Origin of the sequence: Burkholderia sp. THE68 (genome assembly GCF_009938265.1) — a bacterium.
GTDB lineage: Bacteria > Pseudomonadota > Gammaproteobacteria > Burkholderiales > Burkholderiaceae > Caballeronia.
Map to the genome: position 1 here is coordinate 1760014 of NZ_AP022315.1, position 57031 is coordinate 1817044.

Sequence of the window (57031 nt, forward strand, 5' to 3'; positions counted from 1 at the left end):
GCCGTCGGAAACGGTGGAATGGCAATGCAGATCGGCGTTCATCATCGGCTCTTGGATATCACTCACATTCTAACTGTAACGGCATGACACGCCAGTTATGTAGTTCCTTCGTACCGCGCGCAGCTCACGCGCAGAATGATTCGATCAGCGCAGCGACGCGCTCCGGCTGGTCGTGATGGATCATGTGACCGGCGCCATCGACGATTTCCTCACGCCAGTCGGGAAAGACGGCGAAACGCGTCTTGAACTCGGCGACCGGCGTCTGGCCCGCGAAGGTCGCGAGCGTCGGCGAGTCCTTCGCCTCGACGTGCAGCACCGGCGCCGTGACGCGCGCCCACGCCGCGCTGACTTCATCCAGCCGGTACAAGGTCGGACCGCGCAACTTGTGGGCCGGATCGGCGAGCAGATGAAAGCGCCCGTCGGCTTCCTCGCGCGACCAGTGCTGCGCGAGGAAACGCGCGCGGGCGCGCGGCAGACGCGGATTCGTGCGGATCAGCCGGTCGGCGACTTCGTCGAGGCTCGCGTAGCTGCGCAGTTCGGGCGGCACGCGCAGATCGTCGAGCCATTGGCCGATGCGCCCCGGCGACTGCGATGCGCGCGCCGCCGGCAATCCGAAGCCTTCCAGGTCGACCACGCGCCGCACGCGCCCGGGCCGCACGCCCGCGTACAGCAAGGCGACGTTCGCCCCCATGCTGTGACCGACGAGATTCGCCTGCGCGCCGGGCGCGTATTGGTCGAGCAGCACGTCGAGATCGGCGAGATAGTCCGGAAAGTAGTAATGGCCGCCGCCTTTCTCCGCGACCGGCCAGTCCGATAATCCGAAGCCGCGCGCGTCGGGCGCGAGCACTTGCCAGCCGCCAGCCAGCGCATCGACGACAAACTGGAACGACGCGGATACGTCCATCCAGCCGTGCAGCATGAAGAGCATCGGGGCGTCGGGCGCGCCCCAGTGGCGCACATGCAGCCGCACGCCGCGCGCATCGACGAATTCGGAGCGCGATTCAGTCATGTGTGGCCTCGAATGTAAAAAAGGATGATCGTTCGATTATAGCGGCGATGCGCGCGCCCTACCCGGCGTCGTCGAGGCCGGCGAGCGCGCGCAGTTCCGCTTCGTCGAAACCGGCCTCGCGGCGCGCCTCGAAGTTGAACGGTCCGCGCAGCTTCGGCGCGTGGTATTGCGCGGCGAGGCGTTCGTAGGTCGCGTGCGGGTCGAGATTCGCGCCGTCGCAGAGAAAACGGAACCAGCGATTGCCGATCAGCACATGGCCGATCTCATCGCGCAGGATCACGTCGAGAATCGCCGCCGATGCGTGATCGCCCGCCTGCGCGAGACGCTTGCGGATCGGCGGCGATGCGTCGAGTCCGCGCGCCTCGAGCGTGCGAGGCACGAGCGCCATGCGTGCAAGTACGTCGTCGCGCGTGCGCTGCGCCATTTCCCACAGTCCGTCATGCGCGGGAAAGTCGCCGTAAGCGTGGCCGAATTCCGCGAGACGCGCGCTCAACAGCGAGAAGTGATAGGCCTCCTCGGCCGCGACTTTCAACCAGTCGAGATAAAAATCACGCGGCATCGACGAAAAGCGCCAGGCGGCATCGAGCGCGAGATTGATGGCGTTGAACTCGATGTGCGCGAGCGCGTGCAGCAGCACGGCGCGCCCCGCATCCGACTGCATGCTGCGCCGCTTCAGCGACGACGGCTCGACGAGCGCCGGACGCGCCGGCCGTCCGGGCAGATCGGCGGGTTCTTCGAGCGTGGCTTCGGGATCGATGCGCGATGGCTCGGCGCGCACCGCGTCGAACAATGCGCGGGCGCGCGCCGCCTTGGTCGCAGGCTCGCGCTCGCGCAGGATGGCGAGCGCCGCGCGGCGCGCGCAGGTTTCGGCTTCGGAGGAAATCACGAGGTCGTGCATCGAACTATCTCAAAAAACGGCGTCGAAAATCGCGGTCGCAGCGGACGCTTACAGCAAACAGCTAAAATGGTAATCCCGGCGAACGCCACGCATCGCGCAACAGTCGGCGCAACGACGACGGCCATGACCGTCGAGCCGCACCGGCAGGCGCGCATTTTAGCGCCGCCAGCGCCCTACCCTCACGACATCAAGCCCAGGAGACAAAGTGGCCATCTACAAACTCGGCGACGACGCCCCGACCATCCACGAAAGCGTGTTTCTCGCGGACACCGCGACCATCATCGGCCGCGTGACGCTCGAGGAAAACGCGAGCGTCTGGCCCGGCGCGGCGCTGCGTGGCGATAACGAACCGATCGTCGTCGGGCGCGGCAGCAACGTGCAGGAAGGCGCCGTGCTGCATGCCGATCCCGGCTTTCCTCTGACGATCGGCAACGATGTCACCGTCGGCCATCAGGCGATGCTGCACGGCTGCACGATCAAGGAAGGCGCGCTGATCGGCATTCAGGCGGTGGTCTTGAATGGTGCGGTAATCGGCCGCAACTGTCTGGTTGGCGCGGGCGCCGTCGTCACCGAAGGCAAGGTGTTCCCGGACGACACGCTGATTCTCGGCTCGCCCGCGAAGGCGGTGCGTGAAATCGGCGAGGCGGATATTGCCCGCATGCGCGCGGCCACGGCAAGTTATGCCGACCGGCGCGAATATTACAAGGCGCAGCTCGTGCGCATCGGCTGAAACATCGGCTGAAACCCGGAAGAACGGGCGAGCTTCAACATTCAAGGAAGAGTTGTGAACGACCAGTTGCAGAAATTCATGTTCAACGCGGCGCCCGTGCGCGGCGAGATCGTCTCATTGCGCCACACGTGGCAGGAAGTGCTCGCGCGCCGCGCCTATCCGGCGGCCGTGCGCAACGTGCTCGGCGAAATGATGGCCGCGTGCGCGCTGCTGTCGGCGAACCTCAAGTTCGACGGCACGCTCGTCATGCAGATCTACGGCGACGGCCCGGTGAAGATGCTGGTCGTGCAGTGCGATTCGAGCCTTGCGTTACGCGCCACCGCGAAGCTCGCCGAAGGCGCTGGAAGCGAGCTCGACAACGAAATGTCGCTCGCCGACCTCCTGAACCGCCACGGGCGCGGCCGCTGCGTCATCACGCTCGATCCCACCGACAAAAAGCCGGGTCAGCAACCGTATCAGGGCATCGTGCCGCTGTCGGGCGAGCACGGCCCGCTTGCGTCGATGGCCGAGGTGCTCGAGCACTACATGCATCACTCCGAGCAGCTCGACACGCGGCTGTGGCTCGCCGCCGATACCGATCGCGCCGTCGGCATGCTGCTGCAGAAGCTGCCGGGCGATGGCGGCATCGTGCCGCATCCGGGCGAGCACGACGCGGACACCTGGCAGCGCGTCTGCCATCTCGGCAGCACGCTGTCGACGGCGGAGCTGCTGAAGGAAGAGCCGGAGACGGTCTTCAAGCGTCTGTTCTGGCAGGAAAACGTGCAGCATTTCGATCCCGCGCCCGCGCGCTTCCAGTGCTCGTGCTCGCGCGGCAAGGTCGGCGGCATGCTGAAGATGCTCGGCCGCGAGGAAGTCGACAGCGTGCTCGAGGAGCGCGGCAACGTCGAGGTGCACTGCGAGTTCTGCAATCAGCGCTACGACTTCGACGCCGTCGACGTCGCGCAACTTTTTGTCGCAAAAGAACTCTCACAAGGCGTGAGTCCGGCGCCGGACCAACGGCACTGAGCGCGCCGCAAAGCCTCGTGCAGCGGGCGTCGTGTCGTGTTCATCGCAGGCGCCGGAGCACGGCGCGCGGTCGTCGCGCCCACCCGCGGCGGGTGTTCGATCCGGCCTGCCGCGCGCTATGATTGGAGTCTTGCTTAGTTGTCCGACCCGCTGGAGGTCGCAAATGAATACCGCAACGCTCAACTGGAAATTGCTGCCGTGCCTCGCCGGCGTCGCGCTCGTCGCCGGCTGCATGATGGACCCGCCCGGCCCCTCGCCCATCTATAGCCGCCTGCCCGATACACCGCCGGCGGTCCAGCAGACGCTCACGCCGCAGCAGCAGATGGAGCGCTACAACGCCATCGACAAGCAGGCGCTCAACGAATCGCAGCAGGCCGCGGCCGCGGGCAATGCCGCCAAGACCATGTCGCAGTTCTCTGCGCCCATGCCGGTGTCGGTCTACGGCGGATATTCCAGCGGCGGCTGGGGCGGGCCTTACTGGGGCACAGGCGTCGGAGTCGGCACCTGGTGGTGAGCGAAGCCGAATAAAAAATGGCGCGGTCGATGACCGCGCCATTTTTTTGTTCCGAACAAAGCTATCGCGCTACTGCGGCGCGCCCTGCTTTTTCTTCGCTTCAGCCGCTTTTTCCTTCTGCGCTTTCTTGTCCAGGTCGCGCAACTCCTGCTTCGAACGCGAAACCGGATTCGGCACCACGCGCAGCGGCGCCGCCGAGACCTGACCGCGCGTCGAGCCGTTCATGCCGGGCACGTTGGCGGAATTGACGGGCGCGGTGGAATTCGGCGAGACGAACTGCACGAACACCTCGCTGTCCTTCACCATGCCCATCTCGTAGCGCGCGCGCTCTTCCACAGCCGCGGTGCCGCTTTGCAGGTCCTGCACTTCGCCCTGAACGCGCTCATTGCGCAATCTCAGGTTCGTGTTCTTGTCAGTCTGCTGCGCGAGCTGCTGCTGCAATTCATGCACGCGCAGCCAGCCGCCGTGCCCCCACCAGAGCGGGTATTGGATCAGCACCAGCAACAGAACCAGAACGACAGTTACGAGCCGCATTCACGTAGCCGAAATAAGCGCCGCCCCGCGGCGGGAAACCGTTGGGCGGCGGGCTTCAAAAGATGACGCTTCAAAGACGCCTTAGCGTCCTTATCGACCAAAGCGGCGAAAGCTTTAGCGCAAGTTGTAGAACGCCGACTTGCCCGGATAGCTTGCGATATCGCCGAGATCTTCCTCGATGCGCAGCAACTGGTTGTACTTCGAGATACGATCGCTGCGCGACAGCGAACCGGTCTTGATCTGGCCGGCGTTCAGGCCGACCGCGATATCCGCGATCGTCGAGTCTTCCGTCTCGCCCGAGCGGTGCGAGATCACGGCCGTGTAGCCCGCGCGCTTGGCCATTTCGATCGCCGCGAAAGTTTCCGTCAGCGTGCCGATCTGGTTGATCTTGATCAGGATCGAGTTGGCGATGCCCTTTTCGATGCCTTCCTTCAGGATGCGCGTGTTCGTGACGAACAGGTCGTCGCCGACGAGCTGGATCTTCTTGCCAAGGCGCTCGGTCAGGATTTTCCAGCCTTCCCAGTCGCTTTCGTGCATGCCGTCCTCGATCGACACGATCGGGAACTTGTCGGCGAGCGTCGCGAGATAGTCGGCAAATTCCGCCGACGACAGTTGCAGGCCTTCGCCGGCCAGCTGGTACTTGCCGTCGTGATAGAACTCGCTCGCCGCGCAGTCGAGCGCGAGCAGCACGTCTTCACCGGCGCGATAGCCGGCTTTCTCGATGGCTTGCAGAATCGTCGACAGGCATTCGTCGTTGCTGCCGAAGTTCGGCGCGAAGCCGCCTTCGTCGCCCACCGCCGTGCTCATGCCGCGCTCGGCGAGAATCTTCTTGAGCGCGTGGAACACTTCCGCGCCGCAACGCAGCGCTTCGCGGAAAGTCGGCTGGCTGACCGGCACGATCATGAATTCCTGGATATCCAGGCTGTTGTTCGCATGCGCGCCGCCGTTGACGATGTTCATCATCGGGACCGGCAGTTGCATCGCGCCCGAGCCGCCGAAGTAGCGGTACAGCGGCAGGCCGGCTTCTTCAGCCGCAGCCTTGGCGACGGCCATCGAGACGGCCAGCATCGCGTTCGCGCCGAGGCGGGACTTGTTTTCCGTGCCGTCGAGTTCGAGCAGGGTCTTGTCGAGGAAAGCCTGTTCCGAGGCGTCGAGGCCCATGATGGCTTCGGAAATCTCGGTGTTGATGTGTTCGACGGCCTTCAGCACGCCCTTGCCGTTGTAGCGGCCGGCTTCGTCATCGCGCAGTTCGATGGCTTCGCGCGAACCCGTGGACGCGCCCGACGGCACCGCCGCGCGGCCCATCGTGCCCGATTCGAGCAACACGTCGCATTCGACGGTCGGATTGCCTCGCGAATCGAGAATCTCGCGGCCGATGATATCTACGATAGCACTCATGATTTCCTCAAGAAATGACGATGAATTCTGTCAGTCACAACGAAGCGCGCGGCGTGCTTTTACACTTCGATACACGCCTGTAAGCGCTTCACTGGCCTCGCTCAGACCTTTTCGATGACCGCCGGGTTCAGTTCCGGCGCTATCGAGCGGTCGTACCGGGATCGGCACTGCGACCGGGCGCGGCGCGCGTGACGCCGCCGCATCGCGAATCGAGGCCGATCCGTATCGCTTCGGTGGGGAGCGGGCGCTGGATCCGCCGGCCGGCGCGGATATCGCCCTGATGTGCTGCGCGCTCCTCCGTTGCTCTGATCACTCCAGGTGACCTATTCTCTCGCGACGCGGGCGGCGATGATGCGCCGCCCGTGCCGTACTGCCTGTTGCAGCAACCGCTCAGTTGAAATCGTTCTCGAGGAACGGGCCGCTCTTGACCGCGCGATCGATGGTGATGAGCGTCGCCAGCAGCGCTTCCATGTGCTGCAGCGGCACCGCGTTCGGGCCGTCCGACTTCGCGCAGGCCGGGTCCGGATGCGTCTCCATGAAAAGACCGGCGACGCCCGTCGCGACCGCCGCGCGCGCGAGCACCGGCACGAATTCGCGCTGGCCGCCCGAACTTGTGCCCTGCCCGCCCGGCAACTGCACCGAGTGCGTCGCATCGAACACGACCGGCGCGCGGGTTTCGCGCATGATCGCGAGCGAGCGCATGTCGGACACGAGGTTGTTATAGCCGAACGACACGCCGCGCTCGCACGCCATGAAGCGGTCTTCCGACAGACCCGCTTCACGCGCCGCATCGCGCGCCTTGTCGATCACGTTCTTCATGTCGTGCGGCGCGAGGAACTGACCCTTCTTGATGTTGACGGGCTTGCCCGAACGCGCGCACGCGTGGATGAAGTCGGTCTGGCGGCACAGGAACGCGGGCGTCTGCAGCACGTCCACGACCGATGCGACCGCTTCGATTTCATGTTCGGCGTGGACGTCGGTGAGCACCGGCACGCCGAGTTGCTTCTTCACTTCGCCCAGAATGCGCAGGCCTTCGTCCATGCCGAGGCCGCGAAACGACTTGCCAGAGCTACGGTTGGCCTTGTCGTAGGACGACTTGTAGATGAACGGCACGCCGAGCTTCTCGGTCATTTCCTTGAGACGACCGGCGACGTCGATCGTCATTTGCAGCGACTCGACAACGCACGTTCCCGCGATCAGAAAGAACGGCTGGTCGAGCCCGGCTTCGAAGTGGCACAGCTTCATGCTTGCGCTCCCGCGGTGGCCGCGGCCCGCGCCGGCGCTTTTGCGTCGCCAGCCAGGGCGTGCGAGCGCGCCGCTTCGACGAACGCCTTGAAGAGCGGATGCCCGTCACGCGGCGTCGAGGTGAATTCGGGGTGGAACTGCACGCCGACGAACCACGGGTGCAGCGACTGCGGCAACTCCATCATTTCGGGCAGATCCTCGCTCGGGGTACGGGCGCTGATGATAAGCCCGCCCGCCTCGAGCTGGGGCACGAATCGGTTATTGACTTCATAACGGTGACGATGACGCTCGTTCACATCGGTGCCGTAGATGCGTTCGGCCATCGTGCCGGGCTTGATCGGGCACTTCTGCGAGCCGAGGCGCATCGTGCCGCCGAGATCGGACTCTTCGCTGCGCTTTTCGATGCGGCCCGCGCGGTCGTACCACTCGGTGATGAGCGCGACGACCGGGTTGGTCGTGTCCTGATCGAACTCGGTGCTGTTCGCGTCGGCGAGTCCGGCGACGTCGCGCGCGAATTCGATCACCGCGAGCTGCATGCCGAGGCAGATGCCGAGATACGGCGTCTTCGATTCACGCGCGTAACGGATCGCCTTGATCTTGCCTTCCGTGCCGCGACGGCCGAAACCGCCCGGAACGAGCACGGCGTCGAGATGCTTCAGTGCATCGGTGCCTTCGGCGTCGATCTGCTCGGAATCGATGTACTCGATGTTGACCTTGGTCGACGTATGGATGGCCGCGTGACGCAGCGCCTCGATCAGCGACTTGTACGACTCCGTGAGCTCGACATACTTGCCGACCATGCCGATGGTCACTTCGTTCTTCGGATTCTCGAGCTTCTCGACGAGGTTCGCCCACATCGTCAGATCGGCCGGCGGCGGCGAGAGCTTCAGCGCTTCGCAGATGATGTCGTCGAGGTGCTGGTCGTTGAGCATCTGCGGAATCTTGTAGATGCTGTCCGCGTCCCACACCGAGATCACGGCGTCTTCAGGCACATTCGAGAACATCGAGATCTTGGCGCGCTCGTCGTCCGGAATCGGGCGGTCCGCGCGGCACAGCAGCACGTTCGGATAGATACCGATTTCGCGCAGCTTCTGCACGCTGTGCTGCGTGGGCTTGGTCTTCAGCTCGCCCGCCGTCGCGATGAACGGCACCAGCGTCAGGTGCACGAAACACGCGCTGTTGCGGCCCATGCGCAGGCTCATCTGACGCGCGGCTTCGAGGAACGGCAGCGATTCGATGTCACCCACCGTGCCGCCGACTTCCACGATCGCCACGTCCGGCTGGCCGCACGTCGCCGCAGCGGCGCCGCGCTCGACGAACGCCTGGATTTCGTTGGTGATGTGCGGAATGACCTGCACCGTCTTGCCGAGATATTCGCCCCGGCGTTCCTTGCGGATCACCGATTCGTAAATCTGGCCGGTCGTGAAGTTGTTGGCCTTGCGCATCTTCGTGCTGATGAAGCGCTCGTAGTGGCCGAGGTCGAGGTCGGTCTCCGCGCCGTCTTCCGTCACGAACACTTCCCCGTGCTGGAACGGGCTCATCGTGCCGGGGTCGACGTTGATGTAGGGATCGAGCTTGAGGAGGGTGACTTTCAGACCGCGCGATTCGAGGATCGCGGCGAGGGAGGCGGCGGCAATACCCTTGCCAAGGGACGAAACTACGCCGCCGGTGACGAATACATATTTGGTCATCGCTAGATGCTCGCGGGAAAAACGGATTATACCGTAAAGGCAGGTTCCCACGAAGCGCGCGCGAGCCAGAAATTGCCTGCAAATGCGCGCTTTTCGAAGCGATTCGCGCGGATCATTTCGCCGCGCGCGCGTCAAGTCCCCCGCGTGCGCCTGCACCCCGCCCGCGCTTTTTTGCGCACCGCGTCACGTCGATGGCCGCATCGCCTCCAGCAGGCGCTGCACGGCGCGCGCGGTGTCGATCGGGCGCTCCATCGGAAAGAGATGGCTGCCGTCCATCCATTCGAAATGCTCGCCGGCGATGCGCCGCGTCATGCCCAGGCCCACCTGCCGCACCTCGCGCGAGCGCGTCCCCGCGATGAAGCCGACCGGCACCGGCGCGCCGTGCGCGAGCCGCGCGCCGAGCGTGTGCGGCAGCGTGCGGTAGATCAGATATTCGACGTGACGATCGAACGCGAGCGCGCGCGTGCCGCTCGCATGCGCCGGCGGAATGCCGAAGTCGATATAGTCGGACAGCATGCGCTCGTCCCAGCGCGCGAACGCGGGCTTCGCCAGAAAATGCCGCCAGGCCTCGTCGCGGCTTGCCCACTGTGTGCGGCGCTTTTTCGTCGCGGCGGCGGGCGAGAGACGCTCGTCGAGCCCGGTCCATTGCGTGACGCGCAACAGCCCGCTCTTCCAGCCAGCGATCACCGGCGAATCGAGCATCACGACGCCTTTCACCCACTGCGGGCGCTTCAACGCCGCCATCAGCGATAAATAGCCGCCGAGCGAATGCCCGACCAGCCACACTTTCGGATGCGCTTCGTCAGCTTCGTCTACCTTGCGGCGAAAGCGGCTCATGTCGTCGATGAGCTGATCGACGAGATACGGCCAGTCGCGCGTGACCGGAAAACGCGCGTCGTGACCGATGCGCTCGATGCTGCGAATCTCGTAATCGTCGGAAAGTTCGGCAAAAATCGTGCGATACGTCGACGCCGGAAAACCGTTCGCGTGCGAGAAATGGATGATGTCTTTCAAGCGTGTCTCTATTTTTCTAGCGCGCCATCCAGTAGCGCGCGTGCGTTTGCCTGAAGCGCTCGAGCACGATTTCCGGGCCGATCTCGATGCGCGCGGCGCCGTCGTCATCGCTGCGCGAGAGCGCGATCTCGCGCAGCCCGTAGCGCGCGTACACGCTCGGGTGCGGATGGTGAAAGCGGTTGCGATAGCCTACCTGAAATATCGCCGCGAGCGGCCCGACGGAATCGAGGAAAGGCTCGGTCGACGAAGTGCGGCTGCCGTGATGCGGCACGATCAGCACATCCGCGCGCAACGCGGCGGCGTCGCGCGCGATCAGCGTGCGTTCGACATCCGCTTCGATATCCGCCGCGAACAGCGCCGCGCGCCCCGCCGCGCTCGTCACCTTCAGCACGCACGACTGATGGTTCGGCTTGCCCGAAAGCGGCCCCGGCTCGGGCCACAGCATGCGGAACTCGACGCCGTCCCAGGTCCAGCGCTGCCCGGCGGCGCAGCGCAAAACCGGCGCGCCGCGTGAGCGCGCGCCGGGCCACAGCGCGTCGTTCGCGGGCAGCGACGCGAGCAACTGGCGCACGGCGATCGACTGCAACACCGCGGGCGCGCCGCCCGCGTGATCCGAATCGGAATGGCTGATGACGAGCGCATCGAGCGCGCGCACGCCCGCCGCCCGCAGATACGGCACCACGATGCGCTCGCCCGCGTGCGTCGATTCGGGACCGGGACCGGCGTCGAACAGCAAGGCGTGCCGCGCCGTTTCGACGATCAGCGCCGAGCCCTGGCCGATGTCGAGCGCGGTGACGCGAAACGCGCCGTGCGCCGCCGGATGCGGCACGCTCGCGACGAGCGGCAGCCACGTCAACGGCGCGGCGAAGCGCAACGGCCAGCCGCGCGGCGCGAGCGCCCACGCGACGCCGGCGCACGCTGCTGCCAGCGCGAAGGCGTCGGGCTGCGGCAGATACCAGAGCGGCGACGACACGGCATCGGCGAGACGCGCGAGCAGGTCGCAGAGCACCGACAGCGCGGCATGCGCGGCGTGGAGCAGCGGCGCGTCGAGCGGTGCGGGCAGGATGAGCCCCGCAAGCGTCGCCGGTGTCACGAGCACGCTGATCCACGGAATCGCGAACGCATTCGCGATCGGACCGACGAGCGGAATCTGCGAGAACCAGTAAGCCGTGAGCGGCGCGAGCGCGATCGTCACCGCGTATTGCACCCGCACGCCCGATGCGATGTGTCGCCGCACGCGAGCGCCCAAGCGCGCCACGATCGCGACTTTCCGGCGCCTCACCGCCGGCTCGGGACGCTGCCCGACCTCGCCCGGATCGACGCGATCCCATTGTTCGACGTCGTCGTGGTCGTCCGGCTGCGCGCGCGACTCGACCCGTCCCGCCGCCGCGATCGCGTGCAGGATTGCCGCCACCGCGCAGAACGACAGCCAGAACCCGGGCGACGTCACCGCCCACGGATCGGCGATCAGCACGAACGCGAGCGCCCACAGCAACACGAGCGACGACGGCGGTCGCCGCCCGCACAGAAACGCAATCGCGACGATCAGCAGCATGCCGAGCGTGCGTTGCGCGGGCACGTTGAATCCGGCGAGCGCGGCGTAACACGCGGCGAACAGCGCCGCACCGACCGCCGCCACCTTGGGCGCGGCGACGATCAACGGCGCGGGCACGCCCCGCCACCTCACGCGCTTCCAGACGAAGCCGGCGATCAACGCCGCCAGCCCCGCGACGAAGCCGATATGCAATCCCGATATCGCGACGAGATGACTCGTGCCGGTCGCGCGCATGACGGCCCAGTCGGCATCGCTGACGGCGTCCTGCGCGCCCACCGCGAGCGCGACGATGATCCCGCGATGCGGCGCACGTCCGAGCACGGTTTCGATCCGCTCGCGCGCGCGTGCACGCAGGCGATCGATCGTCAGACGCGGGCCTGTTGCATCGGGATTGAGGCGCTGTGGGACGCGCGCGGCCGAGACATAGCCCGTCGCGCGAATGCCGCGTTCGAGCAAGGACACTTCGGCATCGCGCAGGCCGAAGTTCGCGTTGGCGTGCGCACGCTTCAGACGCGCGCTCAGCGTCCAGCGCTCGCCAGCATGGAGTTTCGTGCGATTCTCAGATAGCCACGACAAACGCACGAGGCGCGGAAAGCCTTGCAAACCGGCGCCGTTCGCCTCGACTTCGAAGAGAAAGCGTGTGCCGTCCTCCCGTTGCTCGGGAAGCCCGCGCACGAAGCCCGTCAATTCGATGTCGCGCTGTTCGTATTCGACCGGCAAGCGTTCGCGCAGCCGGATATCGGCGCGCACCGCGGCAAACGCGAAGCCCAGCACGCAAGCCGCGACGGCAAAGCTGGCAACGCGCAGGCGCGGCCTGAGCAGACCGAGCGTTATCGCACCGCCGAACAACGCGCAACACGCGAACCACGCAAAACCATCCGGCAAGCGAGCCTGCTGCTGCAACCACCAGACGCCACACGCAAATCCCAGCAGAATCGCCCGCACATCTTCCTCTTCGTTTTCGTTGCCGCAGACGCTCGCTCAGAGAGACGAACGTCGATCGAAACGATTATGAAGAGGCGAGCGCGAGCCGTGGGAGCGCGGCGTGAGCGTTAGCCATTGTGCCTAGGGAAAGCGTGCTTTCGTCGATGCCGCGCAACTGCGCGAGCACCTGCGCGATGCGCGCGACCTGATCGGGCGTATTGCGCTGCTTGTAGCGCCAGGAGGGCGCGATATCCGGCGCATCGGTTTCGAGCACGATCGCGTCGAGCGGCAGATCGGCGGCGAGCCGGCGAATCTGCAGCGCGCGCTCGAACGTGAGATTGCCGCCGAAGCCGAGACGCATGCCCTGCGCGATGAACGCTTCGGCCTGCTGAAAGCTGCCGTTGAACGCGTGCGCGATGCCGCAATGAATGTCATGCACGCGCAGCCCCTTCAGCACCTTGTCCTGCGACTTGCGCACATGGCAGATCACGGGCAGATCGAACTCGCGCGCCAGCTTGAGCTGTTCGTTGTAGAAGAACTGCTGGCGGGCATCGTCGAGGGTCGGCACGAAGTAATCCAGCCCGATTTCGCCGATGCCGACGAAGCGCGGATCGTCCAGACTCGCTTCGATCTCGTCGCGCAGCACGCGCAGATCGTCTTCATGCGCGCCGGGCGTGAACAGCGGATGAATGCCGAGCGCGTACGCGCCGCCCGCGATGCGATGCGCGAGCGCACGTACCGTCGCGATATTGCCGCGATCGACGCCCGGAATCACGATGCGCGTCACGCCCGCGTTCAGCGCCGCAACGGCCACGGCGTCGCGGTCCGCATCGAACTCGCCGGCGTCGAGATGACAGTGCGTATCGATCCACATGGCGTCTCCCGCGCGGAACGCGTTATACCGGCACGGACGGCTCTTCGTGCAGCACGCCGTCGCGCAGGCGCATGATGCGGTCGCAGCGCGCGGCGAGATCGGGATCGTGCGTAACGATCACGAAGCTCGTCTCGAGCGTCTGCGACAACTCCAGCATCAGATTGAATACGGTGTCTGCCGTGCCGCCGTCGAGATTGCCGGTCGGTTCGTCGGCGAGCACGCACGCGGGGCGCGTGACCAGCGCGCGCGCGATCGCCACGCGCTGCCGCTCGCCGCCCGACAGTTCGCCCGGCCGATGCTTCGCGCGATGCCCGATGCCCACGCGCTCCAGCATTTCCTGCGCTTCCTTGCGCGACGCCTCTTCCGACATGCGGCGGATACGCAACGGCATCGCGACATTGTCCAGCGCCGTGAATTCCGGCAGCAGATGATGAAACTGATACACGAAGCCGAGCGCGCGATTGCGCAGCTCGTTGCGCTCCTTCTCCTTCAGCTGCGTGAACGGCTTGCCGAGCAGCGAAACCTTGCCCGCACTCGGCTCGTCGAGGCCGCCGAGCACATGCAGCAGCGTGCTCTTGCCCGAACCCGAAGCGCCGACGATCGCGAGCTTTTCGCCGCGATAGACATCGAGTTGCGCGTTGTCGAGCACCTGCACGTTGAAGCCGCCCTGCACGAACGTCTTCGAGATCGCGGACGCCTGCAGCACCAGATTGTTGGCCGGAATCAGATCACTCATAGCGCAGCGCCTCCGCCGGACGAACCTTCGCGCCGCGCCAGCTCGGATAGAGCGTCGCGAGCGACGACAACACGAACGCGATGATGCCGATCTTGGCGACATCGCCCGGCACCAGCTCCGACGGCAGTTCGCTGATGAAATACACCGAAGACGGCAGGAACTGCACGTTGAACAGATGCTCGATCATCGGCACGAGCCACGGAATGCTCCACGCGATGAGACAGCCGAGCGACACGCCGAGCGCGGTGCCGATGAACCCGATCGTCACGCCCTGCACGACGAAGATCTTCATGATCGAGCCGGGCTGCGCGCCGAGCGTGCGCAGGATCGCGATATCGGCCTGCTTGTCGGTGACGGTCATGACGAGCGAGGACACGAGATTGAACGCCGCGACCGCGATGATCAGCGTGAGGATGATGAACATCATGCGCTTTTCGATCTGCACGGCGGAGAACCAGGTCTTGTTCTGCTGCGTCCAGTCGCGGATATAGAGATCGCCCGAGAGCGTGCGCGCCAGCTGCCGCGCGACTTCGGGCGCGCGCTGCATGTCTTTCAGGCGCAGCCGCACGCCGGTCGGTGCGGGCAGGCGGAAGAGCGCTTCGGCGTCGCGGATCGAAATGAGCGCGAGCGTCGAATCGTATTCGTAGTGCCCGGATTCGAAGATGCCGACCACGGTGAACTGCTTGAGACGCGGCATCATCCCCGCCGGCGTGATGGTGCCTTCGGGCGCGACGAGGGTGATCTTGTCGCCGTTCATCACGCCGAGATTGGCCGCCAGATCCTTGCCCAGCACGATGCCGAATTCGCCCGGCCTGAGATCCGTGAGCTTGCCCGCGCGCATTTCCTTGCCGATATCCGACACTTCCGGCTCCAGCGAAGGCTCCACGCCGCGCAGTGCGACGCCGCTCACCGCGCCCTGGCGCGTGAGCAGCGCCTGCGCTTCGACGTAGGGCGCGGCGCCGGTCACTTCCGGATTGCGGCGCGCTTCCTGCGCCGTCAGTTGCCAGTTGGGCATGGAGCCGGTGGGCGAGAAGATTTCGACGTGCGCGAGAACCGACAGCATCCGGTCGCGCACTTCCTTCTGGAAGCCGTTCATGACCGACAGCACGACGATCAGCGCGGCGACGCCGAGCGCGATGCCCGCCATCGACACGAGCGCGATGAAGGAGATGAAGCCGTTGCCTGTGGTGCGTTTGCTGGCGCGCGTGTAGCGCCAGCCTATCTGCCATTCGTACGGAAGTTTCAAGCGATTCCTTTCTGCTGCTGGTTCAGCGTTGTTGTGCCCCGGGTGCATCGTATGAATACGCGGCGGCGGTCTTCGCGGATGCGTGCCGCCTGCGGCGAAGCGCGTTGACGACCACGGCCAAGCGCGAAATTTGCGAAAGTTTGCCATATATGAGGAAAGCGTCGCACGAGCACGCGTCGATCGCGAGGCAAAACCGGTCTGGCGCGCCCCGTCGCGCTATCCGCTTTGCCCTACAATGCCGAGCATCATGCCCGTTCAACATCTCCATCTCCTGTTGCCGTTCGCCCTGCCCTCGGCCGCGGACGCCGCCACCGCCCTGCACGGACTGGAGAGCGCGGCGCTCGACAAGCTGCTCGCCCGCGCCACGCTCGAAGAGCGCATCGTCGGCGAGGATTTTCAGCGCACGCTGCCGCACGAACGCTGGATCGCGCGGCGCTTCAACGCCGTGACGCCCACCGACCAGCGTTACGCCGACGACGCCCCGCTCGCGCCCTTCATGCTGCTCGCCGATGGCGGCGCGCCCGGCGATGCGCTGTGGGCATGCATCGAGCCGGTGCACGTGCGGATCGCGCACGATCATCTGGTGCTGATCGACCCCGACACGCTCGGCGTGCATACCGAGGAAGCGCGCGCGCTGCTGCAGACCGCGCGGCCGGTGATCGAAGACCTCGGCGTGACGCTGCAAGCGCCGACGCCGCTGCGCTGGTACGTATCCGGCGACGCGCTGGGCGCGCTCGCGGGCGCATCGCCGCTGCGCGCGACGGGCCGCAACATCGAAATCTGGCTGCCGCACGAGGCCCGCACCGGCGAACGCTCGCGCGCGTGGATGAAGCTGCAGAACGAAGTGCAGATGGCGTGGTTCGAGCATCCGCTGAACCTCGAGCGCGAATCGCGCGGGCTGCCCGCGATCAATTCGATCTGGCTGCACGGACAAGGCGCGCTGCGGCCCGTGCAAAGCCCGTTTGCGCGCGTGATGTCGGACGCCGCCGCGACGCGCGGTCTTGCGCTCGCGGCGGGCGTGAAACCGTCGATGCCGCCGGAATCGTTCGCATCGCTGCCGGACAGCGGCGAAGGCGCGACGCTCGTCGAGCTGAATCCCTTCTCCGCGCCGTTCATCGAACTGGACTGGGCACGCTGGAACGCGTCGCTCAAGGAACTCGAAAGCGCGTGGTTCGCCCCCGCGTTGCGCGCGCTCACCGATGGCGCGCTCGGCCGCCTGAGCCTCACGCTCTGCGGCGACACCGGCTCGGTCACGCTCTCGGCCACGCGCGCGGATCTGCGCAAGTTCTGGCGGCGCCGTCCGATCGCGGCGCTCTTCATCGAATAAGGTACTTCCTGCAATGACGCGAATCGTTACGCGCGCCCCCTCTCCCGCCGACGCCGAAGCGCTGATGCGCCACGGTCTGCATCCCGTCATCGCGCGCCTGTACGCGGCGCGCGGCGTCACGTCGCCCGATGACGTCGAAACCGAGTTCAAACGCCTGCACGCGCCCGCCGGCCTGAAAGGTTGCGACGACGCCGCCGCCGTGCTCGCCGATGCGCTCGCGGCAGGCAAGCGCATGCTAGTTGTCGCGGATTACGACTGCGACGGCGCAACCGCCTGCGCGGTGGCCGTGCGCGGGCTGCGCATGTTCGGCGCGCACATCGACTATCTGGTGCCGAACCGCTTCGAATACGGCTACGGGCTCACGCCGGAAATCGTCGAGCTGGCCGCGCGTTCGAAGGCCGGCCTGCCCGAACTGCTCATCACAGTCGACAACGGCATCGCCAGCGTCGATGGCGTTGCTGCGGCGAACGCGCTCGGCATCGACGTGCTCGTCACCGATCATCACCTGCCCGGCGACGAACTGCCCGCCGCGCGCGCCATCGTCAATCCGAACCAGCCGGGCTGCGCGTTTCCGAGCAAATGCATCGCGGGCGTGGGCGTCATGTTTTATGTGCTGCTGGCGCTGCGCGCGGAGTTGCGCCGCCGCGGCGCTTATTCCGATGGCACGCCCGAACCACGACTGGACGGCCTGCTCGATCTCGTCGCGCTCGGCACCGTCGCCGATGTAGTCAAGCTCGACTGCAACAACCGCATCCTCGTCGCGCAGGGTTTGAAGCGGATTCGCTCGGGGCGCATGCAGCCGGGCATCGCCGCGCTCTTTCGCGCCGCCGGGCGCGACGCGCGCGCGGCGTCGGGCTTCGATCTCGGCTTCGCGCTCGGCCCGCGTCTGAACGCGGCGGGACGGCTGTCGGACATGTCGCTCGGCATCGAATGTCTGACCACCGACGACGTCGGCCGCGCGTGGGAACTCGCGCAACAGCTCGATTCGATGAACCGCGAGCGACGCGAAATCGAAGCCGGAATGCAGCAGCAGGCGCTCGCCGAGCTGCAGACGATCGATCCGGGCGAGCGCGCGACGCTCACGCTCTACGATGCGAGCTGGCATCAGGGCGTGATCGGGATCGTCGCGGGGCGGCTGAAGGAGCGGTTTCATCGGCCGTCGTTCACCTTCGCCCATGCCGACGACAGCGGTATGCTCTGCAAGGGCTCGGGCCGCTCGATTCCCGGTTTTCATCTGCGCGATGCCGTCGATCTGATCAGCAAGCGCGAGCCCGGCCTCATCCACAAGTTCGGCGGCCACGCGATGGCCGCGGGCCTGACGATGTCCACCGCCGACATTCCGCGCTTCACCGCCGCGTTCGAGGCGATCGGACGCGAATGGCTGACGGCGGAGGCGCTGTCGCGCACCGTCGAAACCGATGGCGAGCTGGAAGACGCCTATTTCACGCCGCAATTCGTCGAAATGCTCGACGCGGCGGTCTGGGGACAAGGCTTTCCCGCGCCGACGTTTTCCGGCGAGTTCGAAGTCGCGTCACAGGCGCTCGTGAAGGAGAAGCATCTGAAGTTGTCGCTGTTGCGCGGGCGCCAGCGTTTCAACGCGATCTGGTTCAACCACGTCGACCCGCTGCCGCCGCGCGCAACGGTCGCGTACCGGCTCGTCAGCGATTCGTGGAACGGCGTCGCGCGGGTGCAACTGATCGTCGAGCACGCGGGCTGAGCAGGCGCACCGGGCAGCGCCGAAGCCGGGGAAACACTGTCAATCGGCTATAATTTCATCTTTTTACGAAGCCGAAGATCGACAATGGAAGCGGAACGTCTCAACGCGATCGAAAGCCTTCTGGCCGACCTGCGCCGCCGCGCGGGCGAGCTACGGGGGTATCTTTGACTACGACGCCAAGTCAGCGCGTCTAGCCGAAGTCAACAAGGAACTCGAAGACCCGAACGTCTGGAACGACTCGAAGAACGCCCAGGCGCTCGGTCGTGAAAAGAAGCTGCTCGACGGCGTGGTCACGACCATCAGCGCGCTCGACAACGATCTGCGCGATGCCAGCGATCTCTTCGAGATGGCGCACGAGGAAAACGACGAGGACACGCTCGTCGCGTGCGAATCCGACGCCGATGCGTTGCGCGTTCGCGTCGAGGACATGGAATTCCGCCGGATGTTCTCGAACCCGGCCGATCCGAACAACTGCTTCATCGACATTCAGGCGGGCGCGGGCGGCACCGAGGCGTGCGACTGGGCGTCCATGCTGCTGCGCCAGTACCTGCGCTATTGCGAGCGCAAGGGCTTCAAGACCGAAGTCCTCGAAGAATCCGAAGGCGACGTCGCCGGCATCAAGAGCGCGACCATCAAGGTCGAAGGCGAATACGCGTACGGCTATCTGCGCACCGAAACCGGCATTCACCGGCTCGTGCGCAAGTCGCCGTTCGATTCGTCGGGCGGCCGGCATACGTCGTTCTCGTCGGTGTTCGTGTATCCGGAAATCGACGATTCGATCGAGATCGAAATCAATCCCGCCGATATCCGCACGGACACCTATCGCGCATCGGGCGCGGGCGGCCAGCACATCAACAAGACCGACTCGGCGGTGCGTCTCACGCACGCGCCCACCGGCATCGTCGTGCAGTGCCAGAACGACCGCTCGCAGCACCGCAACCGCGCGGAAGCCATGCAGATGCTGAAGGCGCGTCTCTACGAATTCGAGATGCGCAAGCGCCAGGCCGAACAGGACAAGCTCGAATCGAGCAAGACCGACGTGGGCTGGGGCCATCAGATTCGCTCCTACGTGCTCGACCAGAGCCGCGTGAAGGATCTGCGCACCAACGTGGAAATGAGCAACACGCGCGCCGTGCTCGACGGCGACCTCGACGACTTCATCGGCGCGAGCCTGAAACAAGGCGTTTAAGTCTTCAGGCGCGGATATCGGTTGGCGATATCCGCGCTTTCGTTTCATTCCGCCGCGCATTCGCCGCATTCAAAGCCAAGAATCATCATGACCGAACCGATTCAACCGGGCGTCGCTCCCGAACTGGAAGAGAACCAGATCATCGCCGAGCGGCGCGACAAGCTGCGCGCGCTGCGCGAGCAAGGCGTCGCCTATCCGAACGATTTCCGCCCGACGCATCAGGCCGCGACACTCCAGAGCGAGTACGCCGAAACGGACAAGGACGCGCTCGAAGCGAATCCCCTGCCCGTCGCGATCGCCGGCCGGATGATGCTCAAGCGCGTGATGGGCAAGGCCAGCTTCGCGACGGTTCAGGACGGCAGCGGCCAGATCCAGTTCTTCGTGACGCCCGCCGATGTCGGCGCCGAAACCTACGACGCCTTCAAGAAGTGGGATCTGGGCGACATCATCGCCGCGAAGGGCGTGCTGTTCCGTACCAACAAGGGTGAACTGTCGGTGCGTTGCACGGAATTGCGCCTGCTCTCGAAGGCGCTGCGCCCGCTGCCGGACAAGTTCCACGGCCTCGCCGATCAGGAAACGCGCTATCGCCAGCGCTACGTCGATCTGATCGTCACGCCGGAATCGCGCAAGACCTTCATGGCGCGCACCAAGGCCGTCACGTCGATCCGCAATTTCATGTCGCAGGCGAGCTTCATGGAAGTCGAAACGCCGATGCTGCACCCGATTCCGGGCGGCGCGGCGGCGAAGCCTTTCACGACGCATCACAACGCGCTCGACATGCAGATGTTCCTGCGTATCGCGCCCGAGCTGTATCTGAAGCGGCTGATCGTCGGCGGCTTCGAGCGCGTGTTCGAGATCAACCGTAATTTCCGGAACGAAGGCGTGTCGCCGCGTCACAATCCGGAATTCACGATGATGGAGTTCTACGCCGCGTACACCGATTACCGCTGGCTGATGGACTTCACCGAGCAACTGATCCGCCAGGCCGCCGTCGATGCGCTCGGCACCGCGACCATCACGTATCAGGGCCGCGAACTCGATTTGAGCAAACCGTTCCATCGGCTGACGATCAATCAGGCGATCCAGAAGTACGCGCCGCAGTACACCGACGCACAGTTGTCGGACGCCGCGTTCCTGCGTACGGAACTGAAGAAGTTCGGCGTCGACACGACACAGCCCGCTTTCCTCAACGCGGGTGTGGGTTCGCTGCAACTCGCGCTGTTCGAGGAGACGGCGGAATCGCAACTGTGGGAGCCGACGTATATCGTCGATTACCCGATCGAAGTGTCGCCGCTCGCGCGTGCGTCGGATTCGGTGTCGGGCATCACGGAGCGTTTCGAGCTGTTCATCACGGGACGCGAGATCGCCAACGGCTTCTCGGAACTGAACGATCCGGAAGACCAGGCCGCGCGCTTCCAGAAGCAGGTCGATCAGAAAGACGCCGGCGACGAAGAAGCGATGTTCTTCGACGCCGACTACATCCGCGCGCTGGAATACGGCATGCCGCCGACGGGTGGCTGCGGTATCGGTATCGACCGTCTGGTGATGTTGCTCACCGACAGCCCGAGCATCCGTGATGTGATTCTGTTTCCGCATCTGCGTCGGGAAGACTGAGTTTTTCTGGTTCAATCCGACCAGCAAGAAAAGCGCGCCCACTGCGGCGCGCTTTTTTTCGTCTACAAGATTTTGTTGTAACCGCTGGTAAATATTTCAAGGCTGATCTGGCGTGCGTGAGCCGCCAGCCTTGGCGGCGGTATCTGGCACCGGTCGTGCTTTTATTCAAAAGCGTCGATCTGCCGAAATTGTTACAAGCCGGAAAAGCGAAAAATCCAGGTTTCACCCAGAATGAGTAGAGCCGCAATTCGCCTCGCAATGGAGGTTCAAAAATGGATAACGGAACCAGCAAATTCAGCACGTCGCCCGCTCCCGGCGGCGCTCAGCCGCAGCAGCGGCGCCTGCATCCGCTCGTCGCGACGGCGGCGGGCGCGGTCATCGTCGCGAGCCTCGTCGCCACCGCGGCGATGACGGGACTGTTCCCGAAAGCGTCGAGCAACGGCGCGCAGAATCCGCAGACGCAGACGGCGGCTGTTGCGCAGCAGCCAGTGGTGGATTCCGCCGCGCCGAGTCCGGCGCAGCCGAGCGCGGCCCAGCAGCAGGCAGGGGCTCAACAACAGGCAGCGCAGCAACAGGCGGCTCAGCAAGCGGCAGCTCAACAGCAGGCAGCTCAGCAAGCAGCAGCCCAGCAGCAAGCGCAGCAGGCTCCGGCGCAGCCTCAACGCGCGCAGCCGTCGTATGCACAGCATCCGGCATATTGCTCGACCTGTGGCACCGTCGAATCGATCTCGGCCATCAAGCAGGAAGGTCACGGAACGGGGATCGGCGCGGTCGGGGGCGCGGTTGCGGGCGGTGTTGTCGGCAATCAGTTCGGACGCGGCGGCGGCCGCACCGCGATGACTCTGCTTGGCGCGCTGGGCGGCGGTCTCGCGGGCAATTCTGTCGAGAAGCATCTGCGCAGCGAAACCGATTATTCGGTGCACGTGCGAATGGAAAACGGCAAGACGCGCACGTTCACATACAAGAACCCGCCGCCCTTCGCGCAGGGTCAGCGTGTGCATATTCAGAACGGGACGCTGGTCGCGGGTTGATCGCCTGACGGAACCTCGAAGCAAAAAAGGCGGCAAACCTATTCGGTTGCCGCCCTTTTTCTTTCGCTTGAACGCGCTCGCCTCAATGCTCCCGCTGCAAACTGCGCGCCGGATTCGGCCTGCCCCGCAGCGCGAGATAGCCCCACCAGATATAGCCCGAAAAGCCATACAGCACGAACAGGCAGAACAGCATGACCGGCGGGTCGGACGACACCAGCACGAACGCCACGACGATCAGCAGCACCCCCGCGAACGGCACGCGAAAGCGCACATCGAGCGCCTTGCCGCTGTAGAACGGCGCGTTCGACACCATCGTCACGCCCGCGTAAATGGTCAGCGCGAACGCGACCCACGGCAGCCACACGAGCTTGAGCGGCACGCGGTTATCGGTCGCGAGCCACACGAAGCCCGCGATCAACGCCGCCGCTGCCGGCGAAGGCAAGCCCTGGAAATAACGCTTGTCGACCACGCCGATGTTCGAATTGAAACGCGCGAGCCGCAACGCCGCGCCCGAGCAATAGACGAACGCCGCGAGCCAGCCCCAGCGCCCGAGATCCTTCAGCACCCATTCGTACATCACGAGCGCGGGCGCGACGCCGAACGACACCATGTCCGAGAGGCTATCGAACTGCTCGCCGAACGCGCTCTGCGTATGCGTCATGCGCGCGACGCGGCCATCCATGCCATCGAGCACCATCGCGACGAAAATGGCGATGGCCGCGATCTCGAAGCGCACGTTCATCGCCTGGACGACGGCGAAGAAGCCGCAGAACAGCGCGGCCGTGGTGAACGCGTTGGGCAGCAGATAAATGCCGCGCTTTCTCAGGAACTGCTGCCGTTTCGCGCGCCGCGTCTCCACGGCGCCGACGTCCTGCGCGGCCTTGTTGCGACGAAACGCGCGCGGAGGCGTCGCGGTTGCGCGATTACGGCGCGGTTTGAATGCCGCCATCGAGACCTCCGCGTTATTCCGCGAACTCGGCGAGAATCGTCGACGAAGCCGAAACCTTCTCGCCGATCGACACGCGCGGGCGGCTGCCGACGGGCAGATACACATCGACGCGCGAGCCGAAGCGGATGAAGCCGTAGCGCTGGCCGCGCGTGAGCGGCTCGCCGACATGCACGTAGCACAGAATACGTCGCGCGATGAGCCCCGCGATCTGCACCGACGTCACGGTGTGCCCGCCCGCCGTCTGCAGCACGACCGCGTTGCGCTCGTTCTCGGTCGAGGCCTTGTCGACGGCCGCATTCAGATACGCGCCCGGAAAGTACTGCACCTTCGTGATGGCGCCGTCCACCGGCGAGCGTTGCGAATGCACGTTGAACACGTTCATGAACACGCTGATCTTGAGCGCTTCGCGGCCCACGTACGGATCGTGCGCGGTTTCGACCGCGACGATGCGTCCGTCGGCCGGACACAGCACCGCGTTGGACTGGGTCGGAATCGGGCGGGCCGGATCGCGGAAGAACTGGACGACGAAAATCACGATCAGCCAGAAGATCCAGGCGAAGCCGAAGCCGCCCATCGCTTGCACGAGGATGGCAACGACAGCCGCGATGGCAATGAACGGCCAGCCTTCGCGGGCAATGATCGGATGAGGATAGTTCATGAACGGGTTCTGTGTTTTTAAAAACCGTAGGATAGCAAAAGCCGCCCGGCGCACAGGGCTGCCGGGCGGCTTTCGATATAGCAAAAAACGTGACGCTTAGTTCTTCGACTGGTCAACCAGCTTGTTTTTCGCGATCCACGGCATCATCGCGCGCAGCTTCTCGCCGACTTGCTCGATCTGATGCTCGGACGTCAGACGGCGACGCGATTGCAGCGTCGGCGCACCGGCGCGGTTCTCGATGATGAAGCTCTTCGCGTATTCGCCGGTCTGGATGTCCTTCAGCACGGCCTTCATCGCCTTCTTCGTCTCTTCCGTGACGATGCGCGGGCCCGTCACGTACTCGCCGTATTCGGCGTTGTTCGAGATCGAGTAGTTCATGTTTGCGATGCCGCCTTCGTAGATCAGGTCGACGATCAGCTTCAGTTCGTGCAGGCACTCGAAGTACGCCATTTCCGGCGCGTAGCCCGCTTCCACCAGCGTTTCAAAGCCGGCCTTGATCAGGTCGACGGTGCCGCCGCACAGAACCGCTTGCTCGCCGAACAGGTCGGTTTCGGTTTCTTCACGGAAGTTCGTCTCGATGATGCCGGCGCGGCCGCCGCCGTTCGCCACTGCGTACGACAGCGCGACATCGCGTGCCGAACCCGACTTGTCTTGTGCAACGGCGACCAGGTGCGGCACGCCGCCGCCCTGGCTGTACGTGTTGCGCACAGTGTGGCCCGGCGCTTTCGGCGCGATCATGATGACGTCCAGATCCGCACGCGGGATCACCTGGCCGTAATGGATGTTGAAGCCGTGCGCGAAGGCGAGCGCCGCGCCTTGCTTGGCGTTGTCGTGCACTTCGTTCTTGTAGACCTCGGCGATCTGCTCGTCGGGCAGGAGCATCATGACCACGTCTGCGCCCTTCACGGCTTCGGCCACTTCCTTCACCTTGAGGCCCGCGTTCTCGGCCTTGCTCCACGATGCGCCGCCACGGCGCAAGCCCACCGTCACGTTCACGCCGCTGTCCTTCAGGTTGAGCGCGTGTGCATGGCCTTGCGAGCCATAACCGATGATGGTGACTTGCTTGCCCTTGATGAGGGAGAGGTCGGCGTCCTTGTCGTAGAAAACTTTCATGGTGGTTCCTTGAGTCCTGATGCGTTGAATGGTTGCGCTACTTTGCTGCTATTTGATGAGGAAGGCGTCAGACCTTGAGAATCCGCTCGCCCCGGCCAATGCCGGAGCTGCCCGTGCGAACGGTTTCGAGGATCGCCGTGGCGTCGAGCGCCTGAATGAACGCGTCGAGCTTGTCGCTCGCGCCGGTCAGTTCCATCGTGTAGGTCTTCTCGGTCACGTCGATGATGCGGCCGCGGAAGATATCCGCCATGCGCTTCATTTCTTCACGTTCCTTGCCGACCGCCCGTACCTTGATGAGCATCAGCTCGCGCTCGATGTGGGCGCCCTCTGTCAGGTCGACCACTTTCACCACCTCGATCAGGCGGTTCAGGTGCTTCGTGATCTGTTCGATCACGTCGTCCGAGCCAATCGAGACGATGGTCAGCCGCGACAGCGAACTGTCCTCGGTCGGCGCCACCGTCAGCGTTTCGATGTTATAGCCGCGTGCCGAAAAGAGCCCGACGACGCGCGATAACGCGCCCGGTTCGTTTTCCAGCAAAACGGAGATGATGTGTTTCATGTGTTTTTCCCGAATGTGTCCAGAAGTGGCCTTCGTTCGAAAAACCCGCGCGCGACGCTCGTCCTTTGTGAAGACAGGCGCGCGCGAGCCTCGCGAGACAAAGCCGCGTTATAGATCCTCAGAGCCGAGCAGCATTTCCGTGATGCCTTTGCCTGCCTGCACCATCGGGAATACGTTTTCGGTGGGATCGGTCTGGAAGTCGAGAAATACGGTGCGATCCTTCAAACGCAGCGCTTCCTTCAGCGCCGGTTCGACGTCCGCGGTCTTTTCGACACGAATGCCGACGTGGCCATACGCCTCAGCCAGCTTCACGAAATCGGGCAGCGCGTCCATGTACGAACTGGAATAGCGCTTCTTGTATTCGATCTGCTGCCACTGGCGCACCATGCCGAGATAGCGGTTGTTCAGCGAAATGATCTTGACGGGCGTGTTGTACTGCTTGCACGTCGAGAGTTCCTGAATGCACATCTGGATGGAGCCTTCGCCCGTGATGCACACCACTTCGTCGTCCGGAAAGGCCATCTTCACGCCCATCGCCGCCGGCAGGCCGAAGCCCATCGTGCCGAGGCCGCCCGAGTTGATCCAGCGGCGCGGCTTGTTGAACGGATAGAACTGCGCCGCCCACATCTGGTGCTGGCCGACGTCGGAACACACGAACGCCTCGCCGTCGGTGAGCTCCCAGAGCTTCTCGACGACGTACTGCGGCTTGATGATCTCGCTCTTGCGGTCGTAGGACAGGCAGTCCTTCGAGCGCCAGCCTTCGATCTCGTCCCACCACGTCTTGAGCGCCTGCGTGTCCGGGCCGTGCTCCGCGTGCTGAAGCTGCTCGATCAGTTCCTTCAGCACCTCCTTCACGTCGCCGACGATCGGAATATCGACCTTCACGCGCTTGGAAATGGACGACGGATCGACGTCGATATGAATGATCTTGCGCGGCGACGACGCGAAGTGCTTCGGATCGCCGATCACGCGGTCGTCGAAGCGCGCGCCGATCGCGATCAGCACGTCGCAGTTCTGCATCGCCATGTTGGCTTCGTACGTGCCGTGCATGCCGAGCATGCCGAGGAACTTCTTGTCGGACGCGCGGTAGCCGCCGAGGCCCATCAGCGTGTTCGTGACGGGATAGCCGAGCAGATCGGCGAACTGGTTCAGCTCGCGCGATGCGTCCGCGAGAATGATGCCGCCGCCGGTATAGATGTACGGGCGCTTAGCCGACAGCAGCAGTTGCACCGCCTTGCGGATCTGGCCGGAATGGCCCTTCGTGACCGGGTTGTACGAGCGCAGCGACACGCTCTTGACCGGCTCGTACTTGCACGGCGCCTTCGACACGTCCTTCGGAATGTCGATCAGCACCGGGCCGGGACGGCCGGTACGCGCGATATAGAACGCCTTCTTGACGGTCGCGGCGAGGTCGCGCACGTCCTTCACGAGGAAGTTGTGCTTCACGCACGGACGCGTGATGCCGACGGTGTCGCATTCCTGGAAGGCGTCGAGGCCGATGGCCGCGGTGGGCACCTGGCCGCTGATGACGACGAGCGGAATCGAATCCATGTAGGCCGTGGCGATGCCGGTGACGGCATTGGTGACGCCCGGGCCCGAGGTCACGAGGCACACGCCCACGTTGCCGGTCGAGCGCGCGTAGGCGTCGGCGGCATGCACGGCGGCCTGTTCGTGGCGCACGAGAATGTGCTGGATCTGGTCCTGCTTGTACAGCTCGTCGTAGATGTAGAGTACCGAGCCGCCGGGATAACCCCAGATGAATTCGACCTTTTCGTCAGCAAGCGCGCGCATGAGCACGGTGCCGCCGATGGAGTCAGCTTCGTGAGGAGGAGTGGTATCCGACGTGGAGAATTCCGCGCTAGGCATGTTCATTCATCACCTTTCGAATTTTCGGCAAAAAATTGATTGGGTGCTCTCTACCGGGCTTGTGGCTCGGGTTCAAGCGGCGCGTCTAGGTTTGGCAGGCAAACTTCTTGGGCTCGCCTCAAAGCAGACATTTCACTGATGATGCGAGTCAGAAAATGTAACAGTGGCGTGCGCAGCGGGTCAAGCAAAAAGTTTCCGAATGCGCCGATAGCGCGGTATTCCGTGCCGCCTCGAATGAAAGCGTCTTGCAAGCGCAAGCTGTCGAATGCATGGTCATTTGACCGAACGCACGTCGCCAACGGCAACAAAACATCTCAAATTGTCCGGATGCCGCGAAACTTTGCTAGGATTCGCAGGTTTTCCTCGAACCTCACGATCCCTTTCGACGCAAATTCGTTGCGCCGGGTCCCCAACGGATGGCATCAGACAAGGAACTCGCCGATTTCCTGGCGGGCGTCGAAAGACGCGCGTTCAAGCAAACCGTGTACACCGTTCGCGACGACGACGCGGCGCTCGACATCGTGCAAGACGCGATGATCAAGCTGGCGGAAAAATACGGCGACCGCCCACCATCCGAGCTTCCGCTCCTGTTCCAGCGTATCCTGCAGAACGCGACGCATGATTATTTCCGTCGCCAGAAGGTGCGCAACACCTGGGTCAGCCTCTTCTCGTCCTTCGGCAACGCCGACGACGACGAATTCGACCCGCTCGAAACCTTCGAATCCGAAGACGGCGCGGCCGGCAGCGAAAGCAGCGAAAGCAAACTGGAGCGCGAACAGGTATTGAATCTGATCGACGCCGAAATCCAGAAACTGCCCGCGCGTCAACGGGAAGCGTTTCTCATGCGTTACTGGGAAGACATGGATGTCGCCGAGACGGCCGCCGCGATGGGGTGCTCCGAGGGCAGCGTGAAGACGCACTGTTCACGCGCCACGCACACTCTCGCACAAGCCCTGAAAGCCAAAGGGATCACGCTATGAGTTCCGCTCTTGAAACGAAGGAAAACGAGTTCGCGCTGAAGGTCGTGCGCGCACTCGACGAAAACACGTCGAATATTCCGGCTGCCGCCGTCGACCGGTTGCGCGAGGCGCGCCGCGTCGCGATCGCGCGCAAGAAGCCGGAGAAAGTGGCCGTCACGATGGCCGCGCCCGCGTTCACGCCGGCCTTCGCCGGCGCCGGCGGCACGCTCACGACGGGCGAGTCCGGGGACGATCATCGTCCGAAGGGACTGCTCGCGCGGCTCGGCGGGCTCGGCCTCGCGTGGCCGCTCGCGGCGCTCATCATCGGACTGGCGGGCATCGCGTACTGGGAAGATCAGCAGCGCAAGGCGGAACTCGCCGAAATCGACGCGGCCATGATGAGCGACAGCCTGCCGATCGACGCCTATCTCGATCACGGTTTCAACGCGTACCTGACGCGCAATCATTAAGCACTGAATACAGCGGGGGAATTTCCGGGTGAGTTACAAGCGCGGTCTCGCGATTGTCTTTGGTTGCGCGATTGCGGGTCTGGTTGCGTTCGCCGCGACTTATCCGCGCTTTTATTCCACCGCCGCAACGCCTTCGGCCGCCGCCGCGCCGAGCGGCGGTTCGGGCGCGGCTGCCGATGCGAGCGGCTCGCCGCTGTCCGCCTTGTCTTCCGAAAGCCCGCTCGCCTGGAGCCGTCTCACCGAAGCGCAGCACGCCGCGCTCGCGCCTTTCGCCACGCAGTGGGACTCTTTCTCCGACGAACGCAAGCAGAAGTGGCTGAAGATCGCGTCGCGGTTCCATCGGATGTCGCCTGAAGCGCAGAAGCATCTGCATCAGCGCATGGAGGAATGGGTGCGCCTCACGCCGGACCAGCGCAAGGTCGCGCGCGAAAACTATCAGGTATCCAAATCGGTGCCGCTGGAAAAGCGCGAAAAGGCGTGGGACGCGTATCAGAAGCTGTCCGAAGAACAGAAGAAGAAGCTTGCTGCGAGCGAGCACGTGCGCCGGCCGACCGTCGTCTCCGCGCCGCCCACGGGCAAGACCGAAGTGAAGGACATCAATCGCCTCGTCGCGGCGCGCGAGCAGGGGCACGCATCCGGACACGCGGAAGGCGGATCGGCCGTCGCACCCGCCGCGCCGGTCTCCGGCGTGCCGATGCAGCCCGCCATTCCCAACGCCGCGAGCATCGTGCCGGCCACGCCGATTCCGGTGTCGCCGCAGCAGGCGCCCTCGATGTACAACGGCTCGTGAGCGCGCAGCCGGCAGTGATCAGCGTCGATCCGATGCGCGCGCCCACGCTGCGCCGCCGCCTCGCGACGATGCTCTACGAGAGCGTGATACTTTTCGGCGTGGTGTTCCTCGCCGGCTATCTCTTCAGCACGCTCACGCAGCAACGCAACGGCCTCACGCATCACAACTGGCTGATGTCGTGGATCGGCATCGTGCTCGCGGCCTACTTCGTGTACTTCTGGACCCACGGCGGCCAGACCCTGCCGATGAAAACCTGGCGCCTCAAGGTCGTCGACGCGCACGGCCAGCCGCTCGGAACCGGCCGCGCGCTCGCCCGTTACGCCCTCGCGTGGCTGTGGTTCCTGCCGCCGCTCACGTTGCATCCGCTCTTCTCCCTCGCCGTGCCGCAGACGCTCGCCGTCTTCGCGGCATGGGTCGCGCTGTGGGCCGCCGCCGCGTGGCTCGATCCGGCGCGTCAATTCCTCCATGACCGCCTCGCCGGCACACGCATCGTCGCCGCGCAACCTGTTGTCAAGTAATAAGAACTTCTCGTGACTGTCACGGCTCGGTCACGGCCGCATGGCGCAATGTGCATACCGAAACCCGATGCGCGAGCCAATGGCCTTCAACCCGTCAGCCCCGCCCTCTCCTTTCAGCTTTAGCCACAACGAACTGCGCGCCGGTCCTTTCGCACTGCGATCCGAGTCCACGGAATCCCACGAGTCCGCGTCGACCGGCGCGCCCGTCCATCGCGACGAGCCCGCCGATTCCGGCGATGCGCCGCAGCGTTATCGCACGATCTGGCTCTCGGACATCCACCTCGGCTCGGGCGGCTGCCAGGCGAACTATCTCCTCGATTTCCTGCGCCATCACGAGTCGGAATATCTGTATCTCGTCGGCGACATCATCGACGGATGGCAGTTGCGCAAGGGCTGGTTCTGGCCGCAGGCGCACAACGACGTCGTGCAGAAAATCCTGCGCAAGGCGCGCAAGGGCACGCAGGTCATCTTCATCCCGGGCAATCACGACGAAGCCGCGCGCCAGTTCTGCGATCTCGCGTTTGGCGACATCCACGTGCGCGGCGAAGCCTTCCATACGACGCTCGCGGGCAAGCGTCTGTGGATCGTGCACGGCGATCTCTTCGACGGCGTGATCCAGCACGCGAAATGGCTCGCCTATCTCGGCGACACCGCCTACACCGCGATCCTGCTGCTCAACCGCTGGTTCAATCGCGTGCGGTCGAAGCTCGGCTTCAACTACTGGTCGCTGTCGCAATACCTGAAGCATCAGGTGAAGAACGCGGTGAACTTCATCTCGCAGTTCGAGCGCGTGATGACCGACGAAGCGCGCCGCCGCGGCTGCGACGGCGTCGTGTGCGGGCATATCCACAAGGCCGAGATCCGCGACATCGACGGCATTCTCTACTGCAACGACGGCGACTGGGTCGAGAGTCTCTCGGCGCTCGTCGAGACCCATGACGGCGAACTGAAGATCGTCTACTGGACCGTGATGCGCTCGCCCGAAGCACATGCGGGCAAAGCGCGCGCGACCGTCTGAATTCCGAACGAACCACGGGGCCAAAGCCGATGAAAATCATGATCGTTACCGACGCATGGGAGCCGCAGGTCAACGGCGTCGTGCGTACGCTCACGCAAACCACGAAAGAACTCACCGCGCTCGGACATCGCGTGGAGTTGCTCACGCCGCTCGAATTCAGGACGATCCCTTGCCCGACCTATCCGGAGATTCGCCTGTCGCTGATGCCGGGCCGGCGCGTCGCCGAGCGTATCGACGCATTCGCGCCGGATGCGTTGCACATCGCCACCGAAGGGCCGCTCGGGCTCGCCGCGCGCTCGTATGCGCTGCGCCACAAGCTGCCCTTCACGACCGCGTATCACACGCGCTTTCCCGAGTACGTGAACGCGCGCTTCGGCATTCCGCTCGCGATGACGTATCGTTTCCTGCACTGGTTCCACAAAAACTCGCAGGCGGTGATGGCGCCGACGCCCGTCGTCAAAAGCGATCTCGAACGCTACGGCTTCACCAACGTCGTGCTGTGGACGCGCGGCGTCGATCTCGACATCTTCCATCCGATGGAGTCGAAGGTTCTCAACACCGCCCGGCCGATTTTTCTGTATGTCGGGCGCGTGGCGGTCGAGAAGAACGTCGAGGCATTTCTGAAGCTCGATCTGCCAGGCTCGAAGTGGGTCGCGGGCGAAGGTCCGGCGCTCGCGGAACTGAAGTCGCGCTACACGAACGTCAACTATCTCGGCGTGCTGTCGCAGCCGGAACTGGCGAAGGTCTATGCGGCGGCGGACGTTTTCGTGTTCCCCAGCCGCACCGATACCTTCGGCCTGGTTCTGCTCGAAGCGATGGCCTGCGGCACGCCGGTCGCGGCGTACCCGGTGACGGGCCCGATCGATGTGCTCGGCGCGAACGGCCCGGGCGCGCTTCACGACGATCTGCGCGAAGCCTGCCTGCACGCGCTGAAGATCGAGCGCGCGGACGCCCGCGCATGGGCCGAACGTTTCTCGTGGCGCGCCGCATCGGAGCAGTTCGCGTCGCACTTGCGGCAGTTCGGTCCGCGCGCCGCGAGTTCCGACCGGGCGGCCGCATGACGCGACGCGCCGTCGCGCAGGAGCGAGCCGAAGCGAATCCGCGCGCCGGAGCGCCCGCGGCGGCTGGCGCGCGCGATCCCTTCGACGACGACCCCGAAGACATCGACGAAACACCTGCTCAACCGGCCGAGCCGCTCGGCCCGGACGATCTGCCCTTCAACCCGTACAAGGGCAACCGCGGCTTCACGCGCGCCTGGCACGCGATGAAGAATTCGCTCTACGGCTTTCGCGTCGCGATTCGCGAGGAAAGCGCGTTCCGTCAGGAGCTGACGCTCGCGGCGATCCTGTTGCCGTGCGGCCTCATCGTGCCGGTCGCGCCGGTCGAGCGCGCGGCGCTGATCGCGTCGGTGCTGCTGGTGCTCATCGTCGAATTGCTCAATTCGAGCGTCGAGGCGGCCATCGACCGCATTTCGCTCGAACGTCACGAACTGTCGAAGCGGGCCAAGGATTTCGGCAGCGCCGCGGTCATGGTCGCGCTCGGCGTGTGCGTCATCACGTGGGGCCTGATTTTGTGGCCGCTGGCATCGCCGCTTGCATCCGTCTGGCTCGCGCGTATCTTATAAACGAGAACGGCCGCGCGCAAAGCCCGCAGCCGTGCCGCCGAACGACCGGTTTATAATCGTCCGACATTCTCAAAAATAGCAACTGACGCGGCCGCGCGAGCGCTCATCCCGAGCCCCCGCTGCCCGATGCCAAGGTCGGACGACATGGAAGCCAAACCACCCCGCCGCACCCGCGAACGGATCCTCGAGCTGTCGCTGAAGTTGTTCAACGATATCGGCGAGCCTAACGTCACCACGACGACGATCGCCGAAGAGATGGAAATCAGTCCAGGTAACCTGTACTACCATTTCCGCAACAAAGACGACATCATCAACAGCATCTTCGCGCAGTTCGAGCAGCAGATTCAGAAGCGTCTGCGCTTTCCGGACGATCATCGCCCGACGATCGACGAGATGTGGTCGTATCTGCAATACATGGCGGATTTCCTCTGGACTTACCGCTTCCTGTATCGCGACCTGAACGACCTGCTCGCGCGCAACCGCACGCTCGAAACGCACTTCAAGCAGATCATCACGCACAAGGTGCATTTCGCGAGCCAGTTGTGCGAGGCGCTCGTGGCCGATCAGGAAATGGTCGCGACGCCCGACGAGATCAAGGTGATCGCGACGAACATCGGCGTGATCGCCACGTACTGGCTTTCGTACCAGTACGTGATGAATCCGCGCAAGTACAACGATCAGGAAGCGATCCGCGCGGAGCTGCATCAGGCGAGCCTGCACATCATCTCGATCATGGCGCCGTATCTGCGCGGGCGTTCGCGTCAACTGTTCGACGACCTCGTTTCAGGTAAGCTGCCAAAGCGCGAATATGCGGACTTTTTGCCGCCGCGCGACGATGCAAAGACCGAAACAAAGGATTCCAGATAAATGAAGGCAGTGTGTGTCTATTGCGGCTCCTCCAACGGAGCCCGCCCCGTCTATGCGGAAGCGGCCAAGGCGTTCGGCCGCGCGCTGGTTCAGAACAACCTCTCGCTGGTCTACGGCGGCGGCCGCGTCGGCCTGATGGGACTGATCGCCGATGAAGTGCTCGCCGCCGGCGGGCGCGCGGTCGGCGTGATTCCCGAATTGCTGCTCGCGAAGGAAGTCGGCCATACCGATCTCACCGAACTGCACGTCGTACCCGACATGCACGAACGCAAAAAGAAGATGGCCGATCTCTCCGATGCGTTCGTCGCGATGCCGGGCGGCGTCGGCACGTTCGAGGAGTTTTTCGAGGTGTACACGTGGGCGCAGCTCGGCTATCACCAGAAGCCGGTCGGTCTGCTCGACGTGAACGGCTACTTCGATCCGCTTCTGGCGATGCTGCGGCATACCGTCGAAGAAGGCTTCATGCGCGAGCCGTATCTGGATCTCATTCAGGTCGCCGCCGAACCCGCCGAGATGATCGACAAACTCGCGCGCTACGTTCCGCCTGCAAACGACAAGTGGTCCGAAAAACGCAACGCCGTCTGAGGAACAGCGCATGTCCAAAGTCATCCTGATTACCGGTGCAAGCCGCGGCATCGGCCGCTCGGCTGCGGTGCTCGCGGGCGCGCGCGGCTGGTCCGTCGGCGTGAACTATGCGTCGAACGCAGCCGCCGCCGATGAAACCGTCGCGGCGGTCGAGGCTGCCGGCGGCAAGGCCATCGCCATTCACGGCGACGTGAGCGACGAAGCCGCGATCATCGCGATGTTCGACGCGACCGAGCAAGCCTTCGGCAAGCTCGATGGCGTCGTGAACAACGCGGGCATCGTCGCACCTGGCTCCAGGCTCGCGGATATGGACATCGCGCGCATGAAGCGCATCTTCGACATCAACGTGCTCGGCGCGTATCTGTGCGCGCGCGAGGCGGCGCGGCGCATGTCGACTTCGCGCGGCGGCAAGGGTGGGTCGCTGGTGAACGTTTCATCGGCGGCGGCGCGGCTGGGCGGCCCCGGCGAATATGTCGACTACGCGGGGTCCAAGGGCGCGATCGATACCTTGACCATCGGGCTGTCGAAGGAACTCGGGCCCGAAGGCGTGCGCGTGAACGCGATTCGCCCCGGACTCATCGACACCGACATCCACGCGAGCGGCGGCAAGCCGGATCGCGCGCACGTGCTCGGCGTGCAGACGCCGATCGGACGCGCGGGCACGGCCGATGAAGTCGGCGAGTCGATCGTGTGGCTGCTGTCGGATGCGTCGTCGTATGTGTCGGGGGCGATTCTGGATGTGGCGGGCGGACGGTAGCGTTCGGGACGGCGGGCTCAGAATCCGCCGTGCTTCGCCAGCCACGCTTCTTCATCGGCCAGCATCTCCCGTCCGAGAATCCGGTTGCGATGCGGAAAGCGCCCGAAGCGTTCGATGACCTCCGCGTGCTCCAGCGCCGATTCGTAGAAACTCGCAACGCCAGTCTCGTCTTTCAGTTTTCCGAAGAGTCGCAACGACTCCCGCTGGCTTTCGGGCGTTTCATCGTGCTCGAACGGCATATAGGCGAACGCGCGATGATACGCGCTCGGCAGGCGCATATCGTCGCCCCGCTCGACCAGCGTCTTCGCCAGCGCGAGCGCGCGGCCATCGCCCGCAAACGCGCGCGCCGTGTTCCGATAGCAATTGCGCGATAGTTGATCGAGCAGCACGATCAGCGCGAGCGCGCCGAGCGGCGTGCGCTCCCAATCCTGCAAACCGCCCGCGTGCGCCGCTTCGAGCAACGCGCCGAAGCGCTCGGCAAGCAGCGAATCGAAAGCGCGTTTCTTCCGCCACCACAATTTGCGATCCGCTCCAAACTCCGCAGAACCCGGCTCGCCGAACCAGAGATCGAGCACGGCCTGCGCGCGCGGGTCCATGCTCAGACCAGTTCCAGCACGAGCCGCCGCGTGCGCGCGCTCTTCTTCTCCAGCTTCGCGATGCGCAGCGCGCCGATCTCGCCGGTGTTGCGCACATGTGTGCCGCCGCACGGCTGCAAATCCACGTTCTCGATGCGCAACAGGCGCACGCGGCCGAGGCCCATCGGCGGTTTCACGCTCATCGTGCGGACGAGTTCGGGGCGCGCGGCCATTTCGTCGTCGGTGATCCATTCGGTCTGCACGTCGTGCGCGCCGCCGATCAATGCGTTCAGCTTCGCTTCGACGGCTTCGCGTTCGATCGGTTCGACCGTCGCCAGATCGAGGCGCGCGTAGTCGGTCGTGATGCTGCAGCCATCGACCGGAAACGGAAGCACGGCGCAGATCAGATGGCTCGCCGTATGCAGCCGCATATGCCGGTACCGCCGCGCCCAGTCGATCTCCGCGCTCACCCTGTCGCCAACCGTAAGCTTCGCCAGCGCGTCGTCCTGACCCGGCGCGGGCACATGCACCGCGTCATCCGGCGTCGCGCCTTCGAACTTCGCCTTGCGCGTATCGGCGATCGCGATGACCGTGCCGTCCGCCAGCGTCAACGTGCCCGCGTCGGCGGCCTGGCCGCCGCCGAGCGGATAGAACACGGTCTGATCGAGGTGAATGCCCTGCTCGTCGATTGCGGTGACGGTCGCGTCGCAACGCGTCAGATAGGCGTCCTCGCGAAAGAGTGCGCGTGTGCTCATGTCGGTGATTCCTTGTCTTGCGGGGAGTTGAGACGATTCCTCGACGATGATGCACCACGCGCGCCATGCGTGAACCGATACAAAACCCAGCGTTTCAACCGGGACGGTTGCGCATCCAGTCGGCGGTGTCGAAGAAGGATGTCAGAAGACGCTCGCGCACGGATTCTTCGATGCCGACATCTTCCATCGCCCAGGCCATGCAGCGCAGCCATTGATCGCGCTCGGTCGACGCGATCGCGAACGGCAGATGCCGCGCCCGCAAACGCGGATGCCCGAAGCGGCTGATGTAATGATCCGGGCCGCCCATCCAGCCGCACAGGAACCAGAAGGTCTTGTCGCGCGAATTGTCGAGCGTCGGCGGATGCAGCGCGCGGATGCCCGCGAATTCGGGCTCGAGATCCATCAGGTCGTAGAAACGATCGACCATCGCGCGCAGGCGTTCCTCGCCGCCGATCAGTTCGAAGGCGGTCGGCTTCTGGGCTTCGTCGTCGGAAGGAGATTGATTTGCTTCGGTCATGGCTCAAACAAAAAATTACGCATCGCGCAGGGATTGCAGCGCCGGGCGCGCCAGCACGCGCCGCAGGCTCAGCCAGCCGCTCAAGGCCGCGCACGCGATGCCCGCCACGATGCCCGTGGGCAAGAGCCACGGATTGAAATCGATATGAAACTCGAACACGCGCGCCGCGAGCACGTAGCCGATGCCCTGCGCGCCGAGCGCCGCCATCAGGCCCGAGAGCGCGCCCACGGCGACGAACTCCGCCACCTGCACCGCGCGCACCTGCCTGTGCGACGCGCCAAGCGCGCGCAGCAGCGCGGACTCGCGCACGCGCTCGTCGCGCGTGCCGGCGAGCGCCGCGTACAGCACGAGCACGCCCGCCGCGAGCGTGAAAAGGAACAGGAACTGCACCGCGCCGATCACCTGCGCGAGCGTGCGATGGATCTGCGCGAGAATCGGCGCGATATCGATGGCCGTCACGTTCGGATAACGCGCGACGAGGCCGTCGATCACGCGCTGCTCCTGCGTCGGCAGATGAAAGCTCGTGATGAAGGTCGCCGGCAGGTCCGCGAGCGCCTCGGGCGGCAGCAGCACGAAGAAGTTGACCTTGAAGGAGTTCCAGTCGACCTTGCGGATGCTCGTCACGGGCGCTTCGACCGGCAGACCGGCGACGTCGAAACGCAGCGTATCGCCCATCTTTACGCGAATCGTCTTCGCGATGCCCTCCTCGATCGACACCTGCGGCTTCGCGTCCTTGCCGAACCACGCGCCTTGCGTCACGCGATTGTCGCCGGGCAGTTCGGTCGTGTAGGAGAGGTTGAATTCGCGATCGACGAGGCGTTTCGCGTCGGCTTTGTCGTAATTGTCCGGATTCACCGGCTTGTTGTTGATGGCGATCAGACGCGCGCGCACCATCGGCGAGAGCGCGGCGTCGGGCTGGCCGTGCGTGCGCAGATAGTCGAGCACGCCCTGCCGCTGATCCGGCTGGATGTCGATGAGAAACTGATTCGGCGCATCGGGCGGCGTCGCGTCGCGCCATCCCTTGATGAGATCGTTGCGCGTCATGCCGATGAGCAACAGGCACATCAGCCCGATGCCGAGCGCGGTGATCTGCAGGGCGCTCGATCCGCTGCGCCGCTCCAGCGACGCGAGCGCATAACGCCAGCCGACGCCCGCGCGGCTCGTTTCGCGCCGCACGAAGCGCGCCGCCGCCCACAGCGCCGCGCGCGCGATCGCGCCGAACACGAGCAGGCCCGCCGCGAAACCGCCCGCGACGATGCCGCCGAGCTTCAGCTCGCCCGCCGCGAGGATCAGCAGCGCCGCGAACAGCAGCACGCCGACGCCATACGCCGCATGCGCGACGCGCTGCGCATCGCCCAGTTCGCGGCGAATCACGTGCACCGGCGGCACGCGCGTGATCGGCAGCAGCGGCGGCAACGCGAAGCCGAGCAGCAGCACGAGACCCATCGCGATGCCTTGCAGCGCCGGCCAGACGCTCGGCTGCGGCAACTCGACATCGACGAGCGAGCCGAGCCAGTTCAGCAGCACCAGATGGCCGCCGAAACCGAGCACGACGCCCACCGCGCTGCCGATCAGACCGATCGCAAGGAATTCATTCAGAAACAGCGCGCGCAGCGTGCGCTGGCTGACGCCGAGACAACGCATCGCGGCGCAGCCGTCGAGATGCCGCCGCGCGAAGCGATGCGCGGCCATCGCGACCGCGACCGCCGCGAGCAGCGCGGTCAGGAGCGACACGAGCGTGAGGAAATGGCCCGCGCGGTCGATCGTCTGGCGCACTTGCGGCTGGCCATCGGACAGCGATTCCAGCGCGACGCCGCGCAGCTTGCCGCCATCGGCTTTCTCGCGCGCGAACTTCGCGAACTGCTCGACCTGAGGGTCGGGACCGGCGACGAGCAATCGATACGTCACGCGGCTGCCGTAACCGATCAGGCCGGTGCCCGCGATCTCGTCGGCGCGCATCAGCAGGCGCGGCGAGAAGTTGACGAACGAGAAGCCGCGATCCAGCTCGCGCGTGATGACGGCCGCAACCGTGAACGTGCGCGTGCCGACCTTCACGGTGCCGCCGACCTGCGTCTTGAGCGCGTCGAGCAAGGCGGGATCGACCCAGACCGTGCCGGGCGCGGGGATGCCGTGCGCGGGGGCATCGGCGGCATCGATGCCCGGCGCGATGCGCAGCGCGCCGCGCAACGGATAGCCCGTCGTGACGCCCTTGATCGCCGCGAGCCGCGAGGCCGGCTGCGCGGACGTCGAACTGATCATGCTGGGGAAGATGGTCGTGTTCGCCGTGTCGAGCCCGAGCGACTTCGCCTCGCTCGCGAACATCGGATCGACGGGATGATCGGCGCGCACGATGAAATCGGCGGCGATCATCTGACGCCCGTCGCGCGCGAGCCCCTGACGCATGCGATCGGAAAGAAAGCCGACGCTCGACAGCGCGGCCACCGCCAGCACCAGCGCGAGCAGCAGCATCGTGAGTTCGCCCGCGCGCCAGTCGCGCGCGGTCATGCGCCATGCCTGGCGCACCGTCTGCGTGAATCCGAGTTTGATGGTCGGGTGCGAATGCCCTGCCTTGCGTGCAGCCTGATCGTTCCTGAATGCAGTGCTCAATCGTGCTTGCTCCGCAATCGGTTCATGCGCGCGTAAGTGCTCGGCAGCATGTGCTTGGCCATGCGCGACACGCCGCCGTGCACGCCGCGCGCGAGCCGCGGCAGCGCCCAGCCCGCGAGCACGAGAAACACCAGCACGAGCACGAGAAACAGCAGCGGCACGAACAGCGCGAGCGTGATGCCCGCGAGCGCGCCGACATCTTCGGTCGCCGAAGCCGCCCAGTTCGACACCGGTTCCGGCGACAGATTGATGAGCGCGCGCGTGCCCGCTTTCGCGAAGTGCGATGCGCCGGCGAGCGTGCCGCCCGCGAGCGCGGCGATGGTGAGCATGGCGGGATCGGCGTGGCCGAGCGAGCCGGCCGCGAGCACGGCGCCCGCCGGAATACGGATGAAGGTGTGGACCGCGTCCCACAGGGAATCGACGGCGGGAATCTTGTCGGCAAGAAACTCGACGACCGCGAGCACGGCCGCGACGCCGATCACCCACGGCGAGCCGAGCACCGCGAGCGAATCCGGCAGATGGACGACGCCCATGCGCTGGAACATGCCGGCGATGAAGACAGTGAGGTACAGGCGCAGCCCGCTAGCCCATGACAGGCCCGCAGCGAGCGAAAGTGACTCAAGCATTGCCGCCTCCCTTATTGCGCCAGCCGCCGGATTTCGCCGCTTGTGGACGATTCACCGGATGAAAAGAGCGGTCTTTCCGGAAAATGCCGAGAAAAGCCGCCCACATCCATGAAGATACATCGAAAACCGCTGAATATAGGAATCGGACGACAGACCGGATGACCTCAGACCATTATATCCACGCCAATACGCGCGGTGCAGCAACGGTTTCAGCGAATGCCGATTCCGGCGTGCCGGGTGCACGACGGTGGCGCGGGCGCAACGGACGCTTTCAGTGGCCCGACGAGATCTTCAGTCCGACGAGACCTGCGACGATCAGCAACGCGCTGAAAATCCGCGCCGCCGACAGCGCCTCGCCCATGAACACGATGCCGAACACGAACGCGCCGACCGCGCCGATGCCCGTCCACACGGCGTAGGCCGTGCCGAGCGGCAACTGGCGCATGGCCATCGCGAGCAGCACGAAACTGCCGATCGCGGTGACCAGCGTGAAGATCGACGGACCGAGCCGTGTGAAGCCTTCGGAGGATTTGAGACCGGCGGCCCATGCGACTTCCAGCACACCGGCGATGAAGAGAAGAATCCAGGACATCGGGCGACTCCCTGTGAAAATGGGGCCGTCCCCGATGAAACGAGGCGCATGCGGTCGTCCGCATGGCCTATGACTAGAGGCGAAATTGTATCAAATTGGTGCATCGACGTCCTGCGGGTGCGGCGTCTCGTCACGCGGCGCGTGGCCGCGTTCCTGAAAACCGTGTATTAAAGAAGAAAAAGGAAGATCAGCGTCCGCGCGCGGCGCATCCCTTCGACATATCCGCTGCAAAAAGCCTGAACCAAGGAGCGTTCATGGATGTCGATTCGGTCCTGCTCTCCCGTTTCCAGTTCGCGTGGGTCGTCGCGTTCCACATTCTGCTGCCGGCTTTCACGGTCGGCCTGTCGTGCTACATCGCGACGCTCGAGTTCAACTGGTGGATCACCAAACGCGACGTCTACCGCCGCCTGTCCGCGTTCTGGCTGAAAATTTTCGCGGTGTCGTTCGGCATGGGCGTGGTGTCGGGCATCGTCATGCCCTTTCAGTTCGGCACCAACTGGAGCCGCTTCTCCGATGCCACCGCGAACGTCGTCGGCCCGTTGATGGGCTACGAAGTGCTGACCGCGTTCTTCCTCGAATCGGCGTTTCTCGGCGTGCTGCTGTTCGGGCGCAAGCTCGTGCCGCAGTGGGCGCACGTGATGTCCGCGATTTTCGTCGCGGCGGGCACGGTGATTTCGTCGTTCTGGATTCTCGCCGTCAATAGCTGGATGCAGACGCCGCAGGGGCATCGCATGCTGCCCGACGGCCGTTTCGAAGTGGTGAGCTTCTTCGACGTGATCTTCACGCCGTCGTTTCCCTACCGGCTCGGACACACAGTGAGCGCGTTTCTCGTGACGGCGGGCTTCGTCATTCTCGGCATCGGCGCGATGTATCTGCGCGAGCGGCGCGCGCTCGAGGAAAGCCGCGTGATGGTCAAGATGTCGCTGATCTTTCTGATCATCATGGTGCCGGTGCAGATGGTGATCGGCGACGCGCACGGCCTCAACACGCTCAAGCATCAGCCCGCCAAGCTCGCGGCGATGGAAGGCCTGTGGGAATCCGGCACGCGCATCCCGGCCAATCTCTTTTCCATTCCCGATCAGGATGAAGAGCGCAACCACTTCGAGATTTCGATTCCGGTGCTCGGCAGCCTGTATCTGACGCACGATCCGAACGGCTTCGTGCGCGGACTGAAGGACTTTCCGCGCGAGGACCGGCCGCCGGTGGCGGTCGTGTTCTTTGCGTTCCACATCATGGTCGGCATCGCGCTGCTGATGTTCGCGCTCGTGCTGTGGGGCATCGTGCAGTTCGCGCGCGGCAGGATCGAGACGAGCACGCGCTGGCTGCGCGCGGCCACCTGGGCGATGCCGCTCGGCTTCATCGCCGTGATCGCCGGCTGGACGACCACTGAAGCCGGCCGCCAGCCGTGGACCGTCTACGGCATCCTGCGCACCAAGGATTCGGTGACGCCCTCGCTCACCGCCACCGATGTCGGCCTGTCGTGGCTGCTCTACGTGCTCGCGTATCTCGTCATCTTCGGCGCGGGTTTCTTTCTGCTGCGGCGGCTGGTGCGCGTCGGGCCGGCCGAAGTCGCGCACGCGCACGAGAAGGAAGAACTCGACACCAGATCCCGCGCGGCGCGCCCGCTCTCGGCGGTATCGGCGGCGCCAGGCGGCGCGGCGCGATCGGTGAACGGGGACGATATCGTGCCCCCGGGGCGCGGACGCCCTTAACGTCGACGACGGAGAACGCGATGCTCGATCTCGTGCCGCTGTGGGCCGCCATTCTCGCGCTGGCGGTGTTCATGTATGTGCTGCTCGACGGCTTCGATCTCGGCGTCGGCATGATGTTCCTGCTGCGCCGCGACCCCGACTCGCGCAACCTGATGATCAACTCCGTCGCGCCGGTCTGGGACTTCAACGAGACCTGGCTCATCCTCGGCGGCGGCGGCCTGTTCGCGGTATTTCCGCTCGCGTTCGCGATCATCGTGCCGGCGGTTTACTTCCCGATTCTCTTCATGCTGCTCGGGCTGATCTTTCGCGGCGTCGCGTTCGAGTTTCGCGAGGTGATCGGCGCGCGCAAGTGGCTGTGGGACGCCGCGTTCGGCTGCGGCTCGCTCGTCGCGACGTTCTCGCAGGGCATCGTGCTCGGCATGTTCATCCAGGGCTTTCCGATCGAAGGCCGCGTTTATGTGGGCACGAGCTGGAACTGGGTCGCGCCGTTTCCGCTGCTGGTCGGCGTGGGGCTGATCTTCGGCTACGCGCTGCAAGGCACGACGTGGCTCGTGCTCAAGACCGAAGGCGAACTCCAGCAATGGAGCCGAACCATGGCGCGTTATGCGCTGCTTGGCGTGATCGCGTTCATTCTGCTCATCAGCCTGTGGACGCCGCTCAAGGATGCGCGCATCGCGGCGCGCTGGTTCGGCTTTCCGCAGAGCTTTCTGTTTGCGCCGGTGCCCGTTCTGACCGTGCTGCTCGCGTGGACGCTATGGTCGAGCCTCGCGAAAGGCCGCGAAGTGTTGCCGTTCCTGTGTTCGATCGGACTGTTCTTTCTTGCGTTCACGGGGCTCGTGATCAGCCTGTGGCCGTTTATCGCGCCGCCCTCGGTGACGTTGTGGGATGCGTCGGCCGCGCCGCTGTCGCATCAGTTTCTGTTGATCGGGACGATGTTTCTCTTGCCCGTGCTCGTGATCTACGTGATCTGGTCGTACTGGGTGTTTCGCGGCAAGGTGCGTGGGGATATTGGGTATCACGCGTGAGAGCGATTGGGCTTTCGCCGGATCCCGTGATCGTGTCGGTCTATTGGCGTTGCCCCTGTGCGGGGCGGCAGTCACTTTCTTTGCTGCTGCAAAGAAAGTAACCAAAGAAACAGCTTGAGACGCCCGCGGTCATACGCAATTTGGGTGTTCTTCTCGTTGTTCGTGGCCTCTGTAGCGAGTGCCCTCACAGGCCTAATCGGGCTTGGACCGCGCACGGTCTGACTAGCTAGTTCTTATAGTGCGCTGGTTCAGCACGAAATAGCTTCGGCACAGCGCTGCGCGCTGCCGTGGGGTATGCAAGGGAAACCGACGAGAAAGTAGAAACGCAGAAGCACACGCAGACCCGATTGACCCGTCGGCCGCGCAGCGGGCCGGAGCCATTTCGTGCTGAACCAGCCACGCACGTGGTGCGATGTGGCAGACCGTGCGCGGTCCAAGCCCGGTTAGGCCTACGAGGGCACTCGCTACAGACGCCACGAGCGAGGAGAAGAATACCCAAATTGCGTGTGACCGCGGGCGTCTCGAGCTGCTTTCTTTGGTTACTTTCTTTGCAGCAGCAAAGAAAGTGACTGCCGCCCCGCACAGGGGCAACGCCAATAGACCAACACGCTAACGGGATCCGGCGAAGTCAGAGCTTCTGCTGAGTAGCAAGCGACAGAATTCGCGCCCACTTGTGGGCTTCCCCACGATCACGCATCGGCAGCTTCCATTCCCCGTGCTTCGCGTCCTGCACGTCGAGCACGACCTGCCACGCGCCATCCGCCGCAGCCGGCTCCTGCATCCGCGCCCCGCGCAAGTCCGCGAAAATATAGCTGCCGCGCTCCTCACCGACACGCACATCGCACAGACGCTTGCCCGCCGCGACCCGCACGCCGCCCCAGTCGGTCCTGAGCTCGTGAGTCCAGTCTCCGTTCTCGCCGCGCCGCAGGTTCGGTGCGATCTCGCGCCGGCTCGCGAGCCAGCGCATCACGCCCGCGGCAATCGCGAGCAGCGCCACGATCGCCGCGCCCACCGCCACGCCCAGGCCGAAATGCGCATGCAGCGCGTTGAACGACCACACCGCGCCGTAAATCAACAACGCCAGAACGACAAATGCGATGACGATGGGCATGGCCGCCTCACCCGATCGAAGAGACGCGCATCACTGCGCCTTGTGCTTCGCGTTCCAGTCGCGCAGCGCCTGCAGCGTGTTCGCGACATGCTGGTCCGGCGACAGGCTCGTGTACTCGTAGATGACCTTGCCGTCCGGCGCGATCACGTAGGACACGCGATTGGCCATCGTGCTCTTCATCGGCATGGAGGCGTCGTAGGAACGGATGATCTTCGAGTCCTGATCCGCCGCGACCGGGAACTTGCTGCGGCACTCGCTCACGGAGAACTTCTTCAGCGTATCGATGTTGTCGTGCGACACACCGATGACCGTCGCGCCCTCGGCCTTGTACTGATCGACCGCTTCGGCGAATTCGTGCGCCTCGATCGTGCAGCCCTTCGTGAACGCCGCCGGATAGAAGTACAGGACCACGGGGCCTTTCTTCAACGCATCCGCGAGCGAGTAGTCGTACACGTTGCCACCGAGCGACGCCTGCGCGGTGAACTCGGGCGCGGCATCGCCGGGCTTGAGCGTCGCGCCCGCCGTGAGCGGAAGGATCGCCGCCGCGATCGCCAGCACGCCACCCGCCGTAAAGCTCGAAATCCTGCTCTTCATGCCCGCTCCTTTTCGATGACTCCGTTCATTGCGCGTCGTCCGCGCCCTGATCCATGCGATGCTGGGCGAACCACGCCGCCGCTTCGAACTGCAATTTCGCCAGCACGGCGGGCGTCAGCACGTCGAGCGACGGCTGCGCGTGACGGCTCGCGTCGATGGCCGGTGCATCGCCCCGCTCCGCCGCCCGCGCGATGCCGAGCAGCGCGCCGAGCGGCCCGTCGCCCGTGAGGATCGCCGCGCGGATTTCCGCCGTCAGATGCAGCTTATCGAGAATTTCCGCCGGCTGCATGTCGAGCACGACATGCACGAGCGAGAAGATGCCGGTCATGAACGCGGCATCGGAGAAGGCTTCGTCGGCCGGACGCAGCGTTTCGGCTGCAAGCTCCAGAAAGCGCGCGCGCGTGCCGACGAGCTGCAGCAGCGGGTCCGAACGCCACGGCAGGCCGCTGCCGTCTGCGTAGAGCAGCAGTTGCGCCCAGCGCATCAACTGGCGCGTGCCGGTCGCCGCGATCGCCTCGCGCAGCGACGATACGCGCCGACCGCGCGTCTGCGCGCTCGAATTGGCGAGGCGCATCAGCTGCACGACGATATCCGGATTGCGCTTCAACTCCGCCTCCAGCTCGCGCATGCCCGGTTCGCCGGCCAGCACGGCCATCAGGCGCAACAGCGAGCCGCGCGCCGGACTCGCGCGCCGCGCCGACAGCACCTGCGGCCGCGCGAAGAAATAGCCCTGAAAAAGATCGAAGCCGAGTTCCTTCGCCTTGGCGAAATCGGCGGTGGTTTCGACTTTTTCGGCCACGAGCAGCTTGCCGCGCCGCTTCACCGCCGCCGCGAGCGCCGGCAGATGATCGTGGTCCGCCGCGAGAAAGTCGATCTTGACGATGTCCACCAAGGGGAGCGCTGCGAGCAGCGCATCGTCGAGGCGCACGACGTCGTCGAGCGCGAAGCGAAAGCCCGCGTTGCGCAGCTGCGCGCAGCGTTTGAAAAGCGCTTCGTCGAAGGTGATGTTCTCCAGCAGCTCCAGCACGAAACGCTCGGGCTGCATGATGTGAACGATATCGTCGAACAGGAGCTCGCGGCTCATGTTCACGTAGCCCGGATGCGGCCCGAGCACGGCCGGCACGCCGATCTCTCCCACCGTGCGCGCGACGACATGCGCGGTCGCCTGCACGTCGTCGTGGATGCGCGCGCGATTGTCGGGGCTGTCGCGAAACAGCAGCTCGTAGGCGACGAGCGCGCCGTCGCCGTCGAGGATCGGCTGACGCCCGACGTAGACGCTCGGTCCGCGCTTTGCCTGCGCCGCGCGCTTCATGGACGAGTCGGGCATGACGGGAACCGGTCGGAGACGCGCCGCGGCGCGTCCTGGCGATGCATGTAGGCCGGCTCTAGGGCCCTGGCTGTGGCGCAGGCCGGCAACGTAATGGATTCGATCATGGGGCGAACGAGTCTGACGGAATCGGAAGGTCGAGGGGCGGCGAATGCATCGTTCGGCAAAGGCGTGGACCGTTCCGCTGAAAACGCGCCACTGTAACCGAATTCTCCAGCCGACATCATACGCATCTCCTATCGACAATTCCTCGACAACGGTATTCCTGTGATGGATCCGTTGTAACCCGGATGCCCGGTTAAAGAATTCGCCCCATACGCCGATAACTCGCCTGATAGAGCGTGCCGCGACCGTTTCGGCACGTCCCGGCCGGAGCCCGCAAGCAGCGAGTTCCGCGCGCCGCCGTTTGCCCGACCCGGCGAGCGCCGCCGTCAGAACCCTACGAGACCATGCAAGCGAATCGGATCAACGTCTCCCGCCGCGCACCGTGGCGCATCGCGCTCGATGCGCTCGCGCGCGCATGGGGACGCGCCGCACGCGAGCCTCAAGAGCGCGCGCTCGACGCGCGTCCCGACGCCGCCGACGCGCCTTCCGCGCCCTCGACTCCGCCCGACGCGCCCGCGCCGCAAGCGCCCGTTCGCGCCGGCGTGCCCGAAGCCATGCTCGGCGCGGTCGACTTTCTCGCCCAGCTCGACGACGCGCTGCGCTTTCAGTATGTATCCGATGCGAGCATCGAGTTCATCGGCTATCACCGTGATTATCTGAGCATGCTGACGCTGCACGATCTCGTGGCGTCGGAGGAAGCCGACGAACTGCACGCGCTCGTCGCCCGGGCGCGCGCGAGCGGCAAGCTCGAATCGGCGACGCTGACCGTCGTGAAGTCGCTGACCTATCCGATCTGCGTCGAGCTGCGGCTCGTGTCGACCGCCGCGCGCGGCACACCCGGCTTCGCGCTCGCCGCCTTCGACGTGATGCACTGGCGCGAGCGCGAAGCATCGCTCACGCACACGCTCAATCACGACGCGCTCACCGGCCTCGACAATCTCGTCTCGCTCAAGGACGCGATCGGCGCCGCGCAGGCCGAAGCCGAACTCACGCGCACGCACGCGGGGCTGGTGCTGCTCGACATCGACGATTATCAGCGCATCAACCGCGCGCTCGGCTACGACGCCGGCGACGAACTGCTGCGCGAAACCGCGCGCCGCATCCAGCACACGGCTGGCCACGGCGAGCGCGTCGCGCGCGTGGCCGGCGACGAGTTCGCGGTGCTGCTGCCCGCCGGCAGCACGCCGGAGCTCGCCGAGAGTCTCGGGCGGCGTCTCCTGACCGCGATCGCCCAGCCGTACCGGCATCGCGGGCAGCATACGCATCTGTCCGCGAGCGTGGGTGTCGCGCTCTATCCCGATCAGTCCGGCAAGAGCGCGAAGAGCGGCGCGCAGACCAGTCTCCTGCGCATGGCCGATCACGCGCTCGCGCAGGCGAAGGAAGCGGGCGGCAACGCGCTCGTCTTCCATACCATCGACGACAACCCCGCCGACGCCGAGCGCCTGAAGCTCGAAGCGGATCTCTATGAGGCCGTGCGCAACGGCGAGTTCTCGCTCTTCTTCCAGCCGATCACGAAGATCCGCACGGGCGCGGTGGTCGGCGTGGAAGCGCTGATGCGCTGGAACCATCCGGTGCACGGTCTGGTGCCGCCGTCGACCTTCATTCCGCTCGCGGAGTCGATCGGCCTCATCAACTATCTGGGCAACTGGGTGCTGAAGGCGGCGTGCATGCAGATCACGCAGTGGGACGCGATCGGCATCCGGCTCGATTACATCTCGGTCAACGTGTCGCCGCAGCAGTTCCGCGACAAGCGCTTCACCGCGGCGGTCAAGGAAGCGCTCGCGCTGACCGGTATCGACGCGCGGCGGCTCGTGTTCGAGATCACCGAAAGCCTGCTGATGCACGATCCGGAGGAAGCCACGCGCCTGCTCGAAGCGCTGACGTCGATCGGCATCCGCTTCGCCGTCGACGATTTCGGCACCGGCTATTCGAGCCTCGCTTATTTACAACGTTTTCCGCTGTCGAAGCTCAAGATCGACCGCAGCTTTGTCGAGAACCTGATTACGTCCCGCAACAACCGTGCGATCGTGAGCGCGGTCGTCGGGCTCGCGCAGTCGCTCGGGCTGGAGCTGGTCGCTGAAGGCGTCGAAACCGAGGCACAGCGCGACTTGCTCGCCGATCTCGGCTGCGATCACATTCAGGGCTGGCTCATCAGCCACGCATTGCCTTCGGACGAGCTGGCGCGCTCGTTCCAGTCGAACTCGCTCGTGCTGCACGAGACAACATGAGCGGATGATGGTTTGTGTTCGTATTATGTTCGTGTTCTGATCGAGGAACGCGCCGTAACTCCCTAATAACGTGTACATTTCGTTGGCGGGGTGGATTGAATTTGCTGGACCGCCTCGGGTTAGCCGTCGCGTAACGAGCAGGGTTTCTACTTTTAGCAATGGCACGCACCAAGGCCGAACTACTGGACAAGTTGTGGTCGCGCATGAGCGAGCGCGGGGACTTCCCCATGCTCTCCCAGGCGCTGCGCACGACCGTGTCCGCGATGAGCGATGACGACCTCGACTTCACGTCCCTCGTGCAAGTCGTGCTGTCGGATGTCGGCCTCACGCACAAGGTGCTGCGTCTCGCCAATTCGGCGATGTACATCGCGTTCGGCGGCAACATCACCACCGTCACGCGCGCGTTGATGGTGCTCGGCATGGATGCGGTCGGCCATCTCGTGGTCGGGCTGAAGCTGGTCGATCACTTCCATCAGAGCGCGCCGCGCCGCATCGATGCAAAACTCGAACTGAACCGCACCCTGCTCTCGGGCGCGGTCGCGCGCCAGCTCACCGAGCACAAGGATCTGCGCTCCGCCGAGGAAGCGGTCGTCTGCACGCTGATGCGGCAGATCGGCAAGCTGCTCGTCGCGTTCTATCTCGAGCACGAATGGGATCAGCTGCGTCGCAAGGCGGCGTCGGAGAATATTCCGGACAGCGTCGCGTGCGCGGCGCTGCTCGGCGTCACCTTCGATGAAATCGGCCTGGAGGCGGCGGATCGCTGGCGCCTGCCCGAGACGATCCGCGAAGGCATGCGCGCGACCGATCCGAACGCGCCCGTCGACGAAACCGTGCCGAAGCACGTGCGCTGGCTGCGCGCCATCTCCAACTATTCGACCGAAGTCGCCGACGCGCTCACCGCTCAGCACATGGAAGCGGACGGCCGCGAGTCGATGCTGTTCGAGATCGCCCATCGCTACAGCGGCGCGCTCAACACCGACGCGGACACGCTCGCGTCGATGAGCCTCGCGCTCGCGAGCGAAGAATCGAGCGAGGGCGTGATCCGCGAGATCTCCGAACTCCAGGCGAACGCCGACGCCATGGCGCGCGCGAATGTATCGGCGCAGGCGCGCATCGGCGCGAGCGTGGAAGATCTGCGGGCGTTGCCGTCGAAGAATGCGCTCGCGCCGGCGCTTGCGCTCGCGTCGGAATCGATTCTCGGCAGTCTGCACTTGTCGCGCACCGTGATCTTCATGCGCCAGGCCAACAACGAGTTTCACGCGCGTCTCGGCCTCGGCGCGGGCGTCGAGCCGATGCTGGAGAAACTGCGCTTCTCCGCCGAATTCCGCCCGGACGTGTTTCATCTCGCGATCACCAATCCGGTCGGCATATTCATCGAGAACGCGCACGACGCGCGCATCGACGCACGCTTGCCGCGCTGGTACAAGGAAACGCTCGGCGAGGCGCAGGCGTTCGTGCTGCTGCCGGTGAAATCGAACGATTCGACCGTCGCGCTGATCTACGGCGACTGGACCTCGCCGCAGCACGTGCGCAAGATCTCGGCGGCCGAGATGAGCGCGCTGAACGAGCTCACGAAGGAGCTGAGCCGTTTTTTTCTTAGCGCGAACTGGAAGGAAGTCGAGCTGATCTGACCGGCTTCCTTCTTGCGCGCAATCCCACTTATTCCGGCTTCAAGATCGCCACGGCCTGCTCGCCGTATCGCACGATATAACCGCCGTGAGCGCGCTGCCAGTCGAGCGCTGCCGCCTCGTTCGCAAACCAGTTCTTTTCGAAATCGTTGAATGCGCCCGCGTCGAGCCGGTAACGGTCGATGATCGCGCTCGCCTTTGCATCGATATCGGACTTGCAGGCGTCCCAGTTCGCGTAGCCGAGTTCGGCGGCGAGCATCGCAAGCAGATGCTTCAGTTGCAGGTCGTCGCGGATCGCGTGCAGGTCGGCGAGACGTTCCGCGCGCGTGATTTTCGCCGCAAGCAGACGGCGCAGGACGGGCATCGACGCGCTCGTGTCGCCGTCGCGGGCGTGACGAAGCAGGCGCCGCGCGTGTTCGCGCAAATAGTCGCTATTGGAAACGGAAGAAGAGATCGGACAGGATGTAGACCACATGACGTTGTTCCTTTGTCGTGCCGTTCTCGCTGCGGCTATAAAGGTTCGACGTTGCGGTTCGATCCAAAGATGATGTAGTGCGCGGCAGGTGCGTAAGACTTTTGCGAGACCGGGCGCCCTGCCGCGCCCGACCGCGATTCTATCCCGATGTCCCGCGTCAGGCCAACTGGAATTTCCCGACCAGCGATTTCAGCGCGCGCGCCTGATCGTCGAGCGATTGCGCGGCAGCCGCCGCCTCTTCGACGAGCGCGGCGTTCTGCTGCGTGTTCGCGTCCATCTTCGTGACGGCGTCGCCGATCGACTCGATGCCGGTCTTTTGCTCCGCCGATGCCGCCGAGATTTCGCCCATGATGTCGGTGACGCGGCGCACGGCCTTGACGACTTCCTCCATCGTCGCGCCGGCTTCCTGCGCGTAGGTCGAGCCGTCGGACACGCGCGACACCGAGGTATCGATCAGGCCTTTGATTTCCTTCGCCGCCGCCGACGAACGCTGCGCGAGACTGCGCACCTCGCCCGCGACGACCGCGAAGCCGCGTCCCTGCTCGCCCGCGCGCGCCGCCTCGACCGCCGCGTTGAGCGCCAGAATGTTGGTCTGGAACGCGATGCCTTCGATCACGCCGATGATGTCGCCGATGCTTTTCGCGCTCGCATCGATGCGCTGCATCGTCTCGACGACGCGGCCGACGACCGCGCCGCCCTTCTCCGCGATCTCCGACGCATTGGCGGCGAGCGTGCTCGCCTGCTGCGCGTTGTCGGCGTTCTGGCGCACGGTGGACGTGAGCTGCTCCATGCTGGCCGCGGTTTTTTCGAGCGCGACCGCCTGCTCTTCGGTGCGGCGCGACAGGTCGACATTGCCTGTCGAAATCTCGCTCGATGCCGATGCGATCGCCTCCGCGCTCGCCGCGATATCGCCGACGGTCGACGACAGGCCCGCCTGCATTTCGGCGAGCGCGTGCAGCATGCTGGCGTCGTCGCGGCGCTTGAGGCTGATGCGGTTCGCGAGATCGCCCGACGCGATGCGGCGCGCGATGTCCTTCGCATAGCCGGGCTCGCCGCCGAGCTGTCCGGCGAGACGCCGCACGACCCACTCGGAAACGACGATCGCGAGCGCGAACAACGCAAGCGTCAGCGCCGACACCATCACGAACGACGACTGGAAAATGAACGCGGCGGAATCGATGGTGGCCTTCGCGGCCGCGCCGCGACGCGCGACGAGATCGTCGACCATCTTTTCGAGTTTGCCGGTTTCGACGAGCAGCGACACGTCCTGCGTGCCGACTTGCCAGTTCATCTGCGAGAGATCGAGCGGCTGTTCCTTCACGAGCTTCACGAAGGTGCGCAGGTTGCCGCTCCATGTTGCCAGCGCGGTCGAGAAGCGCTTCTGCTGCGCGAGCGCGTCCTGGTCCGCGTGATCGATGTACTGCGCGAGCTGCGCCTGCTCGCGGCCGATATCCGCGACCGCCTGCTCGACCTGCGCGCCGAGATCGTCGCGCTCTTTCGCGGTCGTCGCAGTGAGCAGCATTTTTTGCGATCGGCTCGCGCGCAGCAGATAGCCGCGCGTTTCCTCCGCCGCGCGGCTCGCGACGTAGCCCTGCGTGTAGATGGATTCGGTCGCGCCGTTCAGGCGGCTGATCTGCGTGAGCGAAATTGCGCCGATGACGAGCGTCCCCGCGAGCACGAGCCCGAACGCCAGTCTCAGCGATGCCTTCACGGACAGCGCGCGCTTCTTGGCTACGCCCCCGCGCGCGTGTTCTTCAGTCGACGCGGCTTCGGCATGCGCCACAAAACCCGCGTCCTTGGCGCCGCGTAGCGAAAACAGTTTCATCGATCGATCCCCGATTTGATCTGTGGACTTTGCCGTCGTGCGGCGCGCCCCTGGTCTGGTTCCCACCGGGAGTACGGCAGGATTTGAGGCTTTCTTGAGCCTTTTTAATGGGAAGCGAACAGACGTTCGCTCACCGCGTTTTTTATAACCGGCCAAAAATCGTTGTGTCAGACGAAATCATGGCCCATTGGTTGTGCATCCTGTCCGATTCGCGACGATCCTTGGCATGACAACGCAACGCGGACAGCCTAAACTTGTCAGAAATTCAGTCCACGCATAAATCGCCGGATTGAAAAAGCACAAATCCGAGACAAATTCCGCGTTCAACAGCACATCACTATGCAAACGAGCATCGACAAGGGCGCATTGTCGCCTTCCGGCGCGTCTGCCGGCGCTTCCGCCGCAGCTTCCGCGAGCACGGGCACGCAACGCACCGTTTATTCCGTTCTGGGCGCGATCAGCTTTTCGCACCTTTTGAACGACATGATCCAGTCGCTGATTCTCGCGATCTATCCGATGTTCAAGAGCGAGTTCGCGCTCTCGTTCGGGCAGATCGGCCTGATCACGCTGACGTATCAGATCACCGCGTCGCTATTGCAGCCGCTGGTCGGGTTGTACACGGACAAGCATCCGAAGCCTTATTCGCTTCCGGTCGGCATGGGCTTCACGCTGTCGGGTCTCCTGCTGATGTCGATCGCGGGCAATTTCGGCACGCTGCTGATTGCTGCGGCGCTGGTCGGCTGCGGGTCGTCGGTGTTTCATCCGGAGTCGTCGCGGGTCGCGCGCATGGCGTCGGGCGGCAAGCACGGTCTCGCGCAATCGCTGTTTCAGGTGGGCGGCAACGCGGGCTCGTCGCTCGGGCCGCTGCTCGCCGCGCTGATCGTGATTCCGCACGGGCAGAAGAGCATCGCGTGGTTCTCGGCGGCGGCGCTCGTGGCGATGTTCGTGCTGGCGAACATCGGCCGCTGGTACAAGCGTCATCCGGCGACGAAGAAGGGCCGCGCGCAGGTCGCGCACGCGACGCTCCCGCGCAACAAGGTCATGATGGCGATGAGCGTGCTGGTGCTGCTCGTGTTCTCGAAATACTTCTATCTCGCGAGCATCACGAGTTACTTCACGTTTTATCTGATCAGCAAGTTCGGGTTGTCGGTGCAGGCCGCGCAGATTCATCTGTTCGTGTTTCTCGCGGCGGTGGCGGCGGGCACGATCATCGGCGGGCCGGTCGGCGACAAGGTCGGGCGCAAGGCGGTGATCTGGGTGTCGATTCTCGGCGTCGCGCCGTTCACGCTGCTGATGCCTTACGTGAATCTGTTCTGGACGGGCGTGTTGTCTGTGATCATCGGGCTCGTGCTGGCTTCGGCGTTCTCGGCGATTCTGGTTTATGCGCAGGAGCTGATTCCCGGCAAGGTCGGGATGGTCGCGGGACTGTTCTTCGGCTTCGCGTTCGGGATGGGCGGCGTCGGGGCAGCGGTGCTCGGGCATGTTGCCGATGCGACCAGCATCGATTATGTGTACAAGGTTTGTGCGTTCCTGCCGTTGCTGGGCGTGCTGGCGGTTTTGTTGCCGAAGACGCATGAGGCCGAGGTGAAGGGCTGATTGCAGCAAGAGATGGTGATTCATCGCGGCGGGCGCGTCGGACCTTCAACGGACCGCGCGCCCGTCGCGTTTCAGGCACTCAGCTTCCCAATGCCTCCCTCACCTGCATCAACGCACTCGGATCCTCGATCGTCGGCAGTTCCCCTGGATCGCGTCCTTCCGCCAGCGCCGCAATCGCCCGTCGCAGCAGTTTCCCCGAACGCGTCTTCGGCAACATCGTCACGAAGTGCACGCTGGCCGGCCGTGCGATCGCGCCGAGCTGCGAATCCACCGCGTGACACAACTCCGCCACCATCCCCTCGCGCGCGCCCGGCGCGTTGATGCGGTCCGCATCCCTTAGCACCACGAACGCCACCGCGGCCTGTCCCTTCACCGAATCCGCGATACCGACGACCGCCACCTCCGCCACCGCCGGATGCGCCGACAACGCTTCCTCGATCTCGCGCGTCCCGAGCCGATGCCCCGCCACATTGATCACGTCGTCGGTGCGACCGAGAATCGACACATAGCCGTCCTCATCCTGCACGCCCCAGTCGAATGTCGAATAGACCGTGCGATTCGGCACGCTCTTCCAGTACGTATCGGCGAAGCGGCTGTCATCGCCCCAAACCGTCTGCATGCAGCCCGGCGGCAACGGATACTCAAGCGTGACGACGCCCTTCTCGCCCGGCGTGCATTCGTCGCCGGTCGCCTCGTTGCGCAGTCTGAGATCGAAGCCCATCGACGGCACGCCCGGCGAGCCGAGTTTCGACGGCAACTCCTCGATGCCGCGCGGAATCGCGATCATCGGCCAGCCGGTTTCCGTCTGCCAGTAATTGTCGATGACGGGCTTTCTCAACGCGCTCTGAATCCACTGCGCGGTCGGCTCGTCGAGCGGTTCGCCCGCGAGAAACAGCGTGCGCAGGCTCGACAGATCGTATTTCTCCATCAGTGCCGGGTCCTGCTTCTTGAGCACACGGATCGCCGTCGGCGCGGTGAACATCAGATTGATTTTGTATTGCTCGACGAGCCGCCACCAGATACCGCCATCCGGACGAATCGGCGTGCCTTCGTACATCACGGTCGTCAGGCCCGCGATCAGCGGCGCATAGATGATGTAGCTGTGCCCCACGACCCAGCCGACATCCGACGCGGTGAACATCGTGTCGCCCGGCGCGCCCTGAAAGATGTGCTCCATCGATGCAGCCAGCGCCACCGCATAACCACCGACGTCGCGCTGCACGCCCTTCGGCCTGCCTGTCGTGCCGGAGGTATAGAGAATGTAGGAAGGCTCGTTCGATTCGAGCCATTCGCAGGGCACGTGAGCATCGAAAAACTGCTCGCGCAGTGGCTCGTACGCGACGAGATAATTCGCCTGCAAACGTTCGGGCGCGAGTTGCCGGTCGATCAGCAGCACTTGCGGCACCTTGTATTCGGCGCGCGACAGCGCTTCGTCGACGAGCGGCGTGTAGTCGATCACCTTGCCCGCGCGCGCGCCCGCATCGGCGGTGACGATGAGCGCGGGCGCGGCGTCATCGATGCGCGCCGCGAGATTCGGCGCCGCGAAGCCGCCGAACACGACCGAATGAATCGCGCCGATGCGCGCGCACGCGAGCATCGCGAAGAGCGCCTCGGGGATCATCGGCAGATAGATGAGGACGCGGTCGCCCTTCTTCACATGCAGCGAACGCATGACGGCAGCCATGCGGTTCACTTCCGCATGCAACTCGGCGTAGGTGTAGCGGCGCTCGATGCCCGTTTCCGTCGATATATAAACGAGCGCGTCCTGTTGCGCGCGCGAAGCGAGATGCCGGTCCACCGCGTTATGGCACAGATTGGTCCTGCCGCCGACGAACCAGCGCGCGAACGGCGGCCTGCTGCGGTCGAGCACCTGATCGAACGGCGTCTGCCAGTGGATGCGGCGGGCCTGCTCGGCCCAGAACGCTTCAGGCTCTTCGATCGACCGGCGGTACGCTTCTCGGTAAGTCGGCATGCGCGTCGTCCTCTGCAAAGCAGCGTGGCTTGGCTCCACAGGATAGAGCAGCCATGAAACCCCTGCTAGACAGGGCGCGCCCTGATCGGTCCTACTCAGACAGCTTGCGTGCGCGCGGCGGGCCGCGTATCCGACCCAGTGTGTTTCAGCAGCACCGGCGCGAGTTCGCCCGCCACCCGCATGCTCGACACGACGACCGTGCGTACGCCGCTGCCCTCGGTCAGCGCACGAAGTGTTTCGCGCGTCGTCGCACGCGCCTCGATGCGCGGCTCGATCACGATAAGCCCACGGCAATACGCGGCGAGCATCGCGCGATGAGTGCGCAGCCACGCGGCGCGCAGACGCGCGTCGTCGGCGGTTTCGTTTGCGTCGTGTTCGGCCACCAGCACGAACGGCGTCGCAAGCGACACGAGGCGGCGCATCTGCGCGCTCCACGCGAACGCGTAGCCGGGCTTCACGGCGCGCGGACGCAGGCGCACGAGCGGAAAGCGGCTCACGTCGAAGAGGCGCTCGCCGAGCGCGAGCGAGGAAGACATCACGGCTTTCGAAGAGGAATCGGCGGCATTCACAGCGGTTTCGGGCTCCAGTAGTTCAGCGCGGCGACGAGCGACGGCCAGCGGGAACGCCGCGGCACGACGCGTTTTTTCGGTTGCGATGCGCGCGGCGGACGGCGTGTCGCCTCCTTCGGCGCCTGCGCGGTCGCCTCGCTCCAGGCGTGGCGTGTCGTTTCGATCACCTTCGCGGCGTTCGCCGATATAGCGCAACGCTCACCCCGCG

53 protein-coding genes and 1 pseudogene (2 of these 54 running past the window's edge) are annotated in these 57031 nt (G+C 64.8%); 23 read left to right on the forward strand and 31 right to left on the reverse strand.

Going from position 1 to position 57031, the window contains the following annotated elements:
• From BTHE68_RS08330 to BTHE68_RS08340, 3 genes are all read right to left on the reverse strand, one after another.
• Window positions 1–42, reverse strand: partial view of a 3',5'-nucleoside bisphosphate phosphatase gene (locus BTHE68_RS08330; protein WP_162066833.1) — the 5' end (the start) only. The gene continues 789 nt to the left of window position 1, outside the view; only the first 42 of its 831 coding nucleotides appear in the window; the start codon lies at window positions 40–42; its stop codon lies beyond the left edge, outside the window.
• Window positions 43–124: 82 nt separating this feature from the next.
• On the reverse strand, window positions 125–1009 hold the full coding sequence (locus BTHE68_RS08335) for an alpha/beta fold hydrolase (protein WP_162065922.1): 885 nt from the start codon (window positions 1007–1009) through the stop codon (window positions 125–127).
• Window positions 1010–1067: 58 nt separating this feature from the next.
• Entirely contained in the window at window positions 1068–1907 is an 840-nt protein-coding gene (locus tag BTHE68_RS08340) for a ferritin-like domain-containing protein (RefSeq protein ID WP_162065923.1), read from the reverse strand.
• Between the two features lie 205 nt (window positions 1908–2112).
• On the opposite strand from BTHE68_RS08340, the gene BTHE68_RS08345 reads away from it, so the two are divergent.
• From BTHE68_RS08345 to BTHE68_RS08355, 3 genes are all read left to right on the forward strand, one after another.
• Entirely contained in the window at window positions 2113–2637 is a 525-nt protein-coding gene (locus BTHE68_RS08345; RefSeq protein WP_162065924.1) for a gamma carbonic anhydrase family protein, read from the forward strand.
• Window positions 2638–2691: 54 nt separating this feature from the next.
• Window positions 2692–3642 (forward strand): Hsp33 family molecular chaperone HslO, encoded by a 951-nt coding sequence (gene hslO, locus BTHE68_RS08350; RefSeq protein WP_162065925.1) that lies wholly within the window; start codon window positions 2692–2694, stop codon window positions 3640–3642.
• 163 nt (window positions 3643–3805) lie between these two features.
• Window positions 3806–4156, forward strand: coding sequence for a hypothetical protein (locus tag BTHE68_RS08355; protein WP_162065926.1), 351 nt, complete (start codon window positions 3806–3808; stop codon window positions 4154–4156).
• 69 nt (window positions 4157–4225) lie between these two features.
• Here BTHE68_RS08355 and ftsB read toward each other — a convergent pair whose 3' ends face one another.
• From ftsB to BTHE68_RS08400, 9 genes are all read right to left on the reverse strand, one after another.
• Entirely contained in the window at window positions 4226–4690 is a 465-nt protein-coding gene (ftsB, locus tag BTHE68_RS08360; protein WP_061177275.1) for a cell division protein FtsB, read from the reverse strand.
• Between the two features lie 114 nt (window positions 4691–4804).
• Window positions 4805–6088: a phosphopyruvate hydratase gene (gene eno / locus BTHE68_RS08365; RefSeq protein WP_162065927.1), complete on the reverse strand. Its 1284-nt coding sequence runs from the start codon at window positions 6086–6088 to the stop codon at window positions 4805–4807.
• 390 nt (window positions 6089–6478) lie between these two features.
• Window positions 6479–7333: a 3-deoxy-8-phosphooctulonate synthase gene (gene kdsA / locus BTHE68_RS08370; RefSeq protein WP_162065928.1), complete on the reverse strand. Its 855-nt coding sequence runs from the start codon at window positions 7331–7333 to the stop codon at window positions 6479–6481.
• Window positions 7330–9024 (reverse strand): CTP synthase, encoded by a 1695-nt coding sequence (pyrG, locus tag BTHE68_RS08375; protein WP_162065929.1) that lies wholly within the window; start codon window positions 9022–9024, stop codon window positions 7330–7332. Before pyrG ends, kdsA begins: the two co-directional genes overlap by 4 nt.
• A gap of 183 nt (window positions 9025–9207) precedes the next feature.
• The gene (locus BTHE68_RS08380; protein WP_162065930.1) at window positions 9208–10038 is read right to left on the reverse strand and encodes an alpha/beta fold hydrolase; all 831 of its coding nucleotides are present in this window, start codon (window positions 10036–10038) and stop codon (window positions 9208–9210) included.
• A gap of 16 nt (window positions 10039–10054) precedes the next feature.
• Window positions 10055–12538 (reverse strand): ComEC/Rec2 family competence protein, encoded by a 2484-nt coding sequence (locus BTHE68_RS08385; RefSeq protein WP_162065931.1) that lies wholly within the window; start codon window positions 12536–12538, stop codon window positions 10055–10057.
• 64 nt (window positions 12539–12602) lie between these two features.
• Entirely contained in the window at window positions 12603–13391 is a 789-nt protein-coding gene (locus BTHE68_RS08390; RefSeq protein WP_162065932.1) for a TatD family hydrolase, read from the reverse strand.
• Between the two features lie 22 nt (window positions 13392–13413).
• Complete coding sequence (gene lolD, locus BTHE68_RS08395; protein WP_061177282.1) at window positions 13414–14127, reverse strand: lipoprotein-releasing ABC transporter ATP-binding protein LolD; 714 nt, start codon at window positions 14125–14127, stop codon at window positions 13414–13416.
• The gene (locus BTHE68_RS08400) at window positions 14120–15373 is read right to left on the reverse strand and encodes a lipoprotein-releasing ABC transporter permease subunit (RefSeq protein WP_162065933.1); all 1254 of its coding nucleotides are present in this window, start codon (window positions 15371–15373) and stop codon (window positions 14120–14122) included. Before BTHE68_RS08400 ends, lolD begins: the two co-directional genes overlap by 8 nt.
• Before the next feature lie 235 nt (window positions 15374–15608).
• On the opposite strand from BTHE68_RS08400, the gene BTHE68_RS08405 reads away from it, so the two are divergent.
• From BTHE68_RS08405 to BTHE68_RS08425, 5 genes are all read left to right on the forward strand, one after another.
• Window positions 15609–16700, forward strand: a complete 1092-nt coding sequence (locus BTHE68_RS08405) for a regulator (protein ID WP_162065934.1) — start codon at window positions 15609–15611, stop codon at window positions 16698–16700.
• A gap of 13 nt (window positions 16701–16713) precedes the next feature.
• Window positions 16714–18417 carry a single-stranded-DNA-specific exonuclease RecJ gene (gene recJ, locus BTHE68_RS08410; RefSeq protein ID WP_162065935.1) on the forward strand — a complete coding sequence of 568 codons (1704 nt, stop codon included), beginning with the start codon at window positions 16714–16716 and terminating at the stop codon, window positions 18415–18417.
• Between the two features lie 84 nt (window positions 18418–18501).
• Window positions 18502–19606, forward strand: a protein-coding gene (gene prfB / locus BTHE68_RS08415; RefSeq protein ID WP_162065936.1) for a peptide chain release factor 2 whose coding sequence is annotated in 2 segments (ribosomal slippage) — window positions 18502–18582 and window positions 18584–19606 — 1104 coding nt in all. Because the reading frame shifts where the segments join, the coding sequence is not laid out codon by codon here.
• An 87-nt stretch (window positions 19607–19693) separates the two neighbouring features.
• On the forward strand, window positions 19694–21220 hold the full coding sequence (lysS, locus tag BTHE68_RS08420; protein WP_162065937.1) for a lysine--tRNA ligase: 1527 nt from the start codon (window positions 19694–19696) through the stop codon (window positions 21218–21220).
• Between the two features lie 272 nt (window positions 21221–21492).
• Window positions 21493–22251, forward strand: a complete 759-nt coding sequence (locus tag BTHE68_RS08425; protein ID WP_162065938.1) for a glycine zipper 2TM domain-containing protein — start codon at window positions 21493–21495, stop codon at window positions 22249–22251.
• An 82-nt stretch (window positions 22252–22333) separates the two neighbouring features.
• Here the strand turns inward: BTHE68_RS08425 and pssA are convergent, their stop codons facing one another.
• From pssA to BTHE68_RS08450, 5 genes are all read right to left on the reverse strand, one after another.
• A complete protein-coding gene (gene pssA / locus BTHE68_RS08430; protein ID WP_162065939.1) occupies window positions 22334–23200 on the reverse strand; it encodes a CDP-diacylglycerol--serine O-phosphatidyltransferase in 867 nt (288 codons plus the stop codon).
• Between the two features lie 13 nt (window positions 23201–23213).
• Window positions 23214–23858, reverse strand: coding sequence for a phosphatidylserine decarboxylase (locus tag BTHE68_RS08435; RefSeq protein ID WP_162065940.1), 645 nt, complete (start codon window positions 23856–23858; stop codon window positions 23214–23216).
• Window positions 23859–23954: 96 nt separating this feature from the next.
• Complete coding sequence (ilvC, locus tag BTHE68_RS08440; RefSeq protein WP_086973543.1) at window positions 23955–24971, reverse strand: ketol-acid reductoisomerase; 1017 nt, start codon at window positions 24969–24971, stop codon at window positions 23955–23957.
• A gap of 67 nt (window positions 24972–25038) precedes the next feature.
• Window positions 25039–25530 carry an acetolactate synthase small subunit gene (ilvN, locus tag BTHE68_RS08445; protein WP_008341906.1) on the reverse strand — a complete coding sequence of 164 codons (492 nt, stop codon included), beginning with the start codon at window positions 25528–25530 and terminating at the stop codon, window positions 25039–25041.
• A gap of 108 nt (window positions 25531–25638) precedes the next feature.
• On the reverse strand, window positions 25639–27402 hold the full coding sequence (locus BTHE68_RS08450; protein ID WP_162065941.1) for an acetolactate synthase 3 catalytic subunit: 1764 nt from the start codon (window positions 27400–27402) through the stop codon (window positions 25639–25641).
• Window positions 27403–27812: 410 nt separating this feature from the next.
• Between BTHE68_RS08450 and BTHE68_RS08455 the strand changes: the two genes are divergently transcribed.
• From BTHE68_RS08455 to BTHE68_RS08500, 10 genes are all read left to right on the forward strand, one after another.
• On the forward strand, window positions 27813–28376 hold the full coding sequence (locus tag BTHE68_RS08455) for an RNA polymerase sigma factor (RefSeq protein ID WP_162065942.1): 564 nt from the start codon (window positions 27813–27815) through the stop codon (window positions 28374–28376).
• Window positions 28373–28825, forward strand: a complete 453-nt coding sequence (locus BTHE68_RS08460; RefSeq protein WP_162065943.1) for a DUF3619 family protein — start codon at window positions 28373–28375, stop codon at window positions 28823–28825. The genes BTHE68_RS08455 and BTHE68_RS08460 overlap by 4 nt, the downstream gene beginning before the upstream one ends.
• A 28-nt stretch (window positions 28826–28853) precedes the next feature.
• Window positions 28854–29615 carry a DUF3106 domain-containing protein gene (locus tag BTHE68_RS08465; RefSeq protein WP_162065944.1) on the forward strand — a complete coding sequence of 254 codons (762 nt, stop codon included), beginning with the start codon at window positions 28854–28856 and terminating at the stop codon, window positions 29613–29615.
• Window positions 29612–30133 (forward strand): RDD family protein, encoded by a 522-nt coding sequence (locus BTHE68_RS08470; protein WP_502710554.1) that lies wholly within the window; start codon window positions 29612–29614, stop codon window positions 30131–30133. Before BTHE68_RS08465 ends, BTHE68_RS08470 begins: the two co-directional genes overlap by 4 nt.
• A 67-nt stretch (window positions 30134–30200) precedes the next feature.
• Entirely contained in the window at window positions 30201–31151 is a 951-nt protein-coding gene (locus BTHE68_RS08475) for a UDP-2,3-diacylglucosamine diphosphatase (protein WP_232077868.1), read from the forward strand.
• Window positions 31152–31180: 29 nt separating this feature from the next.
• Window positions 31181–32212 carry a glycosyltransferase family 4 protein gene (locus BTHE68_RS08480; RefSeq protein ID WP_162065946.1) on the forward strand — a complete coding sequence of 344 codons (1032 nt, stop codon included), beginning with the start codon at window positions 31181–31183 and terminating at the stop codon, window positions 32210–32212.
• Window positions 32209–32775, forward strand: coding sequence for a diacylglycerol kinase (locus BTHE68_RS08485; protein ID WP_162065947.1), 567 nt, complete (start codon window positions 32209–32211; stop codon window positions 32773–32775). The genes BTHE68_RS08480 and BTHE68_RS08485 overlap by 4 nt, the downstream gene beginning before the upstream one ends.
• 144 nt (window positions 32776–32919) lie before the next feature.
• Window positions 32920–33642 (forward strand): TetR/AcrR family transcriptional regulator, encoded by a 723-nt coding sequence (locus BTHE68_RS08490; protein ID WP_162065948.1) that lies wholly within the window; start codon window positions 32920–32922, stop codon window positions 33640–33642.
• Window positions 33643–34227 carry an LOG family protein gene (locus BTHE68_RS08495; RefSeq protein ID WP_162065949.1) on the forward strand — a complete coding sequence of 195 codons (585 nt, stop codon included), beginning with the start codon at window positions 33643–33645 and terminating at the stop codon, window positions 34225–34227. It abuts the gene before it with no gap.
• Window positions 34228–34237: 10 nt separating this feature from the next.
• Window positions 34238–34984, forward strand: coding sequence for an SDR family oxidoreductase (locus BTHE68_RS08500; RefSeq protein ID WP_162065950.1), 747 nt, complete (start codon window positions 34238–34240; stop codon window positions 34982–34984).
• A 17-nt stretch (window positions 34985–35001) separates the two neighbouring features.
• Here BTHE68_RS08500 and BTHE68_RS08505 read toward each other — a convergent pair whose 3' ends face one another.
• From BTHE68_RS08505 to sugE, 6 genes are all read right to left on the reverse strand, one after another.
• Window positions 35002–35580 carry a DUF924 family protein gene (locus BTHE68_RS08505; protein ID WP_162065951.1) on the reverse strand — a complete coding sequence of 193 codons (579 nt, stop codon included), beginning with the start codon at window positions 35578–35580 and terminating at the stop codon, window positions 35002–35004.
• A gap of 2 nt (window positions 35581–35582) precedes the next feature.
• The gene (locus BTHE68_RS08510) at window positions 35583–36314 is read right to left on the reverse strand and encodes an alanyl-tRNA editing protein (protein ID WP_162065952.1); all 732 of its coding nucleotides are present in this window, start codon (window positions 36312–36314) and stop codon (window positions 35583–35585) included.
• A 94-nt stretch (window positions 36315–36408) separates the two neighbouring features.
• A complete protein-coding gene (locus BTHE68_RS08515; RefSeq protein WP_162065953.1) occupies window positions 36409–36831 on the reverse strand; it encodes a group II truncated hemoglobin in 423 nt (140 codons plus the stop codon).
• A gap of 15 nt (window positions 36832–36846) precedes the next feature.
• Window positions 36847–39336 carry an ABC transporter permease gene (locus BTHE68_RS08520; protein WP_502710582.1) on the reverse strand — a complete coding sequence of 830 codons (2490 nt, stop codon included), beginning with the start codon at window positions 39334–39336 and terminating at the stop codon, window positions 36847–36849.
• 98 nt (window positions 39337–39434) lie between these two features.
• Window positions 39435–40064 (reverse strand): DUF4126 domain-containing protein, encoded by a 630-nt coding sequence (locus BTHE68_RS08525; RefSeq protein WP_162065955.1) that lies wholly within the window; start codon window positions 40062–40064, stop codon window positions 39435–39437.
• Window positions 40065–40335: 271 nt separating this feature from the next.
• Window positions 40336–40656: a quaternary ammonium compound efflux SMR transporter SugE gene (sugE, locus tag BTHE68_RS08530; protein WP_162065956.1), complete on the reverse strand. Its 321-nt coding sequence runs from the start codon at window positions 40654–40656 to the stop codon at window positions 40336–40338.
• Between the two features lie 254 nt (window positions 40657–40910).
• Between sugE and BTHE68_RS08535 the strand changes: the two genes are divergently transcribed.
• Window positions 40911–42368 carry a cytochrome ubiquinol oxidase subunit I gene (locus BTHE68_RS08535; protein WP_162065957.1) on the forward strand — a complete coding sequence of 486 codons (1458 nt, stop codon included), beginning with the start codon at window positions 40911–40913 and terminating at the stop codon, window positions 42366–42368.
• Between the two features lie 20 nt (window positions 42369–42388).
• Window positions 42389–43393 carry a cytochrome d ubiquinol oxidase subunit II gene (gene cydB / locus BTHE68_RS08540; protein ID WP_162065958.1) on the forward strand — a complete coding sequence of 335 codons (1005 nt, stop codon included), beginning with the start codon at window positions 42389–42391 and terminating at the stop codon, window positions 43391–43393.
• A gap of 628 nt (window positions 43394–44021) precedes the next feature.
• On the opposite strand, the gene BTHE68_RS08545 is transcribed toward cydB, so the two are convergent.
• Genes BTHE68_RS08545 through BTHE68_RS08555 form a run of 3 tightly spaced genes read right to left on the reverse strand, consistent with a single transcriptional unit; the run spans window position 44022 to window position 46425 of the window.
• The gene (locus BTHE68_RS08545; RefSeq protein WP_162065959.1) at window positions 44022–44504 is read right to left on the reverse strand and encodes a hypothetical protein; all 483 of its coding nucleotides are present in this window, start codon (window positions 44502–44504) and stop codon (window positions 44022–44024) included.
• A 30-nt stretch (window positions 44505–44534) separates the two neighbouring features.
• Window positions 44535–45098, reverse strand: a complete 564-nt coding sequence (locus BTHE68_RS08550; RefSeq protein WP_162065960.1) for a peroxiredoxin — start codon at window positions 45096–45098, stop codon at window positions 44535–44537.
• A 25-nt stretch (window positions 45099–45123) separates the two neighbouring features.
• The gene (locus BTHE68_RS08555) at window positions 45124–46425 is read right to left on the reverse strand and encodes an EAL and HDOD domain-containing protein (protein ID WP_162065961.1); all 1302 of its coding nucleotides are present in this window, start codon (window positions 46423–46425) and stop codon (window positions 45124–45126) included.
• 449 nt (window positions 46426–46874) lie between these two features.
• On the opposite strand from BTHE68_RS08555, the gene BTHE68_RS08560 reads away from it, so the two are divergent.
• Together BTHE68_RS08560 and BTHE68_RS08565 are read left to right on the forward strand one after the other, a co-directional pair.
• A complete protein-coding gene (locus tag BTHE68_RS08560) occupies window positions 46875–48758 on the forward strand; it encodes a putative bifunctional diguanylate cyclase/phosphodiesterase (protein WP_162065962.1) in 1884 nt (627 codons plus the stop codon).
• 158 nt (window positions 48759–48916) lie between these two features.
• Window positions 48917–50389 carry an HDOD domain-containing protein gene (locus tag BTHE68_RS08565; protein WP_162065963.1) on the forward strand — a complete coding sequence of 491 codons (1473 nt, stop codon included), beginning with the start codon at window positions 48917–48919 and terminating at the stop codon, window positions 50387–50389.
• A gap of 28 nt (window positions 50390–50417) precedes the next feature.
• Here the strand turns inward: BTHE68_RS08565 and BTHE68_RS08570 are convergent, their stop codons facing one another.
• On the reverse strand, window positions 50418–50861 hold the full coding sequence (locus BTHE68_RS08570) for a hypothetical protein (protein ID WP_162065964.1): 444 nt from the start codon (window positions 50859–50861) through the stop codon (window positions 50418–50420).
• A gap of 157 nt (window positions 50862–51018) precedes the next feature.
• Window positions 51019–52686: a methyl-accepting chemotaxis protein gene (locus tag BTHE68_RS08575; protein WP_162065965.1), complete on the reverse strand. Its 1668-nt coding sequence runs from the start codon at window positions 52684–52686 to the stop codon at window positions 51019–51021.
• Between the two features lie 339 nt (window positions 52687–53025).
• On the opposite strand from BTHE68_RS08575, the gene BTHE68_RS08580 reads away from it, so the two are divergent.
• Window positions 53026–54282, forward strand: coding sequence for an MFS transporter (locus tag BTHE68_RS08580; protein ID WP_162065966.1), 1257 nt, complete (start codon window positions 53026–53028; stop codon window positions 54280–54282).
• Between the two features lie 79 nt (window positions 54283–54361).
• On the opposite strand, the pseudogene BTHE68_RS08585 reads toward BTHE68_RS08580, so the two are convergent.
• The 3 genes and pseudogenes from BTHE68_RS08585 to BTHE68_RS08595 form a co-directional block, all read right to left on the reverse strand.
• Window positions 54362–56416 (reverse strand): annotated as a pseudogene (locus BTHE68_RS08585) (propionate--CoA ligase); the annotation flags it as partial.
• A complete protein-coding gene (locus BTHE68_RS08590) occupies window positions 56350–56790 on the reverse strand; it encodes a hypothetical protein (protein WP_232077869.1) in 441 nt (146 codons plus the stop codon). The gene BTHE68_RS08590 and the pseudogene BTHE68_RS08585, both read right to left, overlap by 67 nt.
• A 29-nt stretch (window positions 56791–56819) precedes the next feature.
• A protein-coding gene (locus BTHE68_RS08595; RefSeq protein ID WP_162065969.1) for a hypothetical protein crosses the window boundary here: on the reverse strand, window positions 56820–57031 show its 3' portion. It continues 64 nt past the right edge of the window; 212 of the gene's 276 nt are visible here — the last part of the coding sequence; the start codon falls outside the window, past its right edge; the stop codon is at window positions 56820–56822.

Coding starts and splice junctions, on each gene's coding strand:
- BTHE68_RS08525 (WP_162065955.1), bottom strand. CDS start 40,064: ATGCTTGAGTCACTTTCGCTCGCTGCGGGCCTGTCATGGGCTAGCGGG.
- BTHE68_RS08500 (WP_162065950.1), top strand. CDS start 34,238: ATGTCCAAAGTCATCCTGATTACCGGTGCAAGCCGCGGCATCGGCCGC.
- BTHE68_RS08555 (WP_162065961.1), bottom strand. CDS start 46,425: ATGCCCGACTCGTCCATGAAGCGCGCGGCGCAGGCAAAGCGCGGACCG.
- BTHE68_RS08575 (WP_162065965.1), bottom strand. CDS start 52,686: ATGAAACTGTTTTCGCTACGCGGCGCCAAGGACGCGGGTTTTGTGGCG.
- BTHE68_RS08340 (WP_162065923.1), bottom strand. CDS start 1,907: ATGCACGACCTCGTGATTTCCTCCGAAGCCGAAACCTGCGCGCGCCGC.
- cydB (WP_162065958.1), top strand. CDS start 42,389: ATGCTCGATCTCGTGCCGCTGTGGGCCGCCATTCTCGCGCTGGCGGTG.
- eno (WP_162065927.1), bottom strand. CDS start 6,088: ATGAGTGCTATCGTAGATATCATCGGCCGCGAGATTCTCGATTCGCGA.
- ilvC (WP_086973543.1), bottom strand. CDS start 24,971: ATGAAAGTTTTCTACGACAAGGACGCCGACCTCTCCCTCATCAAGGGC.
- BTHE68_RS08475 (WP_232077868.1), top strand. CDS start 30,201: ATGCGCGAGCCAATGGCCTTCAACCCGTCAGCCCCGCCCTCTCCTTTC.
- BTHE68_RS08510 (WP_162065952.1), bottom strand. CDS start 36,314: ATGAGCACACGCGCACTCTTTCGCGAGGACGCCTATCTGACGCGTTGC.
- BTHE68_RS08355 (WP_162065926.1), top strand. CDS start 3,806: ATGAATACCGCAACGCTCAACTGGAAATTGCTGCCGTGCCTCGCCGGC.
- lysS (WP_162065937.1), top strand. CDS start 19,694: ATGACCGAACCGATTCAACCGGGCGTCGCTCCCGAACTGGAAGAGAAC.
- recJ (WP_162065935.1), top strand. CDS start 16,714: ATGACGCGAATCGTTACGCGCGCCCCCTCTCCCGCCGACGCCGAAGCG.
- BTHE68_RS08405 (WP_162065934.1), top strand. CDS start 15,609: ATGCCGAGCATCATGCCCGTTCAACATCTCCATCTCCTGTTGCCGTTC.
- BTHE68_RS08550 (WP_162065960.1), bottom strand. CDS start 45,098: ATGAAGAGCAGGATTTCGAGCTTTACGGCGGGTGGCGTGCTGGCGATC.
- BTHE68_RS08495 (WP_162065949.1), top strand. CDS start 33,643: ATGAAGGCAGTGTGTGTCTATTGCGGCTCCTCCAACGGAGCCCGCCCC.
- BTHE68_RS08435 (WP_162065940.1), bottom strand. CDS start 23,858: ATGAACTATCCTCATCCGATCATTGCCCGCGAAGGCTGGCCGTTCATT.
- kdsA (WP_162065928.1), bottom strand. CDS start 7,333: ATGAAGCTGTGCCACTTCGAAGCCGGGCTCGACCAGCCGTTCTTTCTG.
- BTHE68_RS08455 (WP_162065942.1), top strand. CDS start 27,813: ATGGCATCAGACAAGGAACTCGCCGATTTCCTGGCGGGCGTCGAAAGA.
- pssA (WP_162065939.1), bottom strand. CDS start 23,200: ATGGCGGCATTCAAACCGCGCCGTAATCGCGCAACCGCGACGCCTCCG.
- BTHE68_RS08460 (WP_162065943.1), top strand. CDS start 28,373: ATGAGTTCCGCTCTTGAAACGAAGGAAAACGAGTTCGCGCTGAAGGTC.
- ftsB (WP_061177275.1), bottom strand. CDS start 4,690: ATGCGGCTCGTAACTGTCGTTCTGGTTCTGTTGCTGGTGCTGATCCAA.
- BTHE68_RS08480 (WP_162065946.1), top strand. CDS start 31,181: ATGAAAATCATGATCGTTACCGACGCATGGGAGCCGCAGGTCAACGGC.
- BTHE68_RS08515 (WP_162065953.1), bottom strand. CDS start 36,831: ATGACCGAAGCAAATCAATCTCCTTCCGACGACGAAGCCCAGAAGCCG.
- BTHE68_RS08565 (WP_162065963.1), top strand. CDS start 48,917: ATGGCACGCACCAAGGCCGAACTACTGGACAAGTTGTGGTCGCGCATG.
- BTHE68_RS08505 (WP_162065951.1), bottom strand. CDS start 35,580: ATGGACCCGCGCGCGCAGGCCGTGCTCGATCTCTGGTTCGGCGAGCCG.
- BTHE68_RS08545 (WP_162065959.1), bottom strand. CDS start 44,504: ATGCCCATCGTCATCGCATTTGTCGTTCTGGCGTTGTTGATTTACGGC.
- BTHE68_RS08520 (WP_502710582.1), bottom strand. CDS start 39,336: ATGACCGCGCGCGACTGGCGCGCGGGCGAACTCACGATGCTGCTGCTC.
- pyrG (WP_162065929.1), bottom strand. CDS start 9,024: ATGACCAAATATGTATTCGTCACCGGCGGCGTAGTTTCGTCCCTTGGC.
- BTHE68_RS08560 (WP_162065962.1), top strand. CDS start 46,875: ATGCAAGCGAATCGGATCAACGTCTCCCGCCGCGCACCGTGGCGCATC.
- sugE (WP_162065956.1), bottom strand. CDS start 40,656: ATGTCCTGGATTCTTCTCTTCATCGCCGGTGTGCTGGAAGTCGCATGG.
- BTHE68_RS08450 (WP_162065941.1), bottom strand. CDS start 27,402: ATGAACATGCCTAGCGCGGAATTCTCCACGTCGGATACCACTCCTCCT.
- BTHE68_RS08335 (WP_162065922.1), bottom strand. CDS start 1,009: ATGACTGAATCGCGCTCCGAATTCGTCGATGCGCGCGGCGTGCGGCTG.
- BTHE68_RS08490 (WP_162065948.1), top strand. CDS start 32,920: ATGGAAGCCAAACCACCCCGCCGCACCCGCGAACGGATCCTCGAGCTG.
- BTHE68_RS08580 (WP_162065966.1), top strand. CDS start 53,026: ATGCAAACGAGCATCGACAAGGGCGCATTGTCGCCTTCCGGCGCGTCT.
- BTHE68_RS08485 (WP_162065947.1), top strand. CDS start 32,209: ATGACGCGACGCGCCGTCGCGCAGGAGCGAGCCGAAGCGAATCCGCGC.
- BTHE68_RS08535 (WP_162065957.1), top strand. CDS start 40,911: ATGGATGTCGATTCGGTCCTGCTCTCCCGTTTCCAGTTCGCGTGGGTC.
- BTHE68_RS08425 (WP_162065938.1), top strand. CDS start 21,493: ATGGATAACGGAACCAGCAAATTCAGCACGTCGCCCGCTCCCGGCGGC.
- lolD (WP_061177282.1), bottom strand. CDS start 14,127: ATGAGTGATCTGATTCCGGCCAACAATCTGGTGCTGCAGGCGTCCGCG.
- ilvN (WP_008341906.1), bottom strand. CDS start 25,530: ATGAAACACATCATCTCCGTTTTGCTGGAAAACGAACCGGGCGCGTTA.
- BTHE68_RS08570 (WP_162065964.1), bottom strand. CDS start 50,861: ATGTGGTCTACATCCTGTCCGATCTCTTCTTCCGTTTCCAATAGCGAC.
- BTHE68_RS08390 (WP_162065932.1), bottom strand. CDS start 13,391: ATGTGGATCGATACGCACTGTCATCTCGACGCCGGCGAGTTCGATGCG.
- BTHE68_RS08590 (WP_232077869.1), bottom strand. CDS start 56,790: ATGTCTTCCTCGCTCGCGCTCGGCGAGCGCCTCTTCGACGTGAGCCGC.